The sequence below is a fragment of the Edaphobacter bradus genome (assembly GCF_025685645.1).
Classification (GTDB): Bacteria; Acidobacteriota; Terriglobia; order Terriglobales; family Acidobacteriaceae; genus Edaphobacter; species Edaphobacter bradus.
Map to the genome: position 1 here is coordinate 519,043 of NZ_JAGSYF010000003.1, position 57,671 is coordinate 576,713.

General features: G+C 59.7%; 47 protein-coding genes and 1 tRNA gene (1 of these 48 running past the window's edge). 17 read left to right on the forward strand and 31 right to left on the reverse strand.

The window, feature by feature from the left end:
* Positions 1-121: 121 nt before the first annotated feature.
* Positions 122-2,701 carry a capsule assembly Wzi family protein gene (locus OHL16_RS14490; protein WP_263367885.1) on the forward strand — a complete coding sequence of 860 codons (2,580 nt, stop codon included), beginning with the start codon at positions 122-124 and terminating at the stop codon, positions 2,699-2,701.
* Between the two features lie 142 nt (positions 2,702-2,843).
* On the opposite strand, the gene OHL16_RS14495 is transcribed toward OHL16_RS14490, so the two are convergent.
* The 8 genes from OHL16_RS14495 to OHL16_RS14530 all read right to left on the reverse strand — a co-directional run bounded on the left by OHL16_RS14495 (position 2,844) and on the right by OHL16_RS14530 (position 12,567).
* Positions 2,844-3,890: a glycosyltransferase family 9 protein gene (locus OHL16_RS14495; RefSeq protein WP_263367886.1), complete on the reverse strand. Its 1,047-nt coding sequence runs from the start codon at positions 3,888-3,890 to the stop codon at positions 2,844-2,846.
* 312 nt (positions 3,891-4,202) lie between these two features.
* A complete protein-coding gene (locus OHL16_RS14500; protein ID WP_263367887.1) occupies positions 4,203-5,459 on the reverse strand; it encodes a GumC family protein in 1,257 nt (418 codons plus the stop codon).
* Between the two features lie 123 nt (positions 5,460-5,582).
* Entirely contained in the window at positions 5,583-8,318 is a 2,736-nt protein-coding gene (locus OHL16_RS14505) for an SLBB domain-containing protein (RefSeq protein ID WP_263367888.1), read from the reverse strand.
* Between the two features lie 198 nt (positions 8,319-8,516).
* A complete protein-coding gene (gene gatA / locus OHL16_RS14510; RefSeq protein WP_263367889.1) occupies positions 8,517-9,983 on the reverse strand; it encodes an Asp-tRNA(Asn)/Glu-tRNA(Gln) amidotransferase subunit GatA in 1,467 nt (488 codons plus the stop codon).
* Positions 9,984-10,009: 26 nt separating this feature from the next.
* The gene (gatC, locus tag OHL16_RS14515; RefSeq protein WP_263367890.1) at positions 10,010-10,336 is read right to left on the reverse strand and encodes an Asp-tRNA(Asn)/Glu-tRNA(Gln) amidotransferase subunit GatC; all 327 of its coding nucleotides are present in this window, start codon (positions 10,334-10,336) and stop codon (positions 10,010-10,012) included.
* Positions 10,305-10,646: a DUF721 domain-containing protein gene (locus OHL16_RS14520; protein ID WP_263367982.1), complete on the reverse strand. Its 342-nt coding sequence runs from the start codon at positions 10,644-10,646 to the stop codon at positions 10,305-10,307. Before OHL16_RS14520 ends, gatC begins: the two co-directional genes overlap by 32 nt.
* Positions 10,647-10,656: 10 nt before the next feature.
* Complete coding sequence (locus OHL16_RS14525) at positions 10,657-11,805, reverse strand: glycosyltransferase (protein ID WP_263367891.1); 1,149 nt, start codon at positions 11,803-11,805, stop codon at positions 10,657-10,659.
* 27 nt (positions 11,806-11,832) lie between these two features.
* Entirely contained in the window at positions 11,833-12,567 is a 735-nt protein-coding gene (locus OHL16_RS14530) for a sugar transferase (RefSeq protein ID WP_263367892.1), read from the reverse strand.
* A 382-nt stretch (positions 12,568-12,949) separates the two neighbouring features.
* On the opposite strand from OHL16_RS14530, the gene rfbC reads away from it, so the two are divergent.
* Positions 12,950-13,513, forward strand: coding sequence for a dTDP-4-dehydrorhamnose 3,5-epimerase (rfbC, locus tag OHL16_RS14535; protein ID WP_263367893.1), 564 nt, complete (start codon positions 12,950-12,952; stop codon positions 13,511-13,513).
* 523 nt (positions 13,514-14,036) lie between these two features.
* On the opposite strand, the gene OHL16_RS14540 is transcribed toward rfbC, so the two are convergent.
* The 6 genes from OHL16_RS14540 to OHL16_RS14565 all read right to left on the reverse strand — a co-directional run bounded on the left by OHL16_RS14540 (position 14,037) and on the right by OHL16_RS14565 (position 19,792).
* Positions 14,037-14,597: a D-glycero-alpha-D-manno-heptose-1,7-bisphosphate 7-phosphatase gene (locus OHL16_RS14540; RefSeq protein ID WP_263367894.1), complete on the reverse strand. Its 561-nt coding sequence runs from the start codon at positions 14,595-14,597 to the stop codon at positions 14,037-14,039.
* A gap of 36 nt (positions 14,598-14,633) precedes the next feature.
* Positions 14,634-15,569, reverse strand: coding sequence for a dTDP-4-dehydrorhamnose reductase (gene rfbD / locus OHL16_RS14545; RefSeq protein ID WP_263367895.1), 936 nt, complete (start codon positions 15,567-15,569; stop codon positions 14,634-14,636).
* A gap of 1 nt (position 15,570) precedes the next feature.
* Complete coding sequence (gene rfbA / locus OHL16_RS14550) at positions 15,571-16,446, reverse strand: glucose-1-phosphate thymidylyltransferase RfbA (RefSeq protein ID WP_263367896.1); 876 nt, start codon at positions 16,444-16,446, stop codon at positions 15,571-15,573.
* Positions 16,443-17,573 (reverse strand): dTDP-glucose 4,6-dehydratase, encoded by a 1,131-nt coding sequence (rfbB, locus tag OHL16_RS14555; protein WP_263367897.1) that lies wholly within the window; start codon positions 17,571-17,573, stop codon positions 16,443-16,445. The genes rfbA and rfbB overlap by 4 nt, the downstream gene beginning before the upstream one ends.
* Positions 17,574-17,714: 141 nt before the next feature.
* Positions 17,715-19,046, reverse strand: coding sequence for an Nramp family divalent metal transporter (locus OHL16_RS14560; protein WP_263367898.1), 1,332 nt, complete (start codon positions 19,044-19,046; stop codon positions 17,715-17,717).
* Positions 19,047-19,108: 62 nt separating this feature from the next.
* On the reverse strand, positions 19,109-19,792 hold the full coding sequence (locus tag OHL16_RS14565) for a metal-dependent transcriptional regulator (protein WP_263367899.1): 684 nt from the start codon (positions 19,790-19,792) through the stop codon (positions 19,109-19,111).
* Between the two features lie 205 nt (positions 19,793-19,997).
* Here OHL16_RS14565 and OHL16_RS14570 point away from each other — a divergent pair, with 205 nt between their 5' ends.
* The 3 genes from OHL16_RS14570 to OHL16_RS14580 all read left to right on the forward strand — a co-directional run bounded on the left by OHL16_RS14570 (position 19,998) and on the right by OHL16_RS14580 (position 21,715).
* On the forward strand, positions 19,998-21,077 hold the full coding sequence (locus OHL16_RS14570) for a class I SAM-dependent methyltransferase (RefSeq protein ID WP_263367900.1): 1,080 nt from the start codon (positions 19,998-20,000) through the stop codon (positions 21,075-21,077).
* Between the two features lie 94 nt (positions 21,078-21,171).
* Positions 21,172-21,247: transfer RNA gene (locus OHL16_RS14575), tRNA-Ile, on the forward strand.
* A 198-nt stretch (positions 21,248-21,445) separates the two neighbouring features.
* Positions 21,446-21,715 (forward strand): TIGR00366 family protein, encoded by a 270-nt coding sequence (locus tag OHL16_RS14580; protein WP_263367901.1) that lies wholly within the window; start codon positions 21,446-21,448, stop codon positions 21,713-21,715.
* 26 nt (positions 21,716-21,741) lie between these two features.
* On the opposite strand, the gene OHL16_RS14585 is transcribed toward OHL16_RS14580, so the two are convergent.
* The 4 genes from OHL16_RS14585 to OHL16_RS14600 form a co-directional block, all read right to left on the reverse strand.
* Entirely contained in the window at positions 21,742-23,502 is a 1,761-nt protein-coding gene (locus OHL16_RS14585) for a CRTAC1 family protein (protein WP_263367902.1), read from the reverse strand.
* On the reverse strand, positions 23,477-24,667 hold the full coding sequence (locus OHL16_RS14590; protein WP_263367903.1) for a tetratricopeptide repeat protein: 1,191 nt from the start codon (positions 24,665-24,667) through the stop codon (positions 23,477-23,479). The genes OHL16_RS14585 and OHL16_RS14590 overlap by 26 nt, the downstream gene beginning before the upstream one ends.
* Positions 24,668-24,764: 97 nt before the next feature.
* The gene (locus OHL16_RS14595) at positions 24,765-28,115 is read right to left on the reverse strand and encodes a carboxypeptidase regulatory-like domain-containing protein (protein WP_263367904.1); all 3,351 of its coding nucleotides are present in this window, start codon (positions 28,113-28,115) and stop codon (positions 24,765-24,767) included.
* 423 nt (positions 28,116-28,538) lie between these two features.
* The gene (locus tag OHL16_RS14600) at positions 28,539-31,835 is read right to left on the reverse strand and encodes a TonB-dependent receptor (protein ID WP_263367905.1); all 3,297 of its coding nucleotides are present in this window, start codon (positions 31,833-31,835) and stop codon (positions 28,539-28,541) included.
* A gap of 481 nt (positions 31,836-32,316) precedes the next feature.
* Here OHL16_RS14600 and OHL16_RS14605 point away from each other — a divergent pair, with 481 nt between their 5' ends.
* Positions 32,317-33,447 (forward strand): family 16 glycosylhydrolase, encoded by a 1,131-nt coding sequence (locus OHL16_RS14605; protein WP_263367906.1) that lies wholly within the window; start codon positions 32,317-32,319, stop codon positions 33,445-33,447.
* Positions 33,448-33,790: 343 nt separating this feature from the next.
* On the forward strand, positions 33,791-35,599 hold the full coding sequence (locus OHL16_RS14610) for a hypothetical protein (protein ID WP_263367907.1): 1,809 nt from the start codon (positions 33,791-33,793) through the stop codon (positions 35,597-35,599).
* Between the two features lie 52 nt (positions 35,600-35,651).
* Here the strand turns inward: OHL16_RS14610 and OHL16_RS14615 are convergent, their stop codons facing one another.
* From OHL16_RS14615 to OHL16_RS14635, 5 genes are read right to left on the reverse strand one after another with little or no spacing between them, the layout of a single operon-like run.
* Positions 35,652-36,140 carry a hypothetical protein gene (locus OHL16_RS14615; protein ID WP_263367908.1) on the reverse strand — a complete coding sequence of 163 codons (489 nt, stop codon included), beginning with the start codon at positions 36,138-36,140 and terminating at the stop codon, positions 35,652-35,654.
* A 25-nt stretch (positions 36,141-36,165) separates the two neighbouring features.
* Entirely contained in the window at positions 36,166-36,717 is a 552-nt protein-coding gene (locus tag OHL16_RS14620) for a DinB family protein (protein ID WP_263367909.1), read from the reverse strand.
* Positions 36,708-37,160 (reverse strand): YraN family protein, encoded by a 453-nt coding sequence (locus OHL16_RS14625; RefSeq protein WP_263367910.1) that lies wholly within the window; start codon positions 37,158-37,160, stop codon positions 36,708-36,710. Before OHL16_RS14625 ends, OHL16_RS14620 begins: the two co-directional genes overlap by 10 nt.
* A 35-nt stretch (positions 37,161-37,195) precedes the next feature.
* The gene (locus tag OHL16_RS14630) at positions 37,196-38,200 is read right to left on the reverse strand and encodes a GlxA family transcriptional regulator (protein WP_263367911.1); all 1,005 of its coding nucleotides are present in this window, start codon (positions 38,198-38,200) and stop codon (positions 37,196-37,198) included.
* The gene (locus OHL16_RS14635) at positions 38,200-38,766 is read right to left on the reverse strand and encodes a cysteine hydrolase family protein (protein WP_263367912.1); all 567 of its coding nucleotides are present in this window, start codon (positions 38,764-38,766) and stop codon (positions 38,200-38,202) included. The genes OHL16_RS14630 and OHL16_RS14635 overlap by 1 nt, the downstream gene beginning before the upstream one ends.
* 322 nt (positions 38,767-39,088) lie before the next feature.
* Between OHL16_RS14635 and OHL16_RS14640 the strand changes: the two genes are divergently transcribed.
* Positions 39,089-40,765, forward strand: a complete 1,677-nt coding sequence (locus tag OHL16_RS14640; protein ID WP_263367913.1) for a CTP synthase — start codon at positions 39,089-39,091, stop codon at positions 40,763-40,765.
* 312 nt (positions 40,766-41,077) lie between these two features.
* Here OHL16_RS14640 and OHL16_RS14645 read toward each other — a convergent pair whose 3' ends face one another.
* From OHL16_RS14645 to OHL16_RS14655, 3 genes are all read right to left on the reverse strand, one after another.
* Positions 41,078-41,482, reverse strand: a complete 405-nt coding sequence (locus tag OHL16_RS14645; protein ID WP_263367914.1) for a hypothetical protein — start codon at positions 41,480-41,482, stop codon at positions 41,078-41,080.
* A gap of 47 nt (positions 41,483-41,529) precedes the next feature.
* The gene (locus OHL16_RS14650) at positions 41,530-42,153 is read right to left on the reverse strand and encodes an FMN-dependent NADH-azoreductase (RefSeq protein ID WP_263367915.1); all 624 of its coding nucleotides are present in this window, start codon (positions 42,151-42,153) and stop codon (positions 41,530-41,532) included.
* Between the two features lie 133 nt (positions 42,154-42,286).
* Positions 42,287-43,114 carry an enoyl-CoA hydratase/isomerase family protein gene (locus OHL16_RS14655; protein WP_263367916.1) on the reverse strand — a complete coding sequence of 276 codons (828 nt, stop codon included), beginning with the start codon at positions 43,112-43,114 and terminating at the stop codon, positions 42,287-42,289.
* A 115-nt stretch (positions 43,115-43,229) separates the two neighbouring features.
* Here OHL16_RS14655 and OHL16_RS14660 point away from each other — a divergent pair, with 115 nt between their 5' ends.
* From OHL16_RS14660 to OHL16_RS14680, 5 genes are all read left to right on the forward strand, one after another.
* Positions 43,230-44,180, forward strand: coding sequence for a LysR substrate-binding domain-containing protein (locus tag OHL16_RS14660; protein WP_263367917.1), 951 nt, complete (start codon positions 43,230-43,232; stop codon positions 44,178-44,180).
* Between the two features lie 543 nt (positions 44,181-44,723).
* Positions 44,724-45,398, forward strand: coding sequence for a DUF4230 domain-containing protein (locus tag OHL16_RS14665; RefSeq protein ID WP_263367918.1), 675 nt, complete (start codon positions 44,724-44,726; stop codon positions 45,396-45,398).
* A 98-nt stretch (positions 45,399-45,496) separates the two neighbouring features.
* A complete protein-coding gene (locus OHL16_RS14670; protein ID WP_263367919.1) occupies positions 45,497-45,862 on the forward strand; it encodes a hypothetical protein in 366 nt (121 codons plus the stop codon).
* A 132-nt stretch (positions 45,863-45,994) separates the two neighbouring features.
* A complete protein-coding gene (locus tag OHL16_RS14675) occupies positions 45,995-46,879 on the forward strand; it encodes an FkbM family methyltransferase (protein ID WP_263367920.1) in 885 nt (294 codons plus the stop codon).
* Positions 46,876-49,851 (forward strand): ligand-binding sensor domain-containing diguanylate cyclase, encoded by a 2,976-nt coding sequence (locus OHL16_RS14680; RefSeq protein WP_263367921.1) that lies wholly within the window; start codon positions 46,876-46,878, stop codon positions 49,849-49,851. The genes OHL16_RS14675 and OHL16_RS14680 overlap by 4 nt, the downstream gene beginning before the upstream one ends.
* A gap of 40 nt (positions 49,852-49,891) precedes the next feature.
* Here OHL16_RS14680 and OHL16_RS14685 read toward each other — a convergent pair whose 3' ends face one another.
* The 5 genes from OHL16_RS14685 to OHL16_RS14705 all read right to left on the reverse strand — a co-directional run bounded on the left by OHL16_RS14685 (position 49,892) and on the right by OHL16_RS14705 (position 54,788).
* On the reverse strand, positions 49,892-50,572 hold the full coding sequence (locus tag OHL16_RS14685) for a PspA/IM30 family protein (RefSeq protein WP_263367922.1): 681 nt from the start codon (positions 50,570-50,572) through the stop codon (positions 49,892-49,894).
* 65 nt (positions 50,573-50,637) lie between these two features.
* A complete protein-coding gene (locus tag OHL16_RS14690; protein ID WP_263367923.1) occupies positions 50,638-52,059 on the reverse strand; it encodes a flotillin family protein in 1,422 nt (473 codons plus the stop codon).
* 89 nt (positions 52,060-52,148) lie between these two features.
* Positions 52,149-52,745, reverse strand: a complete 597-nt coding sequence (locus OHL16_RS14695) for a hypothetical protein (protein ID WP_263367924.1) — start codon at positions 52,743-52,745, stop codon at positions 52,149-52,151.
* Positions 52,742-53,302, reverse strand: a complete 561-nt coding sequence (locus tag OHL16_RS14700) for a helix-turn-helix domain-containing protein (protein WP_263367925.1) — start codon at positions 53,300-53,302, stop codon at positions 52,742-52,744. The genes OHL16_RS14695 and OHL16_RS14700 overlap by 4 nt, the downstream gene beginning before the upstream one ends.
* Positions 53,303-53,393: 91 nt before the next feature.
* Positions 53,394-54,788, reverse strand: coding sequence for an MBL fold metallo-hydrolase (locus OHL16_RS14705; protein WP_263367926.1), 1,395 nt, complete (start codon positions 54,786-54,788; stop codon positions 53,394-53,396).
* 191 nt (positions 54,789-54,979) lie between these two features.
* Between OHL16_RS14705 and OHL16_RS14710 the strand changes: the two genes are divergently transcribed.
* The 4 genes from OHL16_RS14710 to OHL16_RS14725 form a co-directional block, all read left to right on the forward strand.
* Positions 54,980-55,795: a class I SAM-dependent methyltransferase gene (locus OHL16_RS14710; protein ID WP_263367927.1), complete on the forward strand. Its 816-nt coding sequence runs from the start codon at positions 54,980-54,982 to the stop codon at positions 55,793-55,795.
* A gap of 81 nt (positions 55,796-55,876) precedes the next feature.
* Positions 55,877-56,824: an ACP S-malonyltransferase gene (fabD, locus tag OHL16_RS14715; RefSeq protein ID WP_263367928.1), complete on the forward strand. Its 948-nt coding sequence runs from the start codon at positions 55,877-55,879 to the stop codon at positions 56,822-56,824.
* 42 nt (positions 56,825-56,866) lie between these two features.
* Entirely contained in the window at positions 56,867-57,313 is a 447-nt protein-coding gene (locus tag OHL16_RS14720; protein WP_263367929.1) for a DUF7674 family protein, read from the forward strand.
* Positions 57,314-57,398: 85 nt separating this feature from the next.
* Positions 57,399-57,671 carry the 5' portion of a peroxiredoxin gene (locus OHL16_RS14725; protein WP_263367930.1) on the forward strand. It continues 192 nt past the right edge of the window, so only the first 273 of its 465 coding nucleotides appear in the window; its start codon is at positions 57,399-57,401; the stop codon falls past the right edge of the window.

The following is a 57,671-nucleotide window of genomic DNA, read 5'->3' on the forward strand; positions in this document are numbered from 1 at the left end:
CCGCGCCGCCGCGCTATGGTAGCCTCCTCCCAGAGGGCTGCTCGCCTGACGCAGTCAGCCGCCTCGATCTTCCCCTATGCCTGTTGCCCCCAGAAGACCTCCCCTGCATTCCTATCTGGCGATGAATCTGCTACTTACGGTTGCGGCAACCTGCAGTTTCGCACAAAGCTACACACCGGCTGAACCCACCGCCTCCTCAAGCTCCATCCCCGATGCGCCCCAGCCACAGCCGCGGGCTGTCATCACGCAGCCGGCCGCTTCTACGCCCGCCAGAGAGCCGGAGCCGGTCACTTTTGTCGGAACGCCCAGGCGTATCCTGAACGACCAGAAAGCCATCTGGACCAGTCCGCTCCGTCTCCGTCCCGACGACGCCCTGTGGCTCGTTCCCTTCGGTATCTCCACCGGCCTGCTGATCGGATCCGACCAGCACACCATGACCCGGGCCATTCACATCAATTCGAGCGATCAGAACAAGGCCAACAATCTCTCCAACGGAGCTGTCGTCGCCCTCGGCGCCATCCCCGCCACCGGCTACCTGGTGAGCCTCGTCAACCACGCCCCACAGGCCCATGAGACCGGCCTGCTCGCCGGCGAAGCGCTCGCCAACAGCCTTGTCGTCAATCAGGCCCTTAAGCTCGTTTTTCGCCGCGACCGCCCCACCGTCAACAACGCTGCAGGAGATTTCTTCTCCGCCAAAAACCTCGACTCCTCCTTTCCCTCCAATCACTCCACCGCTGCCTGGTCGATGGCCGCCGTCGTCGGATCGGAGTATCCCGGCTGGCTCCCCCGCCTCGCCGTCTACGGCCTGGCCTCAACCGTCAGCGTCAGCCGAGTCCTCGCCGAGCAGCACTTTCCCTCCGACGTCCTCGTCGGCAGCGTAACCGGCTGGCTCATAGGACGTTACGTCTATCGCGCTCACCACGACCACAACGTCAACCCCTACGAATCGCAGCCATTTCTCCGCTACAACAGTCCACTACCGCAGTCCTCCCCCGCAACAACTCCCGCGGCAGCGGCCGCAGCCGTCGATCCGCTGAACCAGGCCATCACCAGCCTCGCTCCGCCGTCTCTGCCCAGCCGCAACGACATCACCTTCGACGCCGATCCTGACACCATCGGCTCGACTAACGTACCGATGGACAGCTGGGTCTACTCTGCGCTCGAGCGACTTGCCGCCCTCGGCCTCGTCCCCAGCCAGAGCATCGCCATCCGTCCCTGGACGCGCCAGGAATGCCTTCGCCAGCTCCGCCAAGCCGAAGACCTCATCGACCGGGAAGGATCGAGCACGGGCCTGATCGACGAAGCCAACCGCCTGATCGTCGATCTGCGCCACGAGTTCGAGGAAGAGCCGGCAGCGTACCAATCCTTAGCACTGGAGTCCATCTACGCCCGCTACGGAACCATCGCAGGCCCCGCGCTCGCCGACAGCTACCACTTCGGCCAGACCTGGTGGAACGACTTCGGCCGCCCGCTCGGCCGCGGCGGAAGCTTCATCGCCGGTTTCTCCGTCCGCGCGCATCACGGACGCCTCTTCTTTTACAGCCGTGAAGAGTTCCAGCACGGCCCCGGCACCGCGGCGTACTCTCCAGAGGTCTACCAGTTCATCTCCCACCTCGACGGCACGCCGCTTCCATCCCCCCTCCCCACAAGCACTCCCGCCTTCAACCGGCAAAGGCCGATAGAGCTCTACGGCGGAGTTGCCTTCGCAGGAAACGCGCTCTCCTTCGGCAAGCAGCAGATCTACTGGGGACCAACGGTCATGGGACCGCTCGCTTTCTCCAGCAACGCCGAGCCAACCTACAGCCTCCGCTTCGTCTCAACGCGGCCCCATCCGCTCCCGTTTGTGCCCTCATGGGGCACCTATCGCTTCGACATTGTTCTGGGCAAGCTCTCCGGGCATCGTTACCCGGAGCGCCCCTGGTACAACGGCCAAAAGGCTGACTTTAACTTCGGCGACAATCTGGAGATAAGCTTTACGCGATGGTCGGTCTTCTGGGGAATCGGCCACCCGATCACGCTGCACAGCTTTCTAAATAACATCTTTAGCTTCAATTCCACTGGAAACGGCATAGGGGGAGGAAGCGGCGAATTTGGCGATCGCACCGATCCCGGCGATCGCAAGAGCAACTTTGACTTCCGATATCGTCTTCCCGGCCTGCGCAAGATTGTCACACTCTACGCCGATGCGTACTCCGACGACGATCCCAACCCCATCGCCGCGCCGCGGCGCGCAGTATGGAATCCTGGCATCTACTTCGCTCGTCTTCCATGGCTTCCGCACATGGATCTTCGAGCAGAAGCAGTCAGTTCAACCGGCTTATTCACCGACTTCGGCGGCTTCCACTACTTCATCAACAATCAGTATCGGGACTCGAACACGAACAAAGGCTTCCTCCTCGGCAACGCCATCGGACGTGACGCTCGCGCAATCGAAGGCCGTACAGGATACTGGTTCTCCTCCCGCACGCGCATCGAAGCCGGCTACCGCCAGAACAAAGGCGGAACCGCGTTCCTTCCCGGAGGGGCAACCATCACCGATGGATTTCTCAATGGCTCCTACGCCTTCAGTCCCAGTCTTCGCGCGCAGTTTTTCACCCAATACGAGCGCTTCCTGATCCCCTCGTACCTGCCCGGCTCCCATCACAACGTAAGTGGATGGCTCCAACTCACCTGGGAACCCAAACTTCGCGTCGACCGCTAGGGCCTATCAACAATAGCACCCGGGTAGACATTTGATTTTTACGTTGAGAGTGTCATCCTGAGCGGCGCCCCTCGCAGTCTCATCGCGAGAGGCGCCGCTCAACTGCAGGAATATATGTCGATGCGCCGCTAGTCCGCCTCTACTAGACCTCAGGAAGGATGAGCCGCGGAGGCGAGGCCAGCCCAGCCGCCTTTCGCTCCAGCAAGGAATCGATCTCCCGCATCACCAGCTGTGTGCTGATCTGCTCCATACAGCCGTTATGCTTGCATGGAGCGAAGTTCCTGCCGTCATAACAGGGCCGGCAGGCAAAGTTGACTCCTCCCCAGATCCCCGTCACATACGGTCTGCGCGGAAGGAAGTTCCCCGGATCCGTCGGACCAAACAGGCCAACGATTGCAGCGTGGCTCAGTCCCGCGAGATGGAGCGGCCCTGTATCGTGCGAGACCACAACATCACACTGATCGCAAGCCATAATCACCTGCGGCAGGGTAAGCGCACCAATACAGTCCTTCACAGCCAGACTCTCAAAGTAGGGTCGCACCCAGGCGTCGTCAGGGCCGCCCAGCAACACGACCTCCCAACCCCTCGCGAGAAGCACCTTCGCGAGTTCGGCATAACTCTCCGCCGACCACCGCCGCAGAGCCTGTTGTCGCAGCATATTGCTCGCGCCGGCCGGGACCAGGGCAACTCTGGTACGTGACTTCTCCGGCAATGGAGGCGGCCCCGGCAGCCTGTCCGGGCGAATCGGTGCGATGCTCTCCGGGCTCCAGCCGTCATCTTTGCCCAACAGAATCCTGGCATACTCGTCTGCGTGATTGCGGCCTGGAATGAGCAGCCTGTCGCGGGAACTTCGGGAAAGCGTCAGCTTCTTCGCGGCTCTTACGGGAAGCGATAAGAACTTGTAGCGATCGTCATAGTAGAGAGTCGCACACAGGTCGTACCGCTCTCCTGAAACTCTCCGCCACAGATCCGCAATCGAGCTCATTCTTTCCCAGGGGTTGCCCGTGAGGATCTTGCGGTCGTCTGCCGGCAACAAGCTGATCCAGGAATAGCATTCGAGCAGAGGCTGAACCATCGAGCCGCAGACCCAGTCAATATGCGCTCCCGACTCATACAAGGCCCGCGCCGCGGGCAGCAACATAATCACATCGCCAATTGCACCAAACTTGATTAGGAGTGCCTTCCGCACCAGCGGCGATTTCCTCTCTGACGGTGATTTCTCACTGCTCTCAGTATGGCCCATCCTGAATGGCCACACAAGATTGCCCATCTCCATGGCGATTAGGCGGCGAATACTTCCACTGATCGCCGGCGATGACGTGTCTCAGTCGCGAGCCCAGGCGCCTCCGTCTAGGCACGACAGGTTCACCGTCCACTGCGCTTCGCTCAGCAGCTCTTGTCGCTTCCTCTGCCTCCCAGCAGAAGCTCATCAAACAAACTGCCTCACGAGTAAGTCCCTCGCCTGAGACCGATCCGATTCATGCAACCAGTCCCTGACAGATCAGGCATGTCTTCGCCATCGAGAAGCGTCGCGCACGGCGGCGAGTTTCGCCCTGGTATCGGGATCCTGAGACAGCGCCCCAAGCCTGTATCGCACAACGACCCAGACCAGCCCGAGAAACGCCCCTAGCACAAAGGCCAGCAACGTAAACAGAGTGCGCAAAGGGCCTGACTTTGTATCTGGCACGACTGCATAATCGACGACCTGCATGAGAGGAGCCGAACGTGACTCATCCAGTCGAGCGGACTCATACTGCCGTAGCAACAACTCATACAGAGCCTCGTGATATTTCACTTCACGAGCCTTGCGCACATAGTTCAACGTTGCCCCGGGAACCCGGGAAGTCGGAACCTCGACGTTACCAGATCCCCCTTGTTTCCCGGAGTTCTCCAATCTTCCCAACTCCGCTCTAAGCCCGGCAATTTCGGAGCGAAGACGGATCACCTCGGGATTCTGCTCTGTAGCCGCCTGGCTCAGAGCCTCAAGTTGCACCTCACGGCTTGATATCTCAGCGTGCGTCCGCGCGATCGTCTGAAGCTGCAGTTGCGTCTGCCCCCCGGGAAGGATCATCCCTGTCTGTTGCTGCACCTTGGTCAAGTCGACTTCCGCATCGGAGAGCGTGTTCTTTTCCTTCTCCAGTTGCCTCTCGAAAAAGAGCCGTTTCTGGCCCGCGTCGGTAATGGCGATTCTGTCGCTGAGCTTATGAAGGTCGGCAAGATACGCATTCGCAAGATCGGCCGCGCGCTTCGGGTCATGGTCCGTAACGCTGATCACGACAATCGTGTCTTTTCCCGCAGTGAAGTCGCTGTGGAGCCTGAGTGCTCTCTCCGTCTGGCTCAGCTTCTTGGTCTTGTAGACCTTTGCCAGGTCAAACTGACGGATAATGTCGTCAGCGACAGTGCGGCTCTTCAGCATGCCTACATAAATCTGCGTCGGATCTCTGAATCCACCCAGGGCGCTTCCTGCTCCGCTCAACGCACCCAATTGCCCCAGCAGTGCGGAAGGCCCGGATGTCATGGAGTTTGGCGGCAGAAAGGAAGCTTCAGCCGTATAGGTCGGCTTCATCAGAACCAACACAATGGCAGTTAAGACCGCAGGCCCAAACGCGAACTTCAGGATCAGTGATTTGTTGGCCAGCAGTACGCGGAGAAGGTCGAGCAGATCAATCTCGTCTTCCTGCGCGAGTGCCTCTTCCCGCTCACCGAGGGTTGTCGCCGAGAGATTCTCGTCATGTGTGGCAAGGGTCCGCTCTTCCATCCTAGTAGCCCCTCACTTCGCTGCATTGCATCTTTGTTCCCTCGGCTGCACTGTCTTCGGCCTCAAATCTCAAGCTGACCTTGCTTCCAGAACGCCCCAACGCGAACGCCTCTCCGGCATTGGCTACCTAAACACTACGTTACCCGCGGCTATGGCGATTCCTAGCTGACCGGCAATCTGCGCCAGGTTTACGATAAGACGTATCGTTCTGCCCTTATCAAGATTGAGAGGCACAATGATCGTATCGCCCGGATAGAGATGCAGAGACTCGAATCCGCTTCCTCGAAGGCTCGAGCTGTACTGTTTGCTGATGACAGCGCCGCTCGCCCGAACCACGTACGCGCGACTCTTGTCGGCATCGCGGTTCGCGCCACCTGCCTCCCTCAGATAATCTCCAAGCCGTTTGTGAGGATTGAAGACAAAAGAGTTCTGATCGTAAACCGCTCCATCGACGTTCACGGTTGACGGGATGCGAGGCACAATAAACTTGTCTCCATCCTCCAACGGAAGGTCTGGGAGTTGATCCAGGTCCTGGCTGTCGGCAGGAATCTGAAGCACGATTCGGCCGGTCGCTTTTGCTCGCCTCAGGCTATTCACCACGCTTTGGCCTTGCTGTTGCGCCGCGGCCAGAGCCGCCGCGTCCTGTGCACTAATGGCCTGGCCCACGTTGTTCGTAGCATTCGTGCTCACCTGAAGCGCGATCTGATCAACATATTGATTTAAGCGCTGCTGTTGTTCGCGGCGCGTCGACTCACGCGTGAACTCCGCTCCATAAAGGTAGGCGTCCGGTGTCAGGCCTCCGGCACGTCGAATCAGTTGCCGCAGAGTCTCCCCGGGCCTCACGCTGTAAATTCCCGAGGACTTGAACTCTCCCTCCAGACGCACAAATCGAGTCTGCTCCGCCTGTGGAACGTGGATGTCCGCCTTGGAGAAGATCGTCACAACATCTCCCGGCAGCAACTCCAGGTTCTGCGAAGCGTCGCCCTGCAGCACGAGCTTACCAAGATTGAACGGCAGCAGAAATGTCGTCAGATCTTCCTTGCTCTGTCGTTCAATGACAGCGTAGCTCCAATCAATATCCGGCTCGTTCAGCTTGACGTCGTTGCGCGGGCGGAACTTTCCTGACGAAGAATTGGCCACGCTGGGACCGACACTCGCATTGGCCGTACCTGATTGGGTGGATGTCGCCTGTTGAGGCGTCTGAGAGGCCCCCGAGGGCGGAGTGTACCGATCGTTGTTGCCCGTCGCGGATGTCGCTGTGCTCGGAATCTCTCCGCAGTCCAGGGCTCCGTCGGTTGTCGACGAATCGACGTCTTCCGTGTCAGATCTCTTCTCAGAAACGCCTTCCTGGTTCCCAAAAGGAAGACCGAACAGGTTCATATTTCTCGTGGATGAGTATCTCCAGTTAGGGTTGTCTCCCTCTTCTCCGAAGGGAAGGCCGTAGCGCAAACTCGGAATCCCATAGCCGGACGTGGGAAGACACGTCGGGACGTAAGTCAGCATCGGCTGGCCAAGCTTACTGCGCTTCAGCCAATAGTCCCTCGTAATGAGAGATTCTTTGTCCGGCAGCAGGTCGCGAATACGCATGCCGGTTCTCCACGCGTACCGCCCCGGATTCGCCACGTTACCCCGAAGCGTCACCGCGTCTTTGTATTCTCCCGTCACCGCCACAAACTCCAGCAGATCGCCGTCCTGCAGCGTCGTCGCCTTTCCCTGGGCGTCCAGCGCCACCTCGATCATGCTCCGCGTCCTGCGGTTGTCGACGCGCTCCAGACGAACCTTTTCTCCCTGCGCGACACTCGTCAGGCCGCCTGCCATTTGCAGCATATCGTCGACCGTCGTGTTCCCCGGCGACTTCAACTCATAGATCGCAGGGACATTGACGCTGCCAGATACCGCAACCTGGGCCCCCACAGGCGGAATGTAGATCACATCCCCAGGCAGCAACGGCGCGTCGTTCGACTTGTCACCGTGCAGCAGAAGATCGTACAGATCGAACTCGACAACAGTCTTTCCCGCCCGGCGTAACTGGATATGGCGCAGGCTGCCCTGCAGCGACGGGCCGCCTGTCGCAAACAGCGCATTAACCAATGTGCTCAGAGAGCTGATCGTGTAGGTTCCCGGCCGCCTGGCCTGCCCGACCACAAACACCTGAATCGAACGCAACTGCCCCATGCTCACGTTGAGATCAAAGTTGCGAAAGACCCGGCTCATCTGGCTCTTGAGGTAATCCTGCACCTGCCCAAACGCCATTCCGGTAACACGTACAGCGCCAACCTGGGGAATATAGACGTTGCCAGAGCGGTCAACCAGGTAGCGGCCGTTGAGCGTGATCTGTCCCCATGCCCGGATCAGAAGTTCGTCACCCGGACCAATGAGATAATCCGGCGTCACCGGCACCAGATCCAGTGGCGCAAAGGTCGTCGGCGGATTGCGGAAAAGCGACGCCCCATAAACAGGCAGCGATCTCCCGATCGAGTTCGCCACAAACTGCTGAAACTCAGTTGGCGAATCCAGCGGCAGACGGACCTGCTCCCTCTGGTTCAACCTCGACGTCGTCTGGGGCGTCGTTTCATTATTATTGTTATTGTTATTGTTATTGCCGTATTGCGTATTTTCCTGTCCGAGAAAGATGCCCTGATTGCGCTGCTGCTGCTGAGAACTGGTCTGCTGCGTATTGGTCTCGACGCTGGGTTGCACCCCGCATCCTAGATCGGTTGGATTGCACGCAGTCGGCTGCTGCGTCGACAGGCTTCCGAGAATCTGAGTAGGGTCTGCTGACTGAGCAAACGCTGCGCTCCCAACGGTCAATAGAACCACACACGCAAGCTTGAACAACGCGGGTGAGCCTGACTGCATCTTCCTGAATCCTCGCAAAATCCGTTACTCCTGACGACCAGCCAAAGTCCTCTGCCTTCGATGGACTGGACGGCGCGCAATGCCGAGACGAGTCCTCGGTCCATTGACTGCCTCCAGCATACCCGAATGCTCCTTCCAGGCCGGTCCCGAAGAAGCAGGGCGAAACCTCGACGATACCCTGAGTTATGCCACTTCGGCCTAGTCGCTCGCCATACCTGCCTGCCGACCCTGCTCCGTCTCGACCGCCTGCGCCACACGCAGCATCGTCTCTTCGTCGAAGTGCTTGCCGAGTATCTGCACACCGATGGGAAGACCGTCCCTGGTCTCACCGCAAGGAACACTCACGCCGCACAGACCCGCCAGACTGGCCGCCACCGAGTAGATGTCCTCTAGGTACATCTTCACCGGATCGTCCGTCTTCTCTCCCAGCCGGAACGCCGGCGTCGGAGTTACCGGAGCTACCAGTACATCCACATCGGCAAACGCCGCCAGAAAGTCGCGCGTCAGCAGCGTCCGAACCTGCTGCGCCTTCTTGTAGTAGGCATCGTAGTACCCCGCGCTCAGCGAGTAGGTTCCCAGCAGGATGCGCCGCTTGACCTCGGCTCCAAACCCCGCGTCTCTCGTCTTGCGGTACATATCCGCGAGCGCCTTCGCATCGCCATCCCGCAGGCCAAACCGCACGCCGTCAAACCGCGACAGGTTCGCCGACGCCTCCGCCGTCGCAATGACGTAATAAGTCGGAATCGCATACTTGGTGTGCGGAAGACTCACCGGCTTAGCGATGCATTTTTCGTCCTTGAGGCCGTCGAGGACCTTCTCGATCGCAGCCCGAATCTCAGGATCCAATCCCTCGCCGAAGTACTCCTCCGGCACACCGATCTTCAGTCCTTCAACCGGCTTCTCCAACCCCGCCACATAGTTCCCAACCGGCCGTTCGGAAGACGTTGCGTCCAGATGGTCCTGTCCCGCAAGCACCTGCAGGACAGTCGCGGCATCCTTGACGTTCTTTGTGAGCGGCCCCACCCGATCGAGCGACGAAGCGAAGGCAATCAATCCATAGCGGCTCACCCGCCCATATGTCGGAAGCACTCCGACAACGCCGCAAAACGCCGCAGGCTGCCGGATCGACCCTCCCGTATCCGTCCCAAGCGACGCAACTGCAAGGTTCGCGGCCACCGCAGCCGCCGAGCCTCCGCTCGACCCGCCCGGCACCCTGTCTGTCGACCGCGGGTTCCGGACCGGCCCATATGCCGAATTCTCATTCGAGCTGCCCATGGCAAACTCATCGCAGTTCAGCTTGCCCAGCAGCACCGCTCCCGCGGCCTCCAGCCGTGACACAGCAGTCGCATCGTAAGGCGGCCGATACCCCTTGAGGATCAGCGACCCCGCTGTCGCCGGCGCTCCCTGCATCGCCAGCACGTCCTTGATCCCCACCGGAACACCAGCCAGCGGAGGCAGCCCTTGTCCCCTGGCCGCCATCTCGTCGATCCTCGACGCCTGCGCCAGAGCCCGCTCCCGGCTCAGGGAGAGGTAGCTATTGATCGCACTGTCCTTCTCAGCAATCTGCGCGTAGTGCAGCTCTGCAAGGCTCGTTGCCGTCGTCTCGCCTGCCGCCACTGCGGCGCGAATGCTATCAATCGTCAAACCAGCAAGACCTGAATTCATCGTCTCCAAACTCTCTCTTCCGCTCTCTACCGCTCAATCACCTTGGGAACCTTGAAGAATCGCCCGTCTGTCTCGGGAGCGGCAGCCATCACCGGAACCCGGTCCACAGATGGCTGCAGTGCATCCTGCCGCAGCGTCTCCCCGTGCTTCGACATATCGCCGCCAAGCACCTCGCCGACCTGCGCCATCGGGGGCACGCTCTTCGTATCCAGCTCATTCAACTGAGCGACGTACCCCAGAATCGCGTTAAGGTCCCGCTGCATGCGCGGCTCTTCTTCCGCGGTCAACTCCAGATTTGCCAACTCCGCCACCCGTCGAACGTCATCGAGGGTTACGCCGGCCTGTTCGCTCATTGCTGTCTTTCCTCTTTCGGACTACTGCTCCAAACTTCTTCTCCTCAAAGTGTATCCCGGCGACCTTCGCCCCAGCGATCCTGCGGACCTCCGCCTCCAGATGCGACCGCATACTCACCATCTGCCGCATCCACGCAGCGTCTGCGACCTCGACGTGGACCACGCCATCCACAAATCCCACGACGGTTCCCCGTTCCGCAAGAGCGCGCCCGCACGCCACCGTCCAGGCTGCCGCGATGCGGTCTTCATCGCTCATCGCCCGCAGACTCTGCCCCAGGGTGCTCCTCAGAATGTCCCGCAGCCCTTCCATACTCACAACCTTATCTCGTCCCCGGCAGAGCCATCGAACTCTCTGCCTCAGGCACCACCGACATCACAAACTCCCGCATCCGCTGCAAGAACACCTCGGTGGAAAACCCAGCAGCCCATCTCCGAATTGCCACCGGATCAAACGCGCCGGCAGACTCCGCAGCCTCAAATCGCAGAATTCCGTCGATCAGCGAGTCTACCGTCTGCTCCCCAAAGTAGACTCCCGTCGCCTCACCTGCGGCAACCTGCTCTCCTGCGCGCACCGTCTCCAGCGATCCTCCGACGCCATACGCAATCACAGGGCGGCCGCAAGCCTGGGCCTCCAGAGGAACCATCCCGAAGTCCTCATCCGCGGCAAACAACAGCGCTCTGCACTCGGCATACTCACGCCACAATGCCTCGGTCGAAAGCTCCCCCAGAAACGTCACCCCGGACGCCGCGGTCTTGCGCAGCCGCGCCTCCTCCGGCCCGGTTCCTGCAATCCGAAGCGTACGGCCCAGACGCGAGCAGGCCTCAATCATCAACTCCGTCCGCTTATATCCCACCAGACGTCCCGCGCACAGATAATGCTGCTCCGGCCTCGACGAGGTCTGCGCCCGATCAAGATCAATCGGTGGATGAATCACCGTGCTCTCGCGTCCGTAAACCCGATGGATGCGATCGGCGACGTATCGCGAATTGGCAATGAAGTAGTTCACGCGCTCTGCGGCCTCGCGGTCCCAGTCCCGGATGCGGCCCGCCATCAGCGTAAAGGCCGCCCGTGTCACCGGGTCCATCTGCGCGCGGTAAGCCTCATATCCGTCATAGAGATAGCGCATCGGCGAATGACAGTAGCAGATGTGCACCGCCTCAGGGTCGACCCGCACTCCCTTGATCGGCCCGCTGTCCGAGGAGATCACGAGGTCGAATCCTCGCAAGTCCAGCCCCTCCGTCGCGGCCGGATACAGCGGCATCATGTGCCGGTGGTAGCTCTTTGCTAACGGAATCTTCTGCAGAAAAGAGGTATGAATCCCGCGATGACGCAGCCCATCTGGGGTCCCGCGCGAATCGACCAGCAGAGTAAAGATCTCAGCCTGTGGAAACAGCGAAGCAATGCACTCCGCGACGCGCTCCCCGCCGCCTCGCGTCACGAACCAATGATGAACGATGGCGACCTGCACCTGCTCCTACCTCTTCACAACGCTCTGCTAGTACGCTCCGTCCTGATTGATCACGGACGAAAATGTCTTCAGCAGAATCACAGCATCCCTGCGCAACGACCATCGGTTCACATAGTCACAGTCCAGCGCCACTCGCTCTGCATAATCCAGTTCGCTGCGCCCCGAGACCTGCCAGAGGCCGGTCAATCCCGGCTTCACGCGGCAGTAGCAGTTGAATCCCTCCGCGTACTTCTCCACCTCCGCCGCCACAATCGGCCGCGGCCCCACCAGGCTCATCTGTCCCATCAGCACGTTCCAGAACTGCGGCAGCTCATCGAGACTGTACCGCCGCAAGATCCTCCCGACCGATGTGATCCTCGGATCGTTCCGCAGTTTGTGCGTCTTGGTCCACTCCTCTTGGGCCTTGGGATTCCGCGCAAGATGCTCATCAAGAATCTCCGTCGAGTTCACGCACATCGTCCTGAACTTCCACATGGAAAAGAACCCGCCGCTCTTCCGTATCCTCCTGTGGGAATAGAATACCGGGCCCGGGGAGTTCAGCTTCACAATCAACGAAACGATACCGATCGCAACCAAAATCAGCGGCGAGGCAGCCACAACCAGGAACACATCCATGCAGCGCTTGATTACTCTGTACCGAAACTCCGCCGCTGGCCCTATCGTCACCCGTGAGTTTCTGACGAGGGCCCGGGTACTGATCTCCGGATACGTATAGGAATTTTCGAGCGTCGCAATGTGCTGGGGAGATTGAGAGTCCTGCATTGCAATCCTATATCTGTATGGCCCCCGTCCTGCGCTTGTCCTCGCGGGAGGTGCTCATAGCGGTTGGTCGTGCCTGGTAGTCGTGGCAAACCGCTCGACCAGGGGTGTTTCAACCCCAGACCCGCGAATGCCAATCAGCTCAGCTATTGCCCGTGGCGTCTGCGCGCCGGTGAATCTGGTCTGTTTATCGACAACCGGGAAAATTTACTTCAGATTTCTTCTCTTGCTTAGTGTAGCGACATCTACAACGCTTGCAGTTTACTAGTCTTGCTCCACGCAAATGTCACAGAGACCTAACAGTTTCGCAAATTCTTCGTACCACTTTGGGACAGTGTCCTGACATGGCGGCCCCCATGCTGCCGGTTGCGAATAAACTGCTTAGATGCAGGTCTTCGAGACTCCAGTTACCGATGTTAAGCTTCTTCAACCCCGAAGGTTCGCGGATAGTCGCGGATGGTTCAGCGAAGTTTTCAGCCAGGCTGCCTTTTCTTCCGCTGGTCTCCCCTCGCATTTTGTTCAGGATAACCAATCTTACTCCGTGAGAGGAGTCCTTCGCGGTCTCCATTACCAGCTTGGTAAGCCTCAGGGGAAGCTGGTCCGCGTCCTCTCCGGCCACATCTGGGACGTCGCTGTCGACCTGCGCCGCAACTCCCCCGACTTTGGCCGCTGGGCCGGCTTTCACCTCAAGCCTTTCAACGACTCCGGCGAGATCCAGATGCTCTGGATCCCGGAGGGCTTCGCCCATGGCTTTCTGGTGCTCTCCGACACGGCCGAGGTCCTCTACAAGACCACCAACCCCTACTACCCCGAAGGCGAACGGACGATCCTCTGGGACGATCCCACCCTCCAGATCACCTGGCCCCTCGAAGCTCTCGGCCACTTGATACCCATGGTCAGCCCCAAGGACGCTCAGGGGACCCTCTTCGCCTCAGCCGAGCTGCCCTAGAGCCAGCCAGCCCCTGCCATTCACGACCGATGTCATTCCGAGCCGTTGCGTACTTTGCGCCACCTTCGCGTCCTTTGCGTTCGCCGTTGCACTTGCACTGCTTCCAACCGTCACTCAACAACGAAGCTAGCTCCAACAACCCACAGATTTCCACAGAAATCCTGTCAAGCCCCAAAAGCCCTTCAACATCTCGCCCAAATCCACCAAGCAAAACAAAATAAACCACTTCCAATTAAAAAATAAAACCCACGCAAAGTGGCAGAGTAGTTTCCCTCAATTCACTAAAATAGAAGAAGCACAGAAAGAGATAAAGCCGGGAGCTAGTCCCCGGCCTTATCTCTTTTTAGATCAAGATTTTTACGCTAACCCAAGCATTTTCAAGATTTTAGCGAACATGGTTTCACCAAATAAATGAAAACAATGCACTTACATAAAGTAAAGGGGGATGGGGGGGTATCCCCCCAGAAAGGGGGCAGACAAACTGTCGATACCGCCAAAGCTCAGGCGCAAGAAATGACGGTGGTCAACCCTGCCGGGCCAGCCATCGCTCAACCTCGGCAAGCGACTCCACCGCAAAGCACTCTCCCGGACATCCCGCCGCTTCGGTTCCTTTGACCAGAAACGCCTGCCGCAGGCCAGCGCTATTAGCTGCCGCGATGTCCGAGCAACGGTCGCCCACCATCACGCTCTGCGCGAGGTCCACACTGAACTCCTTCGCGGCGCGGAGAAGCATTCCGGTTCCGGGCTTGCGGTCTTCGTGTTCGCGCCGGTACTCACCGACGCCGTGCTCAGGATGAAAGGGACAGAAGTAAACTGCGTCGAACTCGACGCCATGTTTGCGCAGCTCAGCGCGCATCCACTCCATCAAGGTCAGGAAGTCGTCTTCCGTGTAGTACCCGCGCGCGATCCCGGCCTGGTTGGTGACCACGACCAGCCTGTAGCCCAACTCCATCGCAGTGCGGCACAGCGAGACGATCCCCTGAACGAACCGGACGTCCTCGATGCGGTGAAGATAGCCGACCTCGACGTTCACAACTCCGTCGCGATCGAGAAAGAGTGCTCTGTTTGCCTGTATTGTCGACATTCCCTGCAACTCTCAGCCTAGCAGAGTCGGCCGCCGCTAAAGCTCGCCGAGCACGGCCCGCAGCGAATCCTGCCAGCCGGGCATTCTGCAGCCGAAAGTGGATGCGATCCGGTCGCAGTTCAGCCGCGAATTGGCAGGACGCCGGGCAGGAGTGGGATAATCCGCCGTCGCGATGGGTTCGATGGTGGCGAATCTGGTCGCCGGCTCCCTCTCGTGCATCAGCCGCACGGCCTCCGAGGCGAAGCCGTGCCAGGTCGTCCCTCCTGCGGCGCTCGCGTGATAGACGCCGTTCAGCTCTGCCACCGCCTCGACCAGCGAGCGATTGCCAAGCGTCGCCTGGGCCTCGCAGTGCAGGATGGCCGAGGCCGTCATCTCGGCAAGATCGCGGCTCCACGTGGGCGCGCCGTGCTGGTCGGAAACGACACGCAGCGTCTCACGTTCGCGGGCGAGCTTGAGGATGGTCCGAAGAAAGTTCTTGCCCGTCGCTCCGTAGACCCAGCTGGTGCGGAAGATGAGGTGAGCAGCGCCGCTGGCCGCTAGAGCCTGTTCACCAGCAAGCTTGCTCGCCCCGTAGACGTTGAGCGGCGCAGTGGGATCGGTCTCAACCCAGGGCCTCTCGCCGTCGCCGCGAAACACATAGTCGGTCGAGAAGTGGACGACGACGGCGCCGATCCGCTTCGCCTCCGCGCCAAGAACAGTCAGAGCATCGTGATTGATGCGGTACGCCAGCTCCGGCTCGCTCTCAGCCTTATCGACCGCGGTGTACGCGGCCGGGTTGATAATCCAGCGCGGCTTGAGCGCCCGAATCGTCTCGGAGATCGAGCCAAATCGGGCGAGGTCCATCCTGGTCCGCGACGGCGCCGTGACCCAGCCAAGGGGAGTCAGTGAACGCAGAAGCTCGCCTCCGACCTGACCGGTCGCGCCAGTCACCAGAATGGTTCGAGCCTCGGGCAAATTGTAAGGGCCGTTCACGCTAGTAGACCGTCTCCTCGAGCAGCCGCAGCAGATACTGCCCGTAGCTGCTCTTCGCGATCCTGCCAGCTAGCTCCCTGAGCTGATTCGCGTCGATGTAGCCGAGCCGGTAGGCGATCTCCTCCGGGCAGGCGACCTTCAGTCCCTGCCGCGTCTCAATCGTCTGGATAAACGTGCCGGCCTCGAGCAGCGAGTCGTGCGTACCAGTATCGAGCCACGCAATTCCGCGGCTGAGCACCTCTGTGGTGAGTTGTCCGCGCTCGAGATACCAGCGATTGACGTCTGTGATCTCAAGCTCGCCGCGCGCGGAAGGCTTCAGCCCTTCAGCGATGCCAGTCACCTGCGCATCGTAAAAGTAGATGCCGGTGACCGCATAACGCGACTTCGGCTTCGCCGGCTTCTCTTCGAGAGAGATCGCGCGGCGCTGAGCGTCGAACTCGACGACTCCATAGCGCTCCGGATCGTGCACCGGATACGCGAAGATGGTCGCACCCTCGCGGCGTGCGGCGGCTGCGCGGAGCGTCTTGGGAAGATCGTGCCCGTAGAAGACGTTGTCGCCTAGCACCAGGCAACACGGCTCGCCGGCGAGAAACTCCTTGCCAATCAGAAAGGCCTGCGCGAGCCCGTCGGGAGCTGGCTGCACGGCGTACTCCAGGCGGATGCCCCACTGCTCTCCCGTGCCCAGCAGCTGACGAAAGCGCGGCGTGTCCTCCGGTGTCGAGATCACAAGAATCTCGCGAATCCCCGCCAGCAGCAGCACCGAGAGCGGGTAGTAGATCATCGGCTTATCGTAGATCGGCAGAAGCTGCTTCGAAACTGCCTGCGTGACCGGATGCAGGCGCGTCCCCGAGCCTCCGGCCAGGATGATTCCCTTCATCGCGCGCCCTCCGTAACCGTTGAGCGCGCCGCATAGTTCTGCTTCACCCAATGCTGATAAGCTCCGCTCGTCACGTTCTCCACCCAGACCGAGTTGGCCAGATACCACTCGACTGTCCTTCGCAGGCCAGTCTCAAAGCTCTCCTGCGCGCGCCAGTCCAGCTCGCTCTCGATCTTCCGCGCGTCAATCGCGTACCGGCGATCGTGCCCAGGCCTGTCTTCAACGTAGGTGATGAGTTGTGCGTGCGGGCGGAAACTCGAATGCGGCATCAATTCGTCGAGCAGTGAGCAAAGCGTCTTCACCACCTCAAGATTGCTGCGCTGGTTGCCTCCACCGACGTTGTACGTCTCGCCGACGCGGCCGCGCTCGAGCACCTTGCGCAGTGCGCGGCAGTGGTCCAGGACGAAGAGCCAGTCGCGAACCTGCTGGCCGTCGCCGTAGACTGGCAGAGGCTTGCCCTTAAGGGCATTGGCAATCATCAACGGAATCAGCTTCTCAGGAAACTGGTATGGTCCATAGTTGTTGGAGCAGTTCGTAATGATTGCCGGCAGCCCGTAGGTATGCACCCAGGCGCGCACGAGATGGTCGCTCGCCGCCTTCGACGCAGCATAGGGCGAGTTTGGTGCATACGGCGTCTCCTCGTGGAACGCAGGATCGTCCGGCGCGAGCGTGCCGTAGACCTCGTCGGTGGAGACGTGCAGGAAACGGAACCCTTCTTTCTCTTCGCCGGCGAGACTGGCGTGGTAGGCGCGCGCAGCCTGCAGTAGCGTAAAGGTTCCATCGATGTTCGTGCGCAGGAACGCCTCCGGCCCGAGGATCGAGCGATCGACGTGGCTCTCGGCAGCGAAGTGCATGATGGCGCGCGGCCTGTGCTCGTCAAGCAACCTGGCCACGAGCGCGGCGTCGCAGATGTCTCCCTGGACGAAGGTATAACCTGGATCGTCAGCGATGGAAGCGAGGTTCTCCGGATTCCCGGCGTAGGTCAGCTTATCGAGGTTGACCACCGGCCCGGCATTGGCCGCCAGCCAGTCGAGAACGAAGTTCGAACCGATAAAGCCGGCGCCGCCAGTCACCAGGATCGGCGGCCTTCCGCCTGCCGCTCCGTCCGTCGTTGGATTGAAACTCATGCCGCTGAAACGCCCTCCGTGGGTTCGCCTCTGAGCCGGGCCTGCGCTAGTAAGGGCCTTCCCGCTCTACAGACTACCGGACTCACCCTCTCTTTGCCTCCACCGTCCTTGTTTTCCGTCAAGCACCGGCTCAAATTGGGATCAGTGACCGCGGAAGATTTGAACCAGCAACCAGAGATTCAGTCCGGCGATCAGGAAGGCTACCGCGTAGCTCAGATACTTGAGCCACCGCGCGTTGACGAACTCGCCCATCCTGCTGCGGTCACTGGTAAACGCGACCAGCGGAAAGACCGCAAAGCTGAGCTGCATGCTCAGGATCACCTGGCTCAAGATGATCAGCTTGCCGGTGCTGCGTGCGCCATACAGGATCGTGATGATTACGGTGGGGATAATCGCGAGCGATCTCGTGATCAGCCTTCGCAGCCAGGGTTTCAGGCGCATGTGCAGAAACCCTTCCATCACCACCTGGCCTGCGAGAGTGCCCGTAATCGTGGAGTTCTGCCCTGAAGCCAGCAAGGCAACCGCAAACAAAGTGCTCGCGCCCGCGACGCCCAGCATCGGCGACAGCAGCTTGTAAGCGTCTTCAATTTCGGCTACCTCAAAATGTCCGTTGCGATGAAAGACAGCGGCCGCAACGACGAGAATCGCAGTATTCACAACCAGCGCAAGCATCAGCGCCATCGCCGAATCCAGGTTGGCGAAGCGAATCGCCTCGCGCTTCCCTTCCGGCGTCCGCGCGTAGTTGCGTGTCTGCACAATCGCCGAGTGAAGATATAGATTGTGCGGCATCACCGTCGCCCCCAGAATGCCGATCGCGATATAGAGCATGCCAGGGTTGGTAATTATGCTGGCCGAGGTCGGCAGCAACAGGTTACCCGCGATCATTCCCCACTCCGGGTGCGAGAGCACCGTCTCGATCCCGAACAGCACGGCGATCGTCGCGATCAGCGTAATCACCAGAGCCTCGAGATAACGGAAGCCGCGATTCTGCAGCAACAGCAGCAGCAATACATCCGCGCCCGTCAGAATGACACCGAACACAAGCGGGATGTGGAAGAGCAATTGCAGCGCAATGGCCGACCCGATCACTTCAGCCAGATCGCACGCTGCAATCGCGATCTCCGCAAAGCCCCAGAGAAAGAGCGCAGTTGGCCGGCTGTATCGCTCACGGCAGGCCTGGGCCAGGTCTCTCTCTGCCACAATGCCGAGTTTCAACGCGAGGCTTTGCAGCAGAATCGCCATCAAGTTGGAGAGCATGATGACGAACAGCAGCGTGTACCCGTAACGCGACCCTCCGGCAAGGTCCGTCGCCCAGTTTCCCGGGTCCATATAGCCGACAGAGATCAGGAACCCCGGTCCGACAAAGCCCAGCACCCGCCGCCAGAAGCCCCGCGACTGCGTCAGGCGCACCGAGGCGAACACGTCCGGCAGGGACGGCCGCTGCTGCTCGTCGAGCTGGATTACGGGCGGCATAGCTGTGACGGCCGGACCACGTTGGCCATTAAATCCAGTATGCCACAGGTAGTTAACCTTGGTTACTTATTTTTTCGATGCTTTGGTTTATCCCCTGATTTCGGCTTCACCCAGACCCTGCCCGCGGCGGGGCTTCCCAGGGTCACCGGGCCGTTTGGAGTCAACACCTGAATCGTGTCGTCGTAGTTGCGCTCCAACACTCGAACCGGCACCCGAGGCCCGATTCCAATCTTATGCAGAAACTCGAGCAGCCGGAAATCGCGCTCATACAGGCTCGCGACGACGTAGTCCTTTGCCTCGACCGCCTCCGACAACGGAAGCAGACCACGCTTCCTGATCTGAGCGGGCGTCTCCGGCAGAACCCGGTTGCCGTGCGGGCAGTCGCCCTCCTTGCCCAGTTTTTCAATCAGCTTGGCCTCAACCGCCGGAGAGATAACATGCTCCAGCCGTTCCGCCTCTGCGTGGACCTGATGCCACTCCATGCCGAAGATCTCCGCCAGCATGCGCTCCACCAGATGGTGCCGCAGGGCGGTCCGGTGTGCTGCCTCTCTGCCCTTCGCTGTGAGCTTCAGCGTGCCATCGCGATTCGCATCGACGTAGCCATCCTCCCTCAACCGCTTGACAGCCTTCGTGACAGCGGGCGGCGACACCTCAAGCCACTGTGCCAACAACGCCGGAATGACCGTGCGCCCCTCGCTCTCAGCCTCGATAATGGCCTTGAGATAGTCTTCCCTCGAAACTGTCATCTCTTGCGACATCTACACAAGTTAACCACGGTGAACCCCATTTGTCGAAGCCATTATGCTCGGCAGGTGCAAGGCTTGCCATGCTCCATCGGCGAGGAGCACAATATCGCCAGTTACGGGCCCCTTACTTAACATTTCCGCCCGGCACCCCATCCTCGAATCGTGCGCCATTCGAGCCCAGCTGCAGGCGGAAGGAGGAACCTCCATGGCAAGCCCAGCTCTTTCCAACGTCATTGATCCGTCTAAACTCAACGCATTTATGGGCCGGGCTGTCCAGGACATGGGCGCTGCCCTGCACGCGGCCTTGGTAATCGTCGGCGACAAGCTCGGCCTCTACAAAGCGATGGCAGGCGCGGGTCCTTTGACCTCTGCGGAGCTCGCCACCAAGGCCCACACCGACGAGCGATATACCCGCGAGTGGCTGAATGCAAACGCCGCCAGCGGCTACCTGACCTACGATCCCGCAACGAAGACCTACCTGCTTCCGCCGGAGCAAGCCTTCGCGCTCGCGCAGGAAGACAGCCCGGCCTTCATCCCTGGAGCCTTCCAGATTATCGGGGCGCTGATGCGTGACGAACCCAAGATTACCGAGGCCTTTCGCACGAGCAAGGGCGTCGGCTGGCACGAGCATGACCCGCAGATGTTCGAAGGCACGGAGCGCTTCTTCCGCCCGAACTACGCCGCCAACCTGATGTCGAGTTGGTTGCCATCGTTGACCGGCGTCGTTGCCAAGCTGGAGAAGGGCGGACGCGTCGCTGACGTAGGCTGCGGCCACGGCTCATCCACAATCCTGATGGCGAAGGCCTATCCGAACTCGAAATTCTTCGGCTTCGACTATCACCCAGCTTCGATCGAGTGGGCCCGCAACGCCGCCCAGAAGGAAGGCGTGGCCGAACGCATCACCTTTGAGGTCGCCTCAGCCAAGCAGTTCCCCGGCAAAAATTACGATCTCGTCGCCTTCTTCGATTGCCTGCACGATATGGGCGACCCCGTAGGGGCCTCGGCGCATGTCCTCTCCACGCTCGCGTCCGAGGGCTCGTGGATGATAGTCGAACCCTACGCGAATGACAAGGTGGAAGACAACCTCAACCCGATAGGCCGGGTCTTCTACTCGGCGTCGACTATGATCTGCACACCGGCTTCACGCTCGCAAGAGGTAGGCCTCGCGCTCGGAGCGCAGGCCGGAGAGACGCGGATGCGCGAGGTCGTGATGAGCGGAGGGTTCAGCCAGTTCCGCCGCGCTAGCGAGACGCCGTTCAATCTCGTCTACGAAGCTCGAGCGTGAGGAGTGCGCAAACTTTCGCAGAACACTGTGTCGTGCTGATCCGAAGCTTGAGCGCCCACGCCTGCCATGCGAGACTAAAGAAGCCCGAGACAACGGGCCTGTAGCTCAACGGTTAGAGCAGGGGACTCATAATCCCTTGGTTGGGGGTTCAAATCCCTCCGGGCCCACCATTCAACTCCAATCAATACTTGGATTTATGAAGATTTGGCGAGAGCTCGCCGAATTTTCCTCTTTTCAACTGTGCCCATCTTTGTGCCTACTTCCCTTTTAACCGTCTTGCGCTTTTGGGCTTTCGACGCGCCGTCCTGCAACGCCGACGCTTTGGCGAATACACGTCAATCGTCTCCGCCTGAGGGTGAACGCGCCCCATGTGGACCGCTCGGACACTGGGCGGTGCAAGGCCCTTCGCCATCCCAGCTGCGCGCGACCTGCACGCATCCTACGCTGACACAACCATGGCCGTTGCGATGGGCGAGTCGGTCGCCAACATGCTTCATCCGTTCTTCGCCCTGCCCATCCTCGCCATCGCCGGCATCAAAATGCGCCGCATGATGGGCTTCACGGTCGCCACCTTTTTCATCTCGCTCATCGTCTTCGGCGCTTCTCTTCTTCTGCTCTGCCCAGACCGTAAGCTCTGAACATTCACAGAACCATCACCCACCAATCAACGCTTCGAAGAGGATGTGGCGTGTTCCATCTCTTTACCTTGAGTCAGAGCGCCGCCCTGCTTCAGGTGGTAGAAACAATCCCCCGCGACATTCTCAAATTCCTGCGTCTTTCCATTCGGCCAGAAGACCTCGACCTTATCGATCCGTGACACGTCCCCCAATCCAAAGTGCAAGCGCAGATCGTTCTGTGAGAGATAACTGCCTCCGCTTCTCACCTCGCCCGTCTGTTGCAGCTTTCCGGTCGTGATGCGAATGCGGGCGTTGAGAGCCAGCCGGTTCGCGGGACTTCCCTCCAGATCAAAGCTGACCCAATGATGCGCGGGGTTGCTCTTCGTCTCGAGGATCATCGGCTCGCCTTCGATGTTTTCGACCACAACGTCCAGACTGCCTCGGTTAAACAGGTCCCCGACGGCCAGCCCGCGACTTACCTGAGGCACGCCCATCGCCGGCCCCACCTGTGCGCTTATATCCTTGAACGTCCCGTCCCGCTGGTTCTGAAAGACCAGCTTAGGCTCTCGATACGACGTGCCGATCTTCGCATCGTCCACCTGCGGGTAGACGTGGCCATTTACAAGGATCAGGTCTTGCCAACCCGAGTTGTCCAGGTCGACGAAGGCGTCTCCCCAACCCACAAACGGTACGGTTGGCCGCGCAGCGCCGGCCGCGTGCGAGACATCTGTGAAGCTCAGCCCACCGTCATTGCGATAGAGTGTCGCATACTCCTCACTGAAGTGAGAGACGAAGATACTCATTCGTCCATTATTCAAATAGTCGCCCACTGCGACTCCCATGTTCGCCTGCTCCTGGCCATCCTCGCTGACCGCGGCGCCTGAGTCGAAGGCAATCTCCTTAAAATGCCCGTTGCCCTCGTTGTGGTAGAGATAGTTTGGCCCGCCGTCGTTCGCGACAAAGAGATCGAGCTTGCCATCATTGTCGAAATCGGACCAGACAGCCGCTAGACCAAAGAACTTGTTCGCATCATTCACGCCAGCCTGCTCTGCGACTTCTGTGAAGGTGCCATCGCCATTGTTGTGATAAAGCGCATCGGGCGAGCCCTTCAATCCTCGCGGCCCACACTGTACAGCAATCTCGTGATACTGGCAGGTCTTCCGCGCCCCAAACTCAGGAAGATTGTGGAGATCGAGATCGACATAGTGCGCCACAAACAGATCCTGGTTGCCGTCACCGTCGTAGTCTCCGAAGGCCACACCGGTCGCCCAGCCGCTGTCCTTGTCGAGCCCCGCGGCCTTCGTGACATTGGTAAATGTTCCATCCCCATTGTTTCGATACAGCACGACGCCGCCGAAGCAGCTCACAACGAGATCCGGCCGCCCGTCGTTGTTGAAGTCACCGACTGCGACACCCATCGCCCAGCAGGGATACCCGACACCGGCCTTCTCGGTTACGTCTGTGAATGTTCCGTCGTGATTGTTGTGGAAGAGCGCGCTTCTCGCCTTCTTCCCATCAAGCGCCATCGCCACACTGGGCGCGTTCGTGAAGTAGAGATCGGGCCATCCGTCGCCGTCGTAGTCAATGATGGCAACGCCGCCGCTCATCGACTCGACGATGTACCTCTGCGCAGGGCTGGACAGATGATTGAAATGAATTCCCGTAGACGCCGTGATATCGACCAGTTGAGGAAACCTGGCCGTTGAGCCGGATTGCGTCTGCGCCCCCAGCCGCGCCTGGAGAACGAGGGAGAGCAGCAGGATAGCAGCGGCGATCAGCCGGCTATTTCGACATCCCAGCATCTTCATCCGCCTTCTCATCCAGATTGACCCGCATATCGTGAAAGACCGTCCGCAGCTTCTCTTTCATGTCCTTGTACTTCTGATACTCCGCCAGCTCCTTCTTCGCTTCCTCGGGCCTTCCCTGCTGACGGTACAGCGTGCTTAGCCGATAGTGCGCGACGTAGTTCGTGGGATCAACCTCCACCGCGTGCTCAAGCATCTGCTGCGCCCTCCCGCGCTCCTTCATCGAGAGGAGCACCTTGGCAAACTCCGTACAGGCGTCTCCATCATTGGGCTGCAATTCCAGCGCATGGGAGTCATTGTCGTACGCCGTCTTCATATCTCCACGCGCGGCTGCGATCTTTCCCAACATGAGCTGCGCTTTTTCATCGTTGGGATTGGCCGCCACCGCAGCACGAAACTCTCCCTCCGCCTCGGCCTTCAGCTTCTCATCGCTCGAGCTGTAGAGAATATCTCCTAGCTCAAAATAAAGTCCCGTAACCTTCGGATCGATCCTGATCGCCTCGCGATAGTTCTTGATCGCGCCGGCATCGTCTCCTTGCCGGGCCAGCTCGCGAGCCATCACCTGATGCAGCTGCGCGCTGTTGGGATCGGTCAGAGCAAGCGTCAGCATTGTCCTGCCTGCCAGGTCCGAATAAAGCCGATAGGACATCGCGAGCAGCTTCACATCGGTAGGCTGCGACTCAAGAAGTGTTGCAACCGTGCCTGCTGCCTTTTCCAACTCACCGTTCGCCGTATAGCTGTCGATCAGCGCGCTACCCACCTCTGCCTGAACCTTTTCTCCTTTCAGATGTGGGAAGGCCGCCTCCAGGTCGGCGCGGCTGCCGGCATCGCTCTGCCGGGCCTCCGCCAATCCCAACAGGGCCTGAAGCTTCCATAGCTCCGGATTGGAGTTGACTGCGGCGCGCAGATGCGGAACAGCTCCCGCAGAGTCGCCGCGGAAAAAGAGCAGAACACCAAGATTTCCCTGCGCGTCGGTATTCGCGGGATCCAGCGCGAGAATAGCGTTGAACTCCGGGATCGCCAGATCGGGCCGCTGCTGCCTTAGATATTGCTGAGCTTTGCTCTCGTGAAGATGAATCTGGCCACTCTTACTCTGCGTCGACTGGCAAACGCAAGACACCGGGAGAACAAACAGGAGGCCCGTGAAGAAAACGGATTTTACAGACATAGCAATCGGATCATACCGTAGCGGCCTAGCGCTGCGAAAATGCGAAAAGGACGACGGCAAACCGTCGTCCTTTTCGGTTGGGGCCTCTATTCGTAAGTTAGAACGAGACGCGTGCGAAGAGCTGGATGTGACGGCTGCCGGTAGTTGTGCCGTTGATCGTGCCCGCGCCCCCATTCCCGATCGTTGCATTGGGATTGCCGAGACTTGCATGGTTCAGGAAGTTTTGCGCGTCTGCCCGAATCTGGAGCTTCGCCTTCTCTGAGATAGAGAAGGATTTCTCCAGGGAGAGGTTCATGATGGAGTACCCAGGCCCCCGCAGGGAATTGCGGCGGATATTGCCGAACGTTCCGTTTGCTGGTTGTGCAAAGGCACTTACGTTGAACCACTCCGCCCGGCCGGGGTTGGCAAGATGCGGGTCTCCGACCTGGTTCGGATACCAATCACCTGCCTGTGCATAGCTGCCCGTGTTGCTCTGCATGGTCGGAGTGAAGGGAGTACCGGTATTCACCCGGGCGATCGTAGAGAGTTGCCAGCCCCCAACCACAGCATCCACGACGGAGTTGTGATTCAGGAACAGCCCATTCTTGCCGAACGGAAGCTGGTAGATGGCCGTGACATTGAACATGTGACGGATGTCAAAGTTCGACGGGCCGTAGTTGCAGGACACGCAGTACGCTCTCTGGTAGTGCGTGCTTCCTACGCTACTGCCCCATCCGGCGGAGTCCTGATCATCCAGGAAGTGAGACCAGGTGTAGTTGGCGGTTGCGTTGAGGCCACGCGACATCCGCTTCTCGAACGAGAGTTGTAGTGAGTTGTAGTTGGAGATTGCGTTGTTCGTGCTTCCGCCGAGTCCCTGGAACAGGGGATAAGGACGAGCATTGGTCGGGCCGGGCAGGGCATCATTCGAAGCCAGCTTGGACTCCGGGACCTGGTTGATGTCTACTCCAAAGTTCAGGTTATAGCCATGGCTTCCTACATACGCAGCCTGGGCCACCATCGAGGATCCAATCTCGCGCTGAACGCTAAAGTTGTACTGGTAAATCTTGGGAACCGGAGTGTGGTACTGGTTGTACGACATGCCGGTGCCGTTGTAGCCGTCCGGGCCCGATCTCGGGTGGAACAGCGAATTAATGCTATGCCCGGCCGATCCCTGGTAGTTGGTGTTCCCGTCGGAACTCAGGAGCACAACCGGAGAGATTCCACTGGTGCTGTCCCTATAGGTTGAGAGATTGATGCCGAACGCATTGCCCAAGCCATTGCCGTAGGTATCCGAGCTCCAGGTGTAGGCGAAGAGGCCAAAACCGCCGCGGAGTACCGTCTTGGGGTCCAACGAGTAGGAGACGCCAACTCGCGGGAGGAAGGTGCTCCACACGGGAGCCTGGAGCTGAGAGCGGCCATTGGCTTTGGTGTTGGCATACCAGGCAGCTCCCAGGCTACCGTCTGCAGGATTGGTGACCGTGGGATCGAAGCTGGCTATGTTGCCCTTCACCTCGCTCCATCCCGTGGTTCCCTGCCAGCGCAGTCCGAGATTCACCGTCAGGTTCGGACGGAGTTTGATGTCGTCCTGTACAAAGGCCTGCGGAGTCTTGATCCGGGCCCCGTACTCCGGAGACAACTTGGCGTTCCAGTTTTGCGCGTAGCCAAGCAGGAAGTCCGCGTACCCTGTACCAGAGGTACCGGCCTGGCCGTTACCCGCCGCAGTGTAGTTGCCATTGAAGCCAATGGTACTGGAATCAAGGTTGCCCCAGGCAGTCGAATCGGCCCGGCTGATCAGGAACTCGCCGCCAAAGTGCAACACGTGGCGTCCGCGGATCAGCGTGACGACGTCCGACGGGTCAAAGACGAACTCCTTGTAGACGGCGTTGCTCGCTGAGGCCAGGCCGTAAATCCCGGAGACGTTGATGTTCGGGAAGAGATCCGCCTTGGCGAACTTCAAGCCCAGCTTCGAGGGGAAGCCCTGGTTAATGGAGAAGGGCGTGAAGTAGTTCAACTGATCGGTAAAGCCAAAGCGCGCTTCGTTGATGATGTTGGGGCTGATCGTCCACACATCCGAGATCTGTGCGTTATCGCGGCTCACATCTCCATGCTGGCAGTTGATCGGGCAGAGGTTCTGGTTCAGGTATGTGGCCGGGTTGTCGCTTTCGGTCTCGGAGATGGTGATCCGGTGGTAGGCGACGGGGGTGTAGTCCAGACGCCCAAAGAACTTGGTGAAGGGGTTCAGGTTAGGCGGGCCCTCGTAGGAATAGTTGTTGGCAGGCAGGCCATTCGAGCCAGTGTGCCCGGGAACATTGGCCTTCGGGTAGTAGGCGTTGATGGCGTTGGCCACAGGGTCGATCATGCTCGCGGGAATCTTGTTGCCATTGCCATACTCATCGGCAAAGGATGTCCGGATAGCACATGGGCATTTTGTTGGTTTTGTCGGGTCCTGCCCGGGATAGAGATGGGTTCCAGTCTGTTGAATCGTCTGCGTGCTGGGATCGTAGAGGGTGGGCAACCCGGTAAAGTCGCCGGCCCGCATAGCATCGGTCGGAACAGTCAAGGTAGCAGCGGCCGAACCGCCGTTGCTGTAGGTCTTGTCAAAGTTGAAGTAGAAGAACAGCTTGTCCCTGAGGATGGGTCCGCTGACCGAGAAGCCATAGTTGTCATACCGCTGGAAGCCAGCTGTATTTTTTTTGCCGTCGAATCTGTAATCCGTAGTATTCAGCGCAGTGTTCTGCAGGTACTCGTACGCGGCTCCATGCCAGTGGTTCGATCCGCTCTTGCTGACCTGATTGAAGATGACGCCGCCAAGCCCGTACTGCGCCGAGAAGGAGGACGTGTCAACCTTCACCTCGGCAGTGGTCTCGAAGACCGTAACGTCGGCGTTTTCGCTCATCGGCAAGGTCGTCGTCGCTCCGTCCGCCAACACCGAGTTGTAAGGGAGGTTGCCGTTTACCGAAGCAGTCTGGCCGGACCGGAAGCTGTACGAGACGCCGGGCAGCGTATTAACGAAGTTCTGCCAATCCGCTCCGTACTGCGGCAGTTCCGACATGGTCGCGGAGGTCATCGTGTTGGACTGCGAACCGGACTCCGTGTCCAGAAGCGGCAGGTCCTCCGTCACGACCACCTGCTCCTGCACTCCACCAATGGGGAGCTGGCCGTTGACCGTCTCAATGCCTACCAACAGCGTGACAGGCCCTCGCACCAGGGTCTTGAAACCTGGCGCCGAAATGGTCACGAGGTAATGGTCCGGCACAATCGAGCCGGTGTCATAGACGCCAGCGGCGTCCGTCGTTAGGGTGCGTGTGATTCCCTTGTCCACATCCTGCACCGAGACGGTCGCACCGGCAATCGCTGCTCCGGTGGCATCGGTGACCGTACCGCGCAAATCGGCGGAATTGGTATTTTGCGCGAAGCCTGCCACAGCCGATAAGCATCCGGCCGCCACTAGGCTACTTATAAAACGCATTGCGTGCCTCATAATTTGGCCTCTCCTTTGAAAACGTCAGTTATTCCCCTGCAAGTGCTTCGCAGAGGGGCTCCGCGAGGTTTCCCGTGATTCCTGCACAGCCGCGAATCAGCCAGGTGCGTGAGTTGGGCAAACATCTTCCCCTCTCCAACATCTAGACAATCGTTTGTTGTCGCTACGAATGAACAGGGGGATTAGAGCAATCGGAGAACATGAATGTCAAGTGAATTATTCACCCATCATCTGAAGACAAACCTTTGTCCTCAATATGGGCATGATCTGCCCATAGAAGGCAGGCATCATCTGCATCCATAGTCTCAGAGATACCAATCGGATCATGCCGTAGCGGCTTAGAGCCGGAAAATGCGATAAGGACGACGGTTGGAACCGTCGTCCTTATCGGTTGGGACCTCTTATTCGAAGTTAGAACGAGAGGCGTGCGTAGAGCTGGATGTGACGTGAGCTGGTCGTTGTGCTGTTGATGTCAGCGTGGTTTCCGTTTCCGATGTTCGGATTAGGATTGGCGAAGCTGGCATGGTTCAAGAAGTTATTCGCATCTGCCCGAATCTGCAGCTTCACATTCTCATGGATGGAGAAGTTCTTGCCCAGCGAAAGGTTCAGGATGGAGTACCCTGGCCCCACGAGAGAGTTGCGGCGAACATTGCCGAACTTGAACTTTCCTGGGTCTGCATAGGCATCCACATTGAACCACTCGTTCAGACTGCGGTGGGCAAGGTGCGGGTTTCCGACCAGGTTCGGATACTGATCGCCTGCCTGTGCGAAGGTGGTATTCGTCGCCATCAGCGGGGTGAAGGGAGTGCCGGTATTCTTCCGCACAATTGCGGAGATCTGCCAGCCGCCAACCGCAGCATCGACGAGCGAGTTATGCGTCAGGAACATCCCATTCTTGCCGAACGGCAGAAGGTAGACCACCGATGCGTTGAACAGGTGACGAATGTCAAAGTTCGATGGGCCGTAGTTGCAGGACACGCAATAGGAGCTTTGGTAGTGCGTTGAGCCTGCACTGCTGCCCCATCCCGACGAGTCCTGATCATCGAGGAAGTGAGACCAGGTGTAGTTGACGCCCGCTTCAAGGCCACGCGACATCCGCTTCTGGAACGAGAGCTGTAGCGAGTGATAGTTGGAGATGGCGTTGTTCGTGCTCCCGCCGATGCCCTGGAACAGGGGATACGGACGGGCGTTGGTCGAACCCTCGGCATCATGATCGCTCAGCTTGTTCGCTGGGACCTGGTTGATGTCTACTCCAAAGTTCAGGTTGTAGCCGTGGCTCCCAACATATGCAGCCTGGGCCATCATCGAGGATCCGAGCTCACGCTGAACAGTTGCGTTCCACTGGTAGATCTTCGGAACAGGCGTATGGTACTGGTTGTAGCCAAGAGGCTGACCGTTGAAGGCATCCGGGGTAGATGGAGCGGTGAGATATAGCGAATTGATGCTCTTTCCAGCCGCTCCCTGATAGTTGGTATTACCGTCGGAACTCAACAACACCACTGGATTGATTCCATTCGTGTTGTCATACTCGCCGCCCGAGGAACCAAAGGCGCCTCCCATGCCTGAGCCGTAAGTATCCACGCTCCAGGTGTAAGCGAAGAGACCAAAGCCTCCACGGATCACCGTCTGCGGATTCAACGAGTAAGAGACGCCAACACGCGGGAGGAAGGTGCTCCAAACCCCGGACTGCAGACGATCGCGGCCGTTGGCCTTTGTTGTACCGAACCACGCGGCTCCCAGGCTCCCGTTGGCCGGGTTCGTCACGTTCGGATCGAAGGTCGCCATGTTGCCCTTCACTTCCGTCCACCCGCTGATTCCCTGCCAACGCAGTCCGAGGTTCACCGTCAGGTTCGGACGGAGCTTGATGTCGTCCTGCGCAAAGGCCTGAGGATTCTTGAGCCGGCCGCCCCACTCGGGGTTCACGTTTGCAGACCACTGCTTGACGTAGCCCAGAAGGTAGTCCGCATATTCGGTGCCCGAGGTACCGCCTTGGCCGACGTCCGACGCCGTGTAGTCGCCGGAGAATCCCATGTAACCGCCATTGATGTTGCCCCAGGCAGTCGAGTCGGCGCGGTTGATCAGGATCTCGCCGCCAAAGTGCAGCACGTGGCGTCCGTGGATCAGCGTGACGACGTCCGACGGGTCAAAGAGCATCTCCTTGTAGACGGCGTTGCTCTCCGCGGTCATGTAGTTGGTGCCGTAGATGTTGATCGTCGGGAAGACGTCCGCCTTGGCGAACTTCCATCCCAGTTTCGACGGGAAGCCCTGACCGATCGAGAAGGGCGTGAAGAAGTTCAACTGGTCCGTAAAGCCAATGCGGGCTTCGTTGATCATGTTGGGCCTGATCGTCCACACGTCGGAGACCTGTGCGTTATCACGGCTCACATCTCCATGCTGGCAATTGACCGGGCAGATGTTCTGGTTCCGGTATTCGGCCGGGTTATCGCTTTCGGTCTCGGAGATCGTGATCCGGTGACTGGCAACCGGCGTGTAGTCCAGACGCCCGAAGAACTTGGTGAAGGGGTTCAGGTTAGGTACGTTCTGATAGAAGAAGTTGTTCTGGGGCAGGCCATTCGTGCTGACCGTCTGGGGCCCGGTAACGTTCGGCTCCGGGAAGTAGGTGTTGATCGCCTTGGCCACGGGGTCGATCATGCTTGCAGGAATCTTGTTGCTGCCATACTCCTGGATGAACGACTTGCGATGAAGATTGCCCTGAGAATCGACGGTCTGCGTGGTGGGATCGTAGATCGTCGGCATTCCGGTGAAGTCGCCGGCGCGCTGGGCATCTGTCGGCACAGTGGCAAAACCGGTGCCTGAACCACCGTTGCTGTATGTCTTGTCGTAGTTGAAGTAGAAGAACAGCTTGTTCTTGAGAACAGGGCCGCTGATCGAACCGCCATAGTTGTCATACCGCTGGAAGCCCGGTGCAGACTTCTGGCCGAAGGCGTAATCCGCAGTGTTGAGCGCCGTGTTCTGCAGATACTCGTAGAGCGCCCCATGCCACTGGTTTGATCCGCCCTTGGTGACCTGGTTGAAGATGACGCCGCCAATCCCGTACTGCGCCGAGAACGACGACGTGTCGACCTTGACCTCGGATGTCGTCTCAAAGACCGTAACGTCTGCGTTCTGGCTCATCGGCAGGGTAGTCGTTGCGCCGTCCGCAAGCACAGTGTTGTAAGGCAGGTTTCCGTTTGCCGAGACCGTCTGTCCAGACCGGTAGCTGAAGGAGACGCCGGGCAGCAGAGTCACGAAGTTCTGCCAATCAGCTCCATACTGAGGCAGCTGCGACATGGTTCCGGAGGTCATCGTGTTGGACTGCGAACCTGACTCTGTGTCCAGAAGCGGAAGGTCCTCCGTCACGACCACCTGCTCCTGCACTCCGCCGATGGCAAGCTGGCCGTTGACCGTCTCTGTGCCCACCATCAGAGTGAGCGGGCCGCGAACCAGGGTCTTGAAGCCAGGCGCCGAAATGGTCACGAGGTAATGGTCCGGCACAATCGAGCCTGAGTCATACAAACCGGCGGCGTCTGTCACCAGGGTTCGTGTAATTCCCTTGTCGACATCCTGTACCGAGACAGTCGCACCGGCAATGGCTGCTCCGGTGGCATCGGTGACCGTACCGCGCAAATCGGCGGAATTGGTATTTTGCGCGAAGCCTGCCACAGCCGATAAGCATCCGGCCGCCACTAGGCTACTTATAAAACGCATTGCGTGCCTCATAATTTAGCCTCTCCTTTGAAAACGTCAATTATTCCCCTGCAAGTGCTTCGCGGAGGGGGCTCCGCGAGGTTTGCCGTGATTCCTGCACAGCCGCGAATCAGCCAGGTGCGTGAGTTGGGCAAACATCTTCCCCTCTCTCCAACATCTAGACAATCGTTTGTTGTCTAGAACTTCAGCGCGTCGCTACGAATGAACAGGCGGGATTAGAGCAATCGGAGAACGTGAATGTCAAGTGAATTATTTGAGCCATCATCTGAAGACAAACCTTTGTCCTAAATATGGGCATAATCTGCCCATAGAAGGCACGCATCATCTGCATCCGTAGTCTCATACTGAGGGCAATGGCCGATTAGCGGCTAGTCCTTGTGCAAGCATTCTGCCTCCTTGCGACTTCCAGTCAAATTTGTTGATTTAGACAAACGCTTGACTAAGGTCATGTCGATTGAGTAGAACGTCTTGCGAGGCAAAAATGCGATCTCTCTTTCTGGCTGGAGCTGTGTTACTGAATGGGCTGGCTGTGCTCGGATGCAGCGGAGCCGGGAATGGCTCGGGAGCAGGCAGCGGCGCTACCGGCAGCGTGGCGACTCCGACGTTCTCGACCACCGCCGCGCAAAACGGCGCGGTGATCCTCGCCATGGCCACCACGACCGGCGGGGCAAAGGTGCGCTACACGATCGACGGGTCCACTCCGACTCCATCCTCGCCGATCTATCAGACGCCTATTCTCATCTCGTCCAATCTGACCATCAAGGCCATCGGCACCGCCTCCGGTGTCACCTCGAGCAGCGTGGCCACCTGGACCCCCTCGACGACGATTGCATCCGGCACACTGGTCTGGTCCGACGAGTTCAACAACTCCACGAGCGCCAACGCCCAGCCCAACCCGGCAGTGTGGGGCTATGACACAGGAGCCAGCGGCTTTGGCAACTCGGAGCTTGAGGACTACTGCAGCTGGAACTCCTCGGCCAGCCCGTGCGACCCAACCAAGCCGAACGCCTACGTGGGAACCGATGGCTACCTGCATATCGCAGCACGGCAGCCCTCACCTGGCGTCTACACCTCAGCTCGCCTGAAGTCGGAAGGACTGTTCAGCCTCCTATACGGCCGCATCGAAGCAAAGATCCTGGTGCCGGAGTCGCAAGGCTTCTGGCCCGCATTCTGGATGCTGGGCAACAACATCGCCACCGACGGCTGGCCCGCCTCTGGAGAACTCGACATCCAGGAGCGCGTCAATGCAGCATCAACCCCCGACTGGAACATGGGATCCGTGCACGGCACCGGATTTTTCGGGACCAATCTGGGGACCAAATACAACTTCCCGACCGGGCAGACTGCGGCCGGCTGGCATACCTATGGAATGATCTGGTCTCCCGGCAAGATTCAGTACTACATCGACGACCCGGTGAACAACATCTACGTCACTTACACTCCGACGAGCATAACCTCGCTTCCGGGCTCCGTCTGGCCCTTCGACTCGGGCAACGCACAGTTCTTCATCCTGAATCTCGCAGTTGGCGGGAGTTGGCCTGGCAGCCCAACCAGCTCCACGCCATTCCCATCGGAGACACTGGTGGACTACGTCCGCGTCTACGCCTACTAGGCGATTCGCTTACAGGTTCGAATCCCATCCCGTCGACAAATCTCTCCATCGGAGCAAAGCACGCGGCGCAGCAGTTCGAATTACAGTATCAATTTGCCGTTTTCCTGCATAGAAAGTGCGTAGGTTTGCAGCTTCTTCCGATGGAAAGTAATAACTCCGTGTACCGAATAAATAACTAATTAATAGACAAACAACAGCATTTAGTTACTTGCATTAGAGCCGTGAGTTGCTACGATGAGTCGCCTCCTCTTTCCCAGCTCCTCTGTAAAAAAGAAAACTAGATCTGAATACAGTCGCAGTTGTTCCTGGGCCCAGATATCCAAATCGATAAGCGGAGATCCATATGCGATTCGTATGCCTGTTTCGTTCCTCATGCCTTCTGTCTGCCCTGGCCGTAACACTCTCTACAACCTGCTCTACGGCGTATGCCACACCGCCTGACGATCCACCAGCCTGTGGCTCGGCCGGTAATGGAGGAAAGCGAATCACCATAGAAGCAGCCACTCTCGGCGAGTCTCAATATACCGATCCCGGCTCAGGTTCTTCTGTAGTGCGCCCGCGTACCTTCGCAAACGGGGATCAGGTGGTCTTTGTACTCAAAGACATCAACCCGTTCCTTCAGCGTTGCACCCTCACCGTAAATTCGACAAAGGTCCAGGAGAGCGCGAACGCTTCCATCCTGTCGCTCATTGGCGGTCCGCTCGCCGACCTGTCGAGCAGTCAGCCTTCACAACCACCTTCCAAAGGTGGGACCGCTCCGCCCGCTAATCTTCTGCCGCAGGCAGTCATCCCTCAACCCGCTGGAAAAGAGAGGCCTGCTCCTCCTCCGAAACCCAAACCGACGCTGCAATCCTGCCGTGACACCTATCATCAGCTCTCCGGATACCAGACATGGCGGGAGATTTTTGGCTCAGCGACCATCCTCACTAACTCCATCAATGACGCGGTCACTGCAGTGAATGGAAGCGCGCAAGAATTTAATACCCGGTTCAGCAAGGTCCTCACTCCCTCAAAATGCAGCACCCTGATACCAAACATCGACGCAATTACAGAAACATCGGTGAAGCTGCCAGATTTGAACGTCAAGTTTAATAAGGACGACGACTCAGGAGGCGATCTCGCAGCATCCCTGGACAGGAAACCCGCGTCCGATGCAGCCAACAGCATTGCAAACGCAGCCGTGCTCCTGCATGGAACGCTGGCAGACGGAGTCGAAGCCGAATGCCAGAGTCTACTGAAGGATGACATCGCAAACGACAAGCAGCAGCTTGAGACAATCTTCGACGCGTCCCAGAAGTCTGCCCAGATTCTTGCGTGGCAGTCCAAGTTGGGCGAGATCTCCACACGTCGCCAGCAGGTCGCCGATGCAGTCCTGAAGGTTCACGCAGTCGCGGGGAAACAAGGCTCCTTTTACCTGAGCCATGAGTTCGACAGAGCGGAGAACACACAGGCCACGGACACCGTTACTGTCTCCTGTTCTTCAGTCGATACGTCCCAATACACCATCGCTGCCCAGGGCGCTTCGCCCGCACCGGCAGGGGGCAACCCCACCCTCGCAAGCCAGCCTGCCTCTCCCCCGTCCAGTGGCCAGTCTGCCGGTTCAGATCCCGCGCCTGGAGGTTCCGACTCCAGCACTCTGTCCAGGACCTACACCTATCAGTTCGGTCACGGCCAGCGGACGTTTATCGCGGGTGGTATCTCCATAGCTCCGCTTGGGCAACACTCCTATACCACCGGTTCTTCGACGGACAGTTCCAAAACCATAATTATTGACCAGGACAATGGGAGTACAAGGCTGCTGCCGATGGCGCTGGTGCATGTCCGTTACTCGGACTTCGAGCGCGCCGCGACATTGCGTCCTTACCTTCCGAAGTATTTATCAGCGGGCCTGACAGCAAAACCCGATGCGACAAAAGGCACGTCGGTCGAATACCTCTTTGGACTTTCCTGGGCCAGTCCCGGCCGGTATGCGTTTCTTACGATCGGCGCTTATTCTGGTGCGGTACAACAGCTTCAGAGTGGCCTGAAGGTAGGCGACACGACCAGTCTAGCTGCCGCAAGCCTGCCGATAGCCAAGCCTTACCATTGGAAATTAGGAGTCGCAATCAGCTTTACCAAGCCCTCGAGCCCGAGTGGGCCTGCACCTCAATAGTAGAGTCTAAAAGGCGCTAGTTGTACTCCAACTCGTGCCCTTAGGCTCTTGCCTAATACTCCAGCTCATGCGGGGCGGGATACGTCAGTGTCCCGTCCTTCTTCTCGTACCACATAAACAGCTTGTGGTCGCCATTCACCCGCACCGCGACAATAATTCCCGTGCCGAACGCGCCCGTCCCATCCGTCTTCGAGATGTCCACGTGGTGCGACTGGATCGGCCCGTTAACCGGGCTCTCCGACGTCCAGTCTTCCGTGAACCGCTTCAGCGAGTAGTCATACTTCTGCGGATGTTGCTGCCACTCCGGATCGTTCATCCAGATCGCATACGCCTTGTTGTAGTCCTGCGACTCCAGCGACGTGAAGAAGTTGCTCACCCGATGCTCCGCGCGCAGATTCGTGAAGAACCACCCATGCCCCAGCAGATAGCCGCCCAACCCAATCACCACGGCCAGCAGCAGTGCGACGCCGCTTCCAATCAGCAGCCCCTTCTTCCTTCGCTCACCCTTCTCGTCATACTCCGGCGCATTCAACAGCGACATCGTCCCTCCATCATTCCCACTAATATTAGACGCCGTCTTTGCCGAAGACGGCGGGCCGTGCCTTGCAGCCGCGCTCAGCCATTCCCGGACTTACCCATCCTTGCAGCGCGCGCAGGTGGTGCTCCATGTGCGCGACATAGTCCTCAATCAGAAACCCAAGCGTCAACCTTCCACCCGCGACCACCCCTTCATTCGCCAGGCTGCGCTTCTCCACATGCCGAATCGTCCAGGCAATATGCTCGTTCAACGCAAACCACAGCCCCAGCACGCCCGCCCACTCGCGACCGCGGTAGTCCTGTCGTTCCACCCAGGCCTCCTGATCGTATCCCGGCAGATTCTGCTCCTCAGCTCCCTGCATCCGGACGATCCTTCCTAGGTTGTTCACCGCCGAATCCGTGAGGTGCCCCATCACCTCCTTGGCCGACCACTTCCCTTCCTGCTCCGGCACGCATGCGTCTGCCTCGGACAGCGTCACCAGCCACGAGATCCCCTTGTGCAGCGCGCCCTCCAGCCGCTCGCCCAACTCCGCCGGCTCCAGCAGCGCCGGCTCCGTTCCCTGCGTATACCTCAAGCCCATCGGAACGCTCCTTTGTTGACCTCAAACTCGTTGCCCCCGGGCTCGAAGTAGACCGAAACCACATCGAACCTCACCGCAACCTCGCGCCGCACCGCCTCCGGAAGCCCTCGCAGATACGCGCGCGCCATCCTGCGCAGCATCCTCTGCTTCTCCTCATCCACTGCGGCCTCGGCAGGCGCCACTACCCGAGAGCTTCGCGCCTTGACTTCGATAAAGCAGAGCCACTCCCCATCCCACGCGATCAGGTCGACGTCGCCGCGCAGCTTCGGCGTCCTCCACCGCTGCGCCACGACCGTGTACCCCAGCCCACGGAGATGAAACAGCGCCTCCCGCTCCCCGAGCTCTCCAGCGACCAGGTGCGGTGGGCCCGATGGCCCGCGCAGCCGCGTAGTCAGCCCGTCGATCCCGCGCAACATCCTCGCCTGCAGACTGACCCAACTCATCCGCACCCCACATTCACCTAAGCATACCTGTTGCCTTAGCTGATCATCCCACTCCGCGCCTCTCGCGGGGCGGTTTCGTACAGCCTCCTCCACGCGCGCCGTAGTTGCCGTGTCGATCCGAATCCGGCGCGTTCAGCCACGCGCTCCATATCGAGACTCGTCTGGCTCAGCATCTCCCGGGCCAGCGCCACCCGCAGGCTGTTCTTGTAGTCGGTGATGCTCATTCCCGCGTGCTCTTGAAAGAGCCGCGTCAGATGCCGGCTGCTCGCACCTGCCACTCGCGCGAGGCTGCGCAATGTCCAGCTTTTCGCAGGATCGGCCGCAATCGCATCCTGCACCCGGTGCACCGCGGGATGGATATGGTTCCGCCCCTCCAGCCAAGGTGAGAGCTGAGGGTCCGCCCCACTCCTCCGCAGATACACCACAAGGTACCGCGCAATCTCAGCCGCCAGAGCGTGCCCCTCCATCTGGCTCACGATGTGCAGCATCAGGTCGATCCCCGCCGTCACGCCGGCGCTCGTGTAGCGCTCGCCGTCCTCCACATACAGGCGGTTCTCCACCACGCGGGCCGTCGAAGCCAGCGTCGCCAGCTCCCCGCAACACTCATGGTGCGTCGTGCACTGGCAGCCGTCCAGCAACCCCGCACGCGCAGCCAGCAGCGCACCCGAGCAGATAGACACCACCTTGTGGCCGGGCCGAACCACTCTACCCAGCCAGGCAACAATCGCCTCGACTCCTCCGCTGTCCTTCGTCGTCGGAGGCTGTCCCTCTCGCGCCATGACATAGTCCACACCACCCGAGAGCACCACCATCGCGCCGTCCGCCAGCTCCTTCGGTAGCGGCTCGATCCCGCTGAGTGCGATTCCGATCGACGTCATCACCGACACGGCCGGTCCCACATATCGCACATCGAAACGCGTGGCCCCGAGCTGCCGGTTGGCAACGCGCAACACCTCCAGAGGACCCGCCACATCCAGCAACAGCGCAGGCTCGGGCATCACCACAAACACCGGCACCGTCCTGGCCTGCGAGCCGGCCATCAGACCGCCACCGCGCCCGCTGCACGCTCCAACGCAGATTCCACGGTTACGACGTGGGCGAACCGGTCTTCCAGCACCAGCTCTGTCCGCTCCTTGAGTTCCTCAGGACTCCACACCCGCCCCTTACGATCGGTCATCGGGAAGGTCAGCGTCGCCTCCGTCACGTAGTCCACCTCGTAGCCGCTGTCGGATGCGTGACGTGTCGTCGTCTCGCAGCACTGCTCCGTCCTGATGCCGGACACAATCAGCCTCCGAATCCCATGTTGCACAAGCCACACATCCAGTCCGCTGCCGATCAGAGCGCTGTGGCTGCGCTTATGAAAAACCGCATCCGGCGAGATCGAGATCCCCGCAAATACTCTTACGTTCCCCGATTCCAGCGAGAACGCCCCCGTCTCCTCCACGTGGAAGATCTGCACGACCGGAATCCCCCGCTCCCTGGCTCCGTCGATCAATGCTTGGAGGCGTTTCACGAACGCCGGCTCGTCCCTGTCAGTCCAGTAGGGGCGATGACGAAAAGACTCCTGCGCATCCACTACCAGCAGCGCCGTCTCTGAATCGAACATAATAAGCTCCTTATTTCGACCGCCATTTTATTGCCGTCGATGAGCTAAATCCTATTGTGGGCCTGTCGCGGAAAAAAAGGCACACTCCAGCCGTAGACCGGACAAAAAAGGACATCGAGGTTCTGAGCAGACTCGACTCCTTCAACCTGACGGCGGCCTCTAAACAGGCATCTGATTCCCGGCCGCCCCAGCACAACCCTCTACCCGCAGCGTGCTGTAAACCCTTTCAGATACACCCCCATTGATTCTGATCCCCAACCCTGCGATACTTAATCGTGCACACCACGCACAAACTTCCAATTCATTCAAAGAGGTCGCGGAAATGTCTGCAAAGTACATCTTCGTAACGGGCGGTGTTGTGTCTTCGTTAGGAAAAGGTCTCGCGGCGGCCTCCATCGGCTGCCTGCTCGAGGCGCGCGGACTCCGCGTCAACCTGATGAAGTTCGACCCGTACCTGAACGTCGATCCTGGAACCATGTCGCCCTTCCAGCACGGCGAGGTCTTCGTCACCGACGACGGCGCCGAGACCGACCTCGACCTCGGCCACTACGAGCGCTTCACCCACGCCCACCTCTCGCGCGACAACAATCTCACCACCGGCCGCCTCTACGAACAGATCATCACCAAGGAGCGCCGCGGCGACTATCTCGGCAAGACCGTACAGGTCATCCCCCACGTCACCAACGAGATCAAAAACGCCATGCGCAAGGTCGCGCAGGACTGCGACGTCGCCATCGTCGAGATCGGCGGAACCGTCGGAGACATCGAATCGCTCCCCTTCCTCGAAGCCATCCGCCAGATGCGCCAGGACCTCGGCCGCGATAACACCGTCTTCGTCCACGTCACCCTCATCCCCTGGATCGCCGCCGCGCAGGAGCTCAAAACGAAGCCCACGCAGCACTCCGTCAAGGAGATGCTCTCCATCGGAATCCAGCCCGACATCCTTCTCTGCCGCACCGACCGCGCCGTCCCTCGCGAGATGCGCTCCAAGATCGCCCTCTTCTGCAACGTCGAGGAGCAGGCCGTCATCGCTGCCCGCGACGTCCCCAGCATCTACGAAGTCCCACTGAACTTCGCGCAGGAGGGAGTCGACACCCTCGCTCTCAAGTACCTCCGCCTCGAAGCTCCCGCCCCCGACCTCTCCAAGTGGCAGGACATCGTCTTCCGCGCCTACAACCCCAAGGACGAGGTCTCCATCGCCATCGTCGGCAAGTACGTCGAGTACGAGGACAGCTACAAGTCCCTCAAGGAAGCCCTCGTCCACGGCGCGCTCGCTCACAACCTCAAGCTTCGAGTCACCTGGATCGAAGCCGAAGGCCTGGAAACCACCAACGAAGCCGGCCGCCCGACCAACGACTACGTCAGCCAGATTCAGGGCTTCGACGGAATCCTCGTCCCCGGAGGCTTCGGCAAGCGCGGAATCGAGGGCATGCTCAACGCCATCCGCTACGCCCGCGAGACCGGAACCCCCTACTTCGGAATCTGCCTCGGAATGCAGACCGCATGCATCGAGTTCGCCCGCAACGTCTGCGGCCTCAAGGACGCCAACTCCTCCGAGTTCGATCCCGCCACGCCGCACCGCGTCATCTATAAGCTCCGCGAGCTAACCGGCGTCGAAGAGATGGGCGGCACCATGCGCCTCGGAGCCTGGCCCTGCGTCCTCGAGCCCGGATCACTGGCCGCCCAGGCCTACGGAACCACCGAGATCTCCGAACGCCACCGCCACCGTTACGAGTTCAACCGCGAGTACGAGGCCGTCCTCACCGGCGGCGGCCTCCGCCTCACTGGGACCACTCCCGACGCCACCTACGTCGAGATCGTCGAGATCCCCGGCCACCCCTTCTTCCTCGGCTGCCAGTTCCACCCCGAGTTCAAGTCCAAGCCGCTCGAGCCCCACCCCATCTTCCGCGACTTCGTCGCCGCCAGCTATCGCAACCGCCTCGCTCAGGCGACCCCCCTTACAACCCAGCAGGAGCAGTCCCCCGCCTTCGGCAACTAGCTCTTGCCCTTTATGAGATTTCAAATGCGCATCTTTTTTGAACGATCGTAAGCTGACTCCCCGGAACGGATTTAGATCGACAACAAGCGGATCATTTCCGAGTGGCCGACAAACCGGACATTGCTCACCGCATGCTCGTTTCTCGTTACTATCCACTAAACGGATCTCAACCGTGGCTCAATGGCGCATTGCCCTGTTGGCAACAGTTGACATTTCACGGTAACCAGGACAAGTGCAAATCCAAACTGTGGATGCGTCTACTGTGGCCAGCCGCGTTGCGTCAAAGCGATCGCCTACCGGCCACTCTGGATCTCATGGGGTTGTACTTGCCTTTTCCGGCAAATGCTGTTGGAGGATTTGAGCAAAGCTGGACCGATAGCGAAGAAAGACGATGATCCATGGAGTGGTCACGAGCAACCCTCTACCGATACCGCCCGGATCCATCGTGATGTGGTAGTTCAAAATGTTGACCACGATTGGAGCGAGAATTGCCAAGGCGAGCGGTACAAAGCGTCCTGCGAGCAGCAGTGTCCCACCGATGATTTGCAACAGAAAGACGAGGGCCATGTAGTGTGAAACGGACACGGCGACGAGGAACTGGAGAGCCACCGGATTGGCCGGTGGCGGCTGGGGGATGAAATGGAAGAACCCGTTCAGGCCGAAGACGGTGAACAGAAGGCCCAATAAGTAGCGGAAAACCGTTTCTGCAATTCTCATCGCTATTCTCCTTGAAAAGTGATGTCAGGGAATTCGTGTACAGGAATTTAGACCACTTGCGTGGAAACAGCTTCGACGAAGGGTTGCAGGAACGCCGCGCGATCGGCGCCCGCGGATCGAAGACTCGCAGTTCCACCAGCATTAATGAAGATGGTCTGCGTAACGCCAAGGAATGCGGAGACTGCGCGGAGATAAGGTTCGATGAAGTTCAATGCGGCAAACGGGCTTCCCGCATCGTATTTCTGGCCGGAAGCGACGAGGAATGTCGCCTTTTTACGCTCCAGCAAGCCTTTCGGCTTTCCTTCAGCGTAAGTGAATGTCTTGCCCACGCGGGCAATTAGATCGATCCAGAGCTTCGCTGTGGAAGGAATGCTGAAGTTGTGCATGGGCACACCAATCACGTATTCATCTGCTGCTTCGAGTTCCGCGATCAACGTGTCCGACAGTTCGAGGATCTGCTTATGCTCCGGGCTGCGACGTTCTTCCGGCGTATAAGCGGCCAACACCCATTGCGCGGTCACGGGCACAAGTTGAGTTTGGTTCAGATCCCTGGAAATCACCCTTGCGTCCGGATGGAGAGCCTTCCATCTCTGTACGAACTCTTCAGTTAGCTGACGCGAAACCGAGTTTTGAAACATCGGGCTGGAATCTACACGTAACAAAGTTGGCATAGCTGTTTCTCTCCTTGGAAGATGCAGTGATAAAAATCGATTTGCAAAAATGTTCGCGTAACTGGCTTCACACGCTTTAGCTCTTATCTCCTTACTGCGCGACCGCTGCACGCGATCCAGAACGCCCTGCGCTTCACCGATTGTTGAAGATGATTTCCGTCGGCGGGACGCCGCGCTCTATGGACTCTGCCCTATTCTGGATACCTCGGGTGCAATCCTCGGTATCGAAGAGATTCGTGACAACTTCGAGCATCATGGCGTCGGCCGCCGGGATACCGCCAAACGTCCAGGCCTTGAGCAGTATGCGAGTCGCCGCGTAGGACTTCGTTGGCCCGATCGCCAGTTTCTGTGCCAACTCTTCGACTGTCTGGGCAAGTTCGGCTTCCGGGACCACATGTGTCGCGATCCCAAGTTGGCCGGCCACTGGAGCTGGAATGGGTTCTGCGAGCATCACCATGCGCGACGCCCGTCCCCAACCGACCCGCTCAGCCAGACGCGGCAGCCCTCCTGCGGCCGGCACCATTCCCGCAATCACCTCGACGCTGCGAAAGACGGTGTTCTCCGCCGCAACGATGAGATCGCAGGTGAGGGCAAGCTCGAAGCCGCAGGCAAACGTGACACCCTGGACAGCCGCGATGGTCGGTACCTTTAAAGCTTCGATCGCGCGGAGGGAAAGATTGATTTCCGCGATAAAGGTGCGGAACCGATTCACATCCCTATGGGTCCACTCCCGCAGGTCGGAGCCGAAGCTGAAGTTGGGTCCTTCCGACTGGACCACCAGAACACGGATGTCACTTTCGCTCGCGTCATGGACCGCCTGCCGTAGATATTCCGAAAATTGGCTATCGATGAGGTTATGGGGCGGGTTCGCGAGGACTATGCGTCCAATTGGGCCCTGGCGTTCGAAGCGAACGCTTTTCAAATCTTCTTCTTCCGGTACTTCAAAGTATGCAACTGACATACGTTCCTCCTGCTCATTTCGCCACGTTCCTTGGCGTTGTAGTGTTCAAGATTCGTCTGCCCAGTAATAAGGTGTGGTACTTTGTTCCTGTCATCCTGATAGGTAGGAAATATCAATGGTGGAACTCAGACATGTGCGGTACTTCGTCGCAGTTGCCGAGGCCTTGAGCTTTCGGCAGGCAAGCAAACGATTACGTGTTTCCCAACCTTCGCTAAGCGTCCAGATCAAACAACTGGAAGATGAGCTTGGGGTTTCCCTTTTTCGGCGATCAAAGCGGCGAGTGGAAATCACCCGTGCCGGCGAAGTCTTCTTGTCTGCGGCACGAGAAATCCTGCTGAGACTTCAGCAAGCATCGGCAGCGGCACTTCATGCCGAGAGTGGTGAGTTGGGAACAATCCGGCTCGGCTTCGTTCCGACTGCGAGCTTCCATATTCTTCCCCGGCTTCTCGAGAAGATCAGAAGCACTCTTCCTCTCGTCAATGTGGAGCTTAGAGAAGGGTCTGAAGACCTCCAAATCACCGGATTACGTACAGGAACCCTTGATGTCTGCGTTGGTCACTTGAGCCGTACCTACGACCAGATCGAGAACATATTGCTGATTCGGGAGCCGCTTGTTCTGGCCCTCCCGAAAGGGCACAGAGCAGCCCGCAAGAGGGTTGTGGGCATAGGAGACCTTGAAGGCGAGCTCTTCATTATGCCATCGAAGGACGTATTGCCAGGTCCGCATCAAATGATCGCGACGGCACTTCTGAAACACCACATATCGCTGGACAGATATCAATTGGCGGAACATTTTCAAACCGGGGTCAACCTCACAAGGGCCGGAGTGGGAATTATGTTTCTTCCAGCTTCTGCAAAAGACTTTGTTCCCGATGCGGTCGTGTTACGAACTCCAGGTTTTTCTATTGGACCGCTGGACACGTTTGCTCTATGGTCGCGTGGCAATGTAGATCCCCTTGTTCACCGCGTCCTCAGCGTTCTCAAGGAAGTCGGGAACGAGTTGTTAGGACAGGCGCATCGTTCGGCACAAGGCCGTGCCGGCGTTTCTACGCGCCTATTCCGCTGACTCAGACCGAGCGGGCCAACTCACCATCGAGAACCGTACGCGGGAAATGTATCGGAAAACGGGCGCATTATCGCCGATGCACTCATCGAGATTCTGCCTAACTCGGCGTTCTGGACGTATTACCGGCAACTCGGAAACCGCCCCACACCCGAATTTCCAACAAAATCGCATGTCAAGCCTTATATCCCGCAATCAAAGTCATTCCAAATCCATAAGCGCCACAAAAACATAAACTTCCATGCCAAAAATAAACACCACCGAAGTGGCAGAACAGTTTCCACCTATTCGTTAAAATAAAATCAGCAACAAAAGTAAAGGGCAGAGCCGGGCATTCCAAGCCCGGCCTTATCTCTTTTAAAATCAATATTTTGACCGATAAACCCTTTAGATGGAATACTTTACACGCAAAGTCCGGGGCTAAACAACATGGATTCAATACTTTACACAAAACAGAGGGGGGGTTCCCCCCCTGAAACGGCTCATACCAGGAAGCATCGGCTCATCCACTTCCACCTCTTGTAACCGGAGGGCATCGAAACCAGCATGGCCCGGCAATACCACTACGGCGAAAGATACAGATACGACGAAAGGTCTTCTGGCTCGTTCTTCGCCTATCTGCTGGCCTTGATCCTCGGCGCAGCGGCGATGGGAGTCTTCATCCGCCACGCGACCACCGGCTTCCTCGCCCGCGTCTCCGACAAGATCACTGGCCGTGCGACTACCTACGAGACCTCAGTTCCCGCCGTCGTCCAGAAGATCCAGCGTCTCAACCGCCTCGAAACCGTCGTCTACTCGATCGACACTGTCGTCGAGGGCGCAAAGTCCAGCCCGGTCCTCCCCGATCTCCTCGCCGGCGACCGCATCCTGCTCGTCGTCCACGGCCAGTCCATCGCCGGAATCGATCTCTCGCAGCTCAAGCCCGAAGACGTCCGCATCACTGAAGACAACGGCAGCCGGACCATCCACGTCACGCTGCCCGCCTCGCAGCTCTTCGTCACGACCATCGACAACCAGCACACCCGCGTCTACGCCCGCTCCACCGGCCTGCTGGTTCCCGTCGATCAGAACCTCGAGTCCGACACCCGCGCCAAGGCCCAGCAGCAGCTCCAGCAGGCCGCGCTCTCCGACGGCATCCTCGACGCCGCCCGCAAGAACGCCCGCGCCACCGTCACGACGCTGCTCTACAGCCTCGGCTTCAATCAGGTCGACGTCAATTAGCCAGAGCAATCAATACCGAGCGCATAACTTTGCAGACTGAGCCACGCCGCTCAATCTTTCCGTAACCAAAAGGCTTGCCCCGCGTCCAATCAATAGAGGTGCGTAGTATCACCGAAGAGTCCGGCTGGCTCCCACCAATGGGCTATCTGTTATCTCCCAGTGACCTGCGCTATCATCTGGCTATGACGGCGTTCTCAAAATACCGCATCTTTGGTGGAGATGACGCGGGGTCACCCTCCGAAGATACCGCTACGCAGCAGCTTCCTTTTCCTGAAGACGAAGAAGAGGAATCCACGCTGATCAAGACAGTCGGCTGGGTCTCCGCCGGCCTCGGCGCGGTAGCTCTCGGCCTCTTCATCGGACGCGAACTCCGTCAGCGCTACGAGTTCAACCGCAGAACTCCCTACGACTTCTACTCGCACTCCGGCGACGAGAAGGACGTCGACGTCGGCATCGGCATCTAGTCTGAACTCCTCTGCTGGCCAACCTGGCAAGAAGTCACAAGCATATGGGCCGTCTGTTTTTTGCACCCTTTTGTTAATTGTGCAGTAGGATAGCCTTCTGGAACTCCTGCAGCCGAACACGGGGAGAGCTTGATGACGACTGCAATTGAAAAACTTACTTCTACCCCCGTAGGTAAGCTCCTCTACAAGACGGTGCAGCCGTTTGTTCACGGAGCCCGCCATCTCGCCCATCCTGGCATCCCCAACGAACAAACCATTACCAAAGTCGCCTATCGGGGCCGGACTATCTCGATCCGCCATCGGCGCTGGAGCGCAAGCGACGTCCTCGCAATTCAGCAGTGCTTCGAAAAGCAGCAGTACGACATGCCCGCCGGCGCGCACGGAGAGCAGATACAACGCGTCTACCGACAGATCATCGCCTCCGGACGCAAGCCGCTCATCATCGACTGCGGCGCCAACATCGGCGCCAGCATCACCTGGTTCGCCGCGCGCTATCCTGAGGCCCACATTGTCGGAATCGAACCCGCGCCCGACAACTTTGAGTTTCTGCAACTCAACTGCGCCGGCCTCGATGTTGATCTCAGGCAGGCCGGAATCGGCCCAGAAGACGGTCACGCCTATATCGGCGGCAGCGGAGGCGAAATGGGCTATTGCATCACCGACAGTGGAATACCGGTCGATATCGTGTCGATCGGTACTCTGCTTGCCTCCAAGCCAGAGTCGCAATATGCGCCATTCCTCCTCAAACTTGATATCGAGGGCTCTGAAAAATCACTCTTCGCCGGCGACTGCACCAGCATCAACCACTTCCCCCTCATCATCCTGGAGCCGCACGACTGGGCGTTCCCCGGACAGCTCTGTTCCCGCGGATTCTTTCGCTTTCACGTCGCTGCCGGACGCGATTTTTGCATGAATGAGGAAAACGTAGGTTCCATCGCTCTCGAGGGACCTCTCAGCGACCCTGGCTTCGCAGATGCAGCTGCAGCAGACAATGAAGCTGCCGGACGTTCGCGTTGAGAACCAAACAAGCCCTCTGGCAGCTTCTACCTGCCGCCCTGTTCGCGCTTCTCATCCCATCGCTGTCCCTCGCACAGCAGTTCACCTTCCGTCACTATGGACAGGACGACGGCCTGCGCAACCCCGACGTCTTCAGCCTCGTCGAAGACGACTCCGGCCTGCTCTGGGCCGCCACCGAAAACGGGCTCTTCCGCTACGACGGCTCCGGCTTCCGCCACTTCGGCGAGCAGGACGGACTCGGCGAGTCTCTCGTCCTTGCCCTGCACAAAGACTCCTCCGGCCGCATCTGGGCCGCAACCAACGACCATCTCTACGCCTTCATCGACGACCGGTTCGTCGCAGCGCCAACCGGCAGCGCGCCGATGCAGTTCGGAGCCGGCCAGCGCCTCGCCTCCATCGACCCGCAAAACATCCTCTTCCTGGCCCGCGGCACACTGATGCACCTTCAGCCGGCCATCAGCACCGCCCAGACGAACCTCGCTCACTGGACCGCCGCGCCGTACATCGACTCCGCCCAGACCGCCGCCCATCCCGAGCTCACCCACATCCACAACGTCTTCGTCTCGCCCGACGGCCACACTCTCTGGCTGGGCTGCGACCGCGCCATCTGCCGCGTACGGAACGGACACATCGACATCTTCGACACCCAGAAAGGCGTCCCCGCCGAATCCTGGGTTCGCTTCTTCCTCGATCGCAGCGGAACCCTCTGGGCACGCGGTGCGCACCACATCCGCGTGCTGCTTCCCGGCGAGACTGTCTTCCGCCCACGCGACCTCTATGACGCCACGCACGACTCCACCTACACCGGCTCCGGACTGATCGCGTTCGCGGAAGACCCCAACCATCGCGTCCTAACCCAAACCTGCACCGGCATCGCGCGGTGGAATGGAAACGGCTCCGCCTGGCAGACCTTCGACGCCTCCAACGGAATCCCCTCCAAAGACATCAGCACCATCCTCTTTGATCGCCTTGGCTCCCTCTGGTTCAGCACGCGCGGCCACGGCCTCTTCCGCTGGCAGGGCTATGGCGAGATCGAGAACTGGACCACAGCCCAGGGCCTCGCCGACGACGTCGTCTGGCCCATCTTCCGCGACCGCCAGCGCCGCGTCTGGATCGCCGACCAGGTCCAGCTCACCCAGCTCGACGATGGCGCCACGCGCGTCCGCGTCCAGCCAGCCTTCGCCAAAACACCTCTCAGCCGAATCGACGGCATCACTCAGTCGTCCGACGGCTCGCTCTGGCTCGCCAGCATCGCCGGCGACGTCACGCGCTTCGACCCCGCCACACAACGTACCACCTTCCGCGGCAAGCTCCCCAGCATCGCCCGCGTCTTCTCCGACTCCTCGCACCGCATCTGGTTCTGCACCCGCGACGGTCTCTACGTCATCCGCGACACCGTGCACCCCATCCTCGAAAAGCTCACCGACCCGCTCGTCTCCAGCGACGCCTTCGCCGACGCCGACGAATCCCCCGACCACACTCTCTGGTTCGCCTCCGACAACCACCTCTACCGTCTCGCCGGCTCCACCTTCACCGAGGTCCCGCTACCCGACCGTTACACCCGCGGTCAGATCCGCAACATTGCCGCTGCCTCCGACGGCACACTCTGGGTCGGCGGCGGCCTTCCCAGCCTCCTTCACCTGAGCATTCAGGGCAGCGCCACCATCCTCAACGCGGTCTCGACTCCCGACCTCGTCTCCACCGACATTCAGACCGTCCGTCTCGACACCCGCGGCTGGCTCTGGGTCGGCTGCGACCTCGGCGTCAACGTTTTCGACGGCTCCCATTGGCGTCTGCTCGCCCAGCGCGACGGCCTCCTCTCCAACGACACCGACGAAGGCGCCTTCCTCGCCGATTCCGACGGCTCCGTCTGGATCGGCGTCAACGGCGGCGTCGTACATCTCCTCCGCCCCGAGCATCTCTTCCCGCCCACGCCTCTCAACGTCTCGCTCAAATCAGCCAGTCTCGGCGACATCCCCCTCAACCTCGACGGCCGCCGAAACCGCTGGCACTGGCGCGACTCCCCGCTCGACGTCACCTTCACTTCACTCAACTACGACCGCGAGGACTCCCTCCTCTTCCGCTACCGCCTCGACGGCCTGGAGTCCAACTGGAGCGAGACCCCCGCGCACTCGCTGCACTACCCCGCCCTGCCGCCCGGCGACTACCACTTCCTGATCCAGGCCATCGACCCCGGCCAGCAAAAGCAGTCCCCCGTCGTCTCCCTCGCCTTCACCGTGCGCCCGCCCTGGTGGCGCACGCGCCTCTTCTATCTGCTGCTTGCGCTGCTCTCCTTCGGGCTCTCATTTCTCATCTGGAAATTGCGCGAGCGCACGCTCATCCGCAGGCAGCGAATCCTCCGTCAACTCGTCGCTCAGCGCACCCGCGAGCTCGAGACCGAAAAGGCCGGGCTGCTCGCCGCCCGCGAAGCCCTCCACCGCCAGGCAACGCGCGACGCCCTCACCGGCCTCTGGAACCGCTCCGCCATCCTCGATATTCTTCACCACGAGATGGAGCGCGCCCGCCGCGAAGGCAACGACCTCGCCCTCGTTCTCGCCGACATCGACCACTTCAAGCAGATCAACGACACCTTCGGCCACCTCGCCGGCGACGCCATCCTCCGCGAGGCCGCCGCCCGAATGCTGCACAACATCCGCAGCTACGACTTCCTCGGCCGCTACGGCGGCGAGGAGTTCCTCCTCATTCTGCCCGGCCTCGCGCCCGGAGATCCTCACGCCCGCCTTAGCCAGATCCAGCAGGCCATCTCCAGCGCCCCCTTCCACGACAACGGCCGCGTCATCGCCGTCACCTCCAGCTTCGGAGTCGCCTGGATGGCTCCCACCACGGCCTCAACCGAAGACCTCCTCCGCCGCGCCGACGAAGCCCTCTACCGCGCCAAAGCCTCCGGCCGCGACAAGATCATCTTCTACGAGGAGACGCTCAACGAACACGACGACCAACTGACCAACTAACGCCGGCAGTTCCGCGCGTTTCACGAGCTCCAGGGACGCCTCAGGCCGACCGTGTCTGACGCGACTTCAGATCGCTCAACAAGCTCTCAATCTTGTCCTCTCTCTCAAGCTTGCGGAAGCGGTCGTCGAGCGAATCGGCTGCGAGATCATCGTCCAGTAGCGCCCTGGCCGCCGCATTCTCCGCCTCGCTCCCCATCACCTTCATCCGCATGCGATCGATAGGCTGCGTGAAGCTCTTGCTCTCAACCTCGGAGCGCGCCGTGTTTGCTTTACCAACCGCCCGCGCGCGGCGCTGCTGGGCAATCAGCAATTCGCAGCGAGCCTCGGTCTCCTTTAGCTTCTGCTGCAGCTTGTTGTAGTTCGAGCGCATAAGCTCCGCCTCCACACGCTGGTCTTCAATCTGCTGCGCAAAGCCCGCTGAAAGCTGCTGATGCGACAGCCTTCGGTCCAGCGCTGCTCGCGCCAGATCATCCTGCCCCTTGCTCACAGCAAGCTCCGCCTTGCGCTGCCAACTCTCTGCAGCCTCATCGTGCTCCTTCCTCTTCCCCTCCAGCAGATGCTGATCGGCAATCGCAATGGCAACCTGCGTCTTCACCTGAAGCAGTTGGTTCTCCATATCCAGCAGAAGCTGCTTCAGCATCTTCTCCGGATCCTCGGCCTTGTCGATCAGGTCGTTCACATTCGCGCGAAGTAGTGTGGAAACTCGTTCGAGCAGTGCCATGGCGATTCTCCTTCTTTTCATGCTGTGGTGCTGCGGCGCCCCTCGCAGAACCGCCGCAACACGCGTTACTGATTAGCTGGCCCATTGCCGTCTCCGCGGGGTCTCATGGCCTTGATGTTGCCCATAAGCTCCTGCAGTTTCATGCCGGAGAGCGCCTCGAACAACGCAGGCACCTGCGCCGCGATCTTAGTGATGTCTCCCGTCAGCTTGTTCGCGCCAATCGTGTTATCTCCGCCAGTCGAGACGATGGTGATCTTGTCCACCTTCGCCAGCGGCTCCGACATCGCGCGCACAACATCAGCCATATTGGTGATCAGCCGATCGACGACCGCAGCCTGCGACCACTCCTGGTATGCCTCGGCCTTCACGTTCATCGCCTTGGCCTCGGCCTCACCCTTCTGGAAGATGATGGCAGCTTCAGCCTCGCCCTGCGCACGAATCGCGGCAGCGCGTCCCTCTGCCTCAATCGTCAGGCGCGAACGCTCCGCAGCCGCAATGTTCTCCACGCACTGCTTCTCAATCTCGGCCTGCTTCAGCACTGAAGCAATCAACTCCTTCTCATGGCGCAGAATCTCAGCCTCCTGTACCTTGATCTGCTGCTCCTTCTCGACCTGCTGCACCTTCACCTGCTCCGCGACAACCTGCTGCTGCATCACGTTCGTCTGGATCTCGTAGGCTTTGTCGGCATGCGCCTGCTGACGTTTGCTCTGCTCCATGAACTGCGCCTTCTGGATATCCAGATCGCGCTGCGCCTCGGCCTGTTTCGCCAGCGACGCCGTCTCCGCGATCACGCGCTCCTGGTCGGCCGCGGCCTTCGCCACCGCGGCCTCGCGCAAAGCAACTGCGCGGCGAATCGCCGTGTCGCGCTCCGCTTCAGCGGCAGCAATCTCTGCATCACGGCGAATGCGCGCAATATCAGGCCGTCCCATGTTCGTGATGTACTCGTTCTGATCGCGAACCTCCTTGATCGTGAACGAGATCACCTCGAGCCCCATCTTGCTCATGTCGTCCGCGCAAGTCGAGCGCATGCGGTCGGCGACCATCTCCGGCTCCTTCACAATCTGCTCCACCGTAAGCTGGCCGATGATGCCGCGCAGATGCCCCTCCATCACCAGGCGAATCAGCCCCTCGCGCTCCTGGGGCGTCTTGCTCAGAAACTGCTCCGCCGCCGTAAGAATCGACTCGTTGTCCGAGCGAACTTTGATCTGCGCGACGGCCTCCACCGTTACCGCAACACCCTGCTTCGTGTAGAGGTCCTGCTTCGGCGCGACGTCGAAGCTCATCAGCTCCAGCGAGAGCAGCCGCGAGTTCTCGACCACCGGAAAAATCACCGCGCCATGACCGCGAATGATGCGCGGGCCGCGAAAACCGTAGACAATGAGCGCTTCATTCGGACCAGCCTTGCGAAAGAGCCTCGCCATCAGAGTCATCAGCAGCAGCGTACCGGCGACGGCCAGTCCAACAATGATGTAAATCGGGTTTGTCATAACGTTCCTTTGGTTTATGCGGCATGCGCTGCAGTGAGCGCGAATTCCTTCACGCGCTCAACAAGACACCGGGCGAAACAACGATCCCGTCAGGTCGGCGTCTGCGGCTCGTCAAGATCATCCATCTCTGTCCACCGGCGCACCCACGCAATGCCGTGTTCGTAGCGCAGAACCAGCACCTGCGCATCACGCTCGATCGCCTGCCCGTCCGCAGCTCGCGCAGCGGCACAGCGCCGCGTGCCGTTCAGCGAGAAGAGAATCTCTCCCGTTCCGTTCGCGCGCACAGTCGAACTGACGCGCGCAACCACACCGCGCATCTCCGTGTCCTCCGGCAGCAGCACGCGCTCACGCGGCAACAGCACCTTCACCAGAAACGCGGAGATCGCCGCGGCCGCAACAAGCCCGCTTGCGACGGCCAGCAGGAGCACCACCGGCACCAGCATCGTGTGCCGCCGCGTCAGCAGATATCCCGCCCCGCCAAACCAGCACAGAAACGCCATGACCGCGAAGACGTTGAACCACGAGACGCTGCTTCCATGCGCATGAAAGCCGCGTGCGTGACCGACATGAAAGTGACCGACGTGAAAGTGGCCGATGTGCAGGTGCCCAAATCCCCCGGCAAACGAAAGCACGCTGAGGACAAGCCCTACGCCAAAACACGCGAGATAGATCGTCGCCCAGTTCATCTCAACCTCACTGCCGCCTTCCTTTGAGGCACAGCGGCGGCCCTGTCCTGCACATGCGGCTTCGACACGCGCGGCAACTCCGCCTTCGCGACGCCAGGCCGCAACAGATGCAACAGCCGCTCCGCCAGCGAAGGTGTCTCCAGAATCGACTCCAGCAGAAAAAGACACTTGCGCGAGTCCTCATGCCGCGCCACCGCCAGCAGCGCACGCCGAAGCTCCGGGTCGCGGCGAAACCTCTCCGCCCCGCTCACCAGCCACAGGTCCAGCTTGTCCTCGAGCGTCCGCGCATCCGACAGAAGCTCCGCGTGGTAGCCCTCAGGATCGTCCACCAGATACCCCGGATGGACCCTGAAGAACTTCGCCAGCAACTGCCGTGTCGTGTTGGTCAGGTGAGGCCGCGCCCCCGACTCGATCTGCGAGAGATACGACTGCGATAGCTTCTCGCCTGTCTCCGATTCGATAGCCCGCAGCAGCTCCTGCTGCGTCATGGCCCGATCCAGCCCGCGCAGCGAGCCTTCTACCTCACGAAGATAACGAACTTTGTCCGCCAGCTTCATAAAGCCTCTATCGCAAATCGCGATATTTATATCGCAAATTGCGATATTTGTCAACAGACTTCTGAGACGACTCTTATCTGCCCAGTTTTCATTAGCTCGTAAGGTGCTCAGAACTCCTGGCGGCGCTCCACGCATCGAACCCGCCCGTCAGATTCGCGATCTCGCGGAAACCGGCGCGCCGCAGCAGACTTGTAGCGATCGAGCTACGGTATCCGCCCTTGCAATGGACCACCAGCAGCTTCTCGCGGTCCAACTCGCCCATTCGATCGGGCAACTGCCCTAGCGGAATCCGCACCGAGCCCTCCATCGCGCCCATCGCAACCTCTCCCGGCTCGCGTACATCGAGCACGGCGATGTGGCCCTTCTCCTTCTCCATCAGCTCCGCAAGCTCCTGGGCCGAGACCTGCGGAATGTAATCCAGCACATAGCCGCTCTCAATCCACCCTGCGAGGCCGCCCTCAAGATACGCGTCCACGTGCTCGATCCCCACCCGCGCCAGGCGCAACTGCGACTCCCTTAGATGGTCCGCATCTTCTCCCACCAGGATGATGCGCCTGTCCAGTCCCAGAATGCGCGCGGCCCACGACGCATACTGCCCCGAGAGCGCGATATGCACCGAGCCCGGAACGTACGCCACCGCAAACTCCATCGCCGGACGCGTATCGAGCACAACCGCGCCCTCCGCTTGCAGACGGAGCACCTCCTCCGCCCGCACCGGCACAGGCGGAGGAAGCTGGTCCAGCATCCCCGCGCCCTGCCGGTTAAGCTCCACATCGCGGCCAAAGTACTCCGGCCGCGGAGGAAGGCTGTCGGTGAGAAGGTGGATGAACTCCTCGCAGTTGCGCGCCTGCAGCGCATAGTTCGTGCGGCGCTCCTTGCCGATCGTCGACGACCGCTCAGAGCCCATCTGCCGGCCGCACAGCGAGCCCGCTCCGTGTGCCGGAAAGATCTCCGTCTCATCCGGAAGCTTGAGTAGCTTCTCGTGCAGACTGCGGTAGAGCATCGCGGCCAGTTCCTGCGGCGTCTGGTCGCCGGAGAGATCGGGTCGACCCACATCTCCGACGAACAACGTGTCGCCGGTAAACACTGCCTTCGGCCTCGAAGGCTCGGCCATGTCGGTCAACACAACGCAGACGCTCTCAACCGTGTGGCCCGGAGTCTGCATGAAATCGAAGCGGCAGTTGCCGAACCGGATCGAATCCCCGTCCTTCAGATCCGTGTGAGGAAACGTCGCCCCGGAGCCTTCGCCGAGATATATCCGCGCCCCCGTGCGCTCAGCCAGTTCATGGTGGCCGGAGACGAAGTCGGCATGCAGGTGCGTCTCGATGATGTGCTCGATCTTCAGCCCCTTCTGCTTCGCCAAATCGATGTAGAGATCGACGTCGCGCTGCGGATCGATCACAGCCGCAATCCCCTCCGATTCGACCAGGTAGGAGGCATGGGCCAGACATCCGAGAAAAAACTGTTCAACGAGTACCGGGTTCATCGAGTCTCCTCCAATCACACCCTGCCAGCAGATATCTTGCTCGTCAGAGCGGGAAAAAGCCACTCGCTCCCGCTAAAAACCTTCAACTTTATAAGGCCGTGCTATCGCCGCGAGCCGCAACTCGCCCCGCTCATTTACGATAATCAGCGATGAACGAGAGAGCCTTCCTCGGACATCATCTGGAGGGACGTATGGAAAACTCCGGAACGCGCAGTCAACATCTCGCAGAATCGCCATACCTTCTCGACAATGCGAGCAAAGAAGCATCCGCCCGGTTCGTGGCGCTCTCCGCTGCCTTTGACCCAGGGACGATTCGTCACCTGGAAGATCTCGGCGTCCGGCCCGGTTGGCACTGTCTTGAGGTGGGCGGAGGTGGAGGCTCCATCGCGACCTGGCTCGCGGCCCATATCGCGCCTGCCGGATATCTGGTGGTGACCGATATTGATCCTCGCTTCCTCGAACCCATGGAGATCTCCAACACTGAGGTGCGGCTCCACAATATCGCCACGGACCCCTTACCGGAAGCCGCCTTCGATCTCGTCCATGCACGGCTGGTTCTGATGCATGTCCCGGAACGCGAAAAGGCGCTGGCCCGTATGGCCGCCGCGTTGAGGCCTGGCGGCTGGCTTATCGACGAGGAAATTGACATCTCCGTATACCCGGATCCGGCTCTGATTCCCGAGGAAGTTCTTTCGAAGACGTTCGCCGCCATGCTTCGGATCATGGGCGACCGTGGCGTTGATCATAAATTTGGACGGCGTCTCTTTGGGCAACTGCGCGCGCTCGGCCTTGTCGACGTCGCCGCAGAGGGCAGGACTTTCTTGTGGTCCTCAGGAACTCCGGGCATTTCTCTGTTGCGCGCAAACTATGAACAACTCCACGACGCCGTGATCGGTGCCGGTTATGTCACTGAGCAGGAGTTCGAACAGGACCTCGCGGGTTTGGACGATCCGGCCTTCATGATGCCATCGCCTGTCCTCTGGGCAGCGTGGGGGCGGCGGCCGTAGCACTCGAGCCATGCGCTGCGGATTCGGGGTCGGAGACCTCTCTGGAACCTCAATCCTCCTATTCATTTACGATAATCAGCGATGAACAAGATAGCCTTTCTCTTCCCCGGCCAGGGCTCGCAGTCCGTTGGCATGGGCCGCGACCTGCACGACAACCACCCCGCCGCCCGCCTCGTCTTCGAGGAGGCCGACGCCGCCCTCGGCTTCCCTCTCTCGAAGCTCATCTTCGAAGGCCCTGAGGACCAGCTCAAGCTCACCGAGCACACCCAGCCTGCCATCCTCACCGTCTCCGTCGCTGCCACGCGCGTCCTCGCGGAGCGGGGCATCACCCCCGCCTTCGCCGCCGGCCACTCCCTCGGCGAGTACTCCGCCCACGTCGCCGCCGGAACCCTCACCTTCGCCGACGCCGTCCGCACCGTCCGCAGCCGTGGCCGCTACATGCAGCAGGCCGTCCCCGCAGGTCAGGGAGCGATGGCCGCCATCCTCGCACTCTCCGCCACACGCATCGTCGAGCTCTGCGATCAGGCCGCCGCCGAGACCAAAGAAGTCGTCTCCGCCGCCAACCTCAACTCCCCCGACCAGACCGTCATCTCCGGCTCCACCGCCGCCGTGCATCGCGCCGCCGAGCTCTGTAAGGACGCCGGAGCCAAGCGAACCGTCATGCTCCCCGTCAGCGCACCCTTCCACTGCGCGCTCATGAAGCCCGCACAGGACGCGCTCGCCAGGGACCTCAACGCCATCGCCTTCAACGACCCCGCCGTCCCCATCGCCTCCAATGTAGACGCCCGCCTCGTCACCCACGCCGCCGACTCCCGCGACTGCCTCGTCCGCCAGGTCACCGGCTCCGTCCGCTGGGTGGAGTGCATCCATCTCCTCGCCGCCCAGCGCGCAACCCACTTCATCGAGGTGGGCCCCGGCAAGGTCCTCACCGGCCTCATGCGCCAAATCCTCGGCAAAGACTCCGCTATCCCTGCGATGCACATCGAAGACCTCGCCTCACTCGAAAAGACTCTCGCATCACTTCCTTGAAACCCGATTTTCTGGATATTCCGGTAACTCTGGAAACACCCTATGAACTTCGAGACCGTCGTCACTGAGCTGTTCACGCGATTCCCTAAGCTTCAAGCGACTTATCGTGCGCAGTTTGATTACATGGGCGATGAGACACCTGCACCCTACATGGTCTTCGGATCGGTCCTCGTGCCTGCCCTGACGCAGTCGCTAGAGGCGGGAGACCTAAGTAGCATATTGCCACTTTGTGCATTCCTCGAAGACGTTGCTGAGGCTGCTCGAAAAGACAATGGTTTGCGAGCGCTCCTTGAGGTTGAAGTTGGGGAGTGGTTAGGTTGGGCGGCGAACGAAAATCTTCTGGCTCCTTGGTTGGGACCGGAGACGAAACGGATCTGTGGTTACGTGCCCGGGCTTGCCACGCAACGACGATTACTGCAAGCAGAAAAGGAACAGCGAAGTCTCCGAAGCCGTCTCAAATCGAAGTTCGAGCAACTTTGGAAAAAGTAAATCAACCTACGCCTGAAAAAATCAAGGCTTTCGGCAACTTGATGCCAAACGATAAACTGCATTCAAGTTGCGCAAAGGAACCCACATGAACCCCGGCGATCTAGTCCAAGACTTCACCCTAAAAAATCAGGACGGCAAAGACGTCTCCCTCTCCGACTTCAAGGGCTCACCCGTAGTCCTCTTCTTCTATCCTCGCGCCGACACTCCCGGCTGCACCATCGAATCCTGCGGCTTCCGCGACGCCTTCACCAAGTTCAAAAAGGCCGGCATCGTCGTCCTCGGCATCTCGCGCGACACCGTCGCCGCGCAGAAAAAGTTCAAAGACAAGTTCGACCTCCCCTACGACCTCCTCGCCGAC

Coding starts and splice junctions, on each gene's coding strand:
- fabD (WP_263367928.1), top strand. CDS start 55,877: ATGAACAAGATAGCCTTTCTCTTCCCCGGCCAGGGCTCGCAGTCCGTT.
- rfbB (WP_263367897.1), bottom strand. CDS start 17,573: ATGAGTTTCAATCCAACGACGGACGGAGCGGCAGGCGGAAGGCCGCCG.
- OHL16_RS14585 (WP_263367902.1), bottom strand. CDS start 23,502: ATGAAGATGCTGGGATGTCGAAATAGCCGGCTGATCGCCGCTGCTATC.
- OHL16_RS14540 (WP_263367894.1), bottom strand. CDS start 14,597: ATGTCGACAATACAGGCAAACAGAGCACTCTTTCTCGATCGCGACGGA.
- gatA (WP_263367889.1), bottom strand. CDS start 9,983: ATGAATTCAGGTCTTGCTGGTTTGACGATTGATAGCATTCGCGCCGCA.
- OHL16_RS14570 (WP_263367900.1), top strand. CDS start 19,998: ATGGCAAGCCCAGCTCTTTCCAACGTCATTGATCCGTCTAAACTCAAC.
- OHL16_RS14635 (WP_263367912.1), bottom strand. CDS start 38,766: ATGTTCGATTCAGAGACGGCGCTGCTGGTAGTGGATGCGCAGGAGTCT.
- OHL16_RS14710 (WP_263367927.1), top strand. CDS start 54,980: ATGGAAAACTCCGGAACGCGCAGTCAACATCTCGCAGAATCGCCATAC.
- rfbA (WP_263367896.1), bottom strand. CDS start 16,446: ATGAAGGGAATCATCCTGGCCGGAGGCTCGGGGACGCGCCTGCATCCG.
- OHL16_RS14620 (WP_263367909.1), bottom strand. CDS start 36,717: ATGGGCTTGAGGTATACGCAGGGAACGGAGCCGGCGCTGCTGGAGCCG.
- OHL16_RS14565 (WP_263367899.1), bottom strand. CDS start 19,792: ATGACAGTTTCGAGGGAAGACTATCTCAAGGCCATTATCGAGGCTGAG.
- OHL16_RS14650 (WP_263367915.1), bottom strand. CDS start 42,153: ATGCCAACTTTGTTACGTGTAGATTCCAGCCCGATGTTTCAAAACTCG.
- OHL16_RS14500 (WP_263367887.1), bottom strand. CDS start 5,459: ATGGAAGAGCGGACCCTTGCCACACATGACGAGAATCTCTCGGCGACA.
- OHL16_RS14665 (WP_263367918.1), top strand. CDS start 44,724: ATGGCCCGGCAATACCACTACGGCGAAAGATACAGATACGACGAAAGG.
- OHL16_RS14595 (WP_263367904.1), bottom strand. CDS start 28,115: ATGCGTTTTATAAGTAGCCTAGTGGCGGCCGGATGCTTATCGGCTGTG.
- OHL16_RS14720 (WP_263367929.1), top strand. CDS start 56,867: ATGAACTTCGAGACCGTCGTCACTGAGCTGTTCACGCGATTCCCTAAG.
- OHL16_RS14690 (WP_263367923.1), bottom strand. CDS start 52,059: ATGACAAACCCGATTTACATCATTGTTGGACTGGCCGTCGCCGGTACG.
- OHL16_RS14695 (WP_263367924.1), bottom strand. CDS start 52,745: ATGAACTGGGCGACGATCTATCTCGCGTGTTTTGGCGTAGGGCTTGTC.
- OHL16_RS14610 (WP_263367907.1), top strand. CDS start 33,791: ATGCGATTCGTATGCCTGTTTCGTTCCTCATGCCTTCTGTCTGCCCTG.
- OHL16_RS14630 (WP_263367911.1), bottom strand. CDS start 38,200: ATGGCCGGCTCGCAGGCCAGGACGGTGCCGGTGTTTGTGGTGATGCCC.
- OHL16_RS14600 (WP_263367905.1), bottom strand. CDS start 31,835: ATGCGTTTTATAAGTAGCCTAGTGGCGGCCGGATGCTTATCGGCTGTG.
- OHL16_RS14615 (WP_263367908.1), bottom strand. CDS start 36,140: ATGTCGCTGTTGAATGCGCCGGAGTATGACGAGAAGGGTGAGCGAAGG.
- OHL16_RS14625 (WP_263367910.1), bottom strand. CDS start 37,160: ATGAGTTGGGTCAGTCTGCAGGCGAGGATGTTGCGCGGGATCGACGGG.
- OHL16_RS14490 (WP_263367885.1), top strand. CDS start 122: ATGAATCTGCTACTTACGGTTGCGGCAACCTGCAGTTTCGCACAAAGC.
- OHL16_RS14660 (WP_263367917.1), top strand. CDS start 43,230: ATGGTGGAACTCAGACATGTGCGGTACTTCGTCGCAGTTGCCGAGGCC.
- OHL16_RS14530 (WP_263367892.1), bottom strand. CDS start 12,567: ATGCAGGACTCTCAATCTCCCCAGCACATTGCGACGCTCGAAAATTCC.
- OHL16_RS14655 (WP_263367916.1), bottom strand. CDS start 43,114: ATGTCAGTTGCATACTTTGAAGTACCGGAAGAAGAAGATTTGAAAAGC.
- rfbC (WP_263367893.1), top strand. CDS start 12,950: ATGCAGGTCTTCGAGACTCCAGTTACCGATGTTAAGCTTCTTCAACCC.
- OHL16_RS14645 (WP_263367914.1), bottom strand. CDS start 41,482: ATGAGAATTGCAGAAACGGTTTTCCGCTACTTATTGGGCCTTCTGTTC.
- OHL16_RS14705 (WP_263367926.1), bottom strand. CDS start 54,788: ATGAACCCGGTACTCGTTGAACAGTTTTTTCTCGGATGTCTGGCCCAT.
- OHL16_RS14580 (WP_263367901.1), top strand. CDS start 21,446: ATGTGGACCGCTCGGACACTGGGCGGTGCAAGGCCCTTCGCCATCCCA.
- OHL16_RS14520 (WP_263367982.1), bottom strand. CDS start 10,646: ATGGAAGGGCTGCGGGACATTCTGAGGAGCACCCTGGGGCAGAGTCTG.
- gatC (WP_263367890.1), bottom strand. CDS start 10,336: ATGAGCGAACAGGCCGGCGTAACCCTCGATGACGTTCGACGGGTGGCG.
- OHL16_RS14605 (WP_263367906.1), top strand. CDS start 32,317: ATGCGATCTCTCTTTCTGGCTGGAGCTGTGTTACTGAATGGGCTGGCT.
- OHL16_RS14685 (WP_263367922.1), bottom strand. CDS start 50,572: ATGGCACTGCTCGAACGAGTTTCCACACTACTTCGCGCGAATGTGAAC.
- OHL16_RS14700 (WP_263367925.1), bottom strand. CDS start 53,302: ATGAAGCTGGCGGACAAAGTTCGTTATCTTCGTGAGGTAGAAGGCTCG.
- OHL16_RS14590 (WP_263367903.1), bottom strand. CDS start 24,667: ATGTCTGTAAAATCCGTTTTCTTCACGGGCCTCCTGTTTGTTCTCCCG.
- OHL16_RS14505 (WP_263367888.1), bottom strand. CDS start 8,318: ATGCAGTCAGGCTCACCCGCGTTGTTCAAGCTTGCGTGTGTGGTTCTA.
- OHL16_RS14640 (WP_263367913.1), top strand. CDS start 39,089: ATGTCTGCAAAGTACATCTTCGTAACGGGCGGTGTTGTGTCTTCGTTA.
- OHL16_RS14675 (WP_263367920.1), top strand. CDS start 45,995: ATGACGACTGCAATTGAAAAACTTACTTCTACCCCCGTAGGTAAGCTC.
- OHL16_RS14560 (WP_263367898.1), bottom strand. CDS start 19,046: ATGCCGCCCGTAATCCAGCTCGACGAGCAGCAGCGGCCGTCCCTGCCG.